This is a genomic window from Phenylobacterium sp. Root700 (assembly GCF_001429025.1).
In the GTDB taxonomy this organism is placed as follows: domain Bacteria; phylum Pseudomonadota; class Alphaproteobacteria; order Caulobacterales; family Caulobacteraceae; genus Phenylobacterium.
Genome location: NZ_LMHT01000012.1, coordinates 135,377 through 183,931, shown reverse-complemented (window position 1 = coordinate 183,931; position 48,555 = coordinate 135,377). Strand labels below are relative to the sequence as shown.

Genomic DNA, 48,555 nt, shown 5'->3' with positions numbered 1-48,555 from the left:
GGCAGCCCCAGGCCCGCCAACATCAACCCAACTCACTCGCAGCGGGCGTAGCGCAACAGGCCCGCTGGGGGAGGTGGCGCGCGTAGCGCGACGGAGGGGGCGCTGCGGCAGGAGTCAAAGTCCCCCTCAGTCAGCCGTTCGGCTGACAGCTCCCCCAGCGGGGGAGCATCTGGTGGTCAATCGCCTTGCGGGCGGGTTTCTCCGGCTGCGCGGACCAGTTGGACGAACTCGGCGCGCAGGCCGAAGGGGTCCTCGCCGCGCGCGCCTTGGGCGAGGTCGCCGACCTGGCTCCAACCGAAGCTCGGGTCGATGCGGGTGTCGGCCTTCAGCATCTGGCCGAAGGCGGCGACGGCCAGCGCCCAGCGGGCGGCCTCGGGCGCGGCCTGGACCGTGGGGTAGACGTCGCGCGCGCCGATCGGCCGTTCCATCAGCTTCGACGTGCTCTGGCCGGGCAGCTTGTAGCGGACCTTCAGGTAGGCCAGTTCGCCCGTGGAGGCCGGCGCCGGGGCCTTGCGGTTTCCATAGCGCAGCGGATCGCTGGAGGGCCGGGCGCCGACCGGGGTGATTTCGTAGAGCGCGGTGACCGAGGCGTTCGATCCCACTTCGCCGGCGTCGACCTGGTCGTTGTTGAAGTCCTCGCGTTCCAGCATGCGGGTCTCGTAGCCGATCAGCCGGTACTCGCTGACCGTGGCGGGGTTGAACTCGACCTGGATCTTCACGTCGTCGGCGATGGGGAACAGCGAACTGGCGAAGTCCTCGCGGAACAGCTTCCGGGCCTCGTTCAGGGTGTCGATATAGGCCGCGGTCCCGTTCCCGTTCTGGGCCAGGGTCTGCATCATGACGTCGTTATAGTTGCCGCGTCCGAAGCCGTAGACCGAGAGATAGACCCCGTCCTTGCGCTTGTCGGCCACCACGTCCTTCAGCTTGGCCGGATCGGCGACACCGACATTGAAGTCGCCGTCGGTCAGCAGGATCACCCGGTTCACGGCCTTCGGATCGAAGTTCTGACGGGCGAGGTCATAGGCGAGCGTCAGGCCCTGGCCGCCGGCGGTGGAGCCGCCGGCCCGCAGGGATTGCAGCGCGCAGCGCACCTTCAGCTTGCTGCGCCCGTCGGTGGGGGCGAGCACCGCGCCCGCCGAGCCGGCATAGGCGACGATGGCCACGCGGTCCTGAGGCCGCAGCTGGTCGACCAGCAAGTTCAGCGCCTTGGTGGCCAGCGGCAGGCGATCTTCGCTCCACATCGAGCCGGAGGTGTCGACCAGGAACACCAGGTTCAGCGGCGGCTGGCCGGCCTGGGGCAGGTCGTAGCCTTGCAGGCCGATCTGGACGATCTGGCGTTGGCTGGACCAGGGCGAGGGCGTCACCGCGACGAAGGCCTGGAATGGCGTCGCGCGGTCCTTGGGCTTGGCGTAGCCGTAGTCGAAATAGTTCACCAGCTCCTCGACCCGCACGGCGTCCGCGGGCGGACGGCGGCCATCGTTCAGGAAGCGCCGGACATTGGCGTAGGCGGCGGTGTCGACATCGACCGAGAAGGTCGAGACTGGTTCCTCGGCGACCCGCTTGATCGGGTTGGCGACCGCGTTCGGATAGCGCTCGGTCTCGGCGCGGGGCGTGTAGTAGCCCGGCGCGATCCGTGCGCCGGTGAACGCCGGAGCGGCGATGCGCTTCTCCACGGACGGCACGGGGAGCGGCTGCATGAGCGCGGGCGGCGGCGCGGGCGGGGGAGCCATCGAATAGATCGGCCCGCCGGCCGGGCGGCCGCGCGGAGAGCCCGGATAGCCGCCGCCCGTCTGGGCCGGCGCGAAGCCGAGCGCCGCGCAGGCGGCGGGCGTCGGCTCGCCGTCGCGGACCCTTACCTGGGCCATGGGGGCCGAGGGGACGGCGATGAGGCCCGCCAGGGCGATCATCGAGGTATTGCGCGACAACACCGACATGGCGGTTCTCATCCCAGGAAGTTCTTCAAGGCTCAGCTTGGCGCTCGCCTTGCGGCGAAATCTCGACCTGATCGCGGCTTGGCCGTGGCGAGGTCGCCCGCCAGGCGAGATGGTTTCATCGCCGCAATGGTTCGTTGTACCGCTGGCGCCAATACGACCGTGAGTCGTTTGAGAAATTGGGGGTTTCCGTGAAGAAGGTTCTTGTCGCCGCAGCCGCGTTGGCCGCGGTCATGTTCGGCGGTTCGGCCCAGGCGGCCAGCTTTAGCGGCTCGGGTTTCGCGATTCCAGATATCGGGACGGCTAGCAGCACCTTCACCGTCGGCGGCGCAGATGTCAGCCTGAGCGACGTGAACGTCACGCTGTTTGGTCTCAGCCACACTTTCTGGAACGACCTGGACATTTCACTGAGTCACGGCGGAAAAACGGTCTGGCTCACCACCGACAACGGCGGGAGCGCCGACCCGAACGGCGACTACACCTTTGACGATCAGGCCTTGGCCGCCGTGACGACCTTGGGCGTTAGCGGCGGGATTTTCCAATCCGAAGAGCTGCTGTCGGCCTTCAACGGCATGTCGCTGCTGGGCGACTGGACGCTGACGATCACCGACGATCTCGGCGCCGACTTCGGCAATCTGCAAGGCTGGGGCATCACGGTGGACGGCGTGACCTCGGCGGTCCCGGAGCCGACGACCTGGGCGATGATGATCATCGGCTTTGGCGCGGTGGGCTCGATGGCGCGTAGCTCGCGCCGCAAGCGGGCGCCCGCCTTCGCCTGATCCGAGAGTTGGAATTTGTGCACGCCGCCGGCCCATGTCGGCGGCGTGCTCTATTTCAGGCTCGGGTGCTGAGCGGCGTGTTCAGATCGCGAACAGGTAAAGAACGTGAGCGTGGTTGTTAAGTATATGCCCAGGGCGCTCTATTAACGCTTGGCCGTGTAGGCTTTGAGCTCGGTTGAGTACTTCACTTTGAACTGAAGCCCCTATTGCTTGGATCAAGTTGTGGGGATTTGGCGACGGTGAGTGATGGCCGAAATTGATCGGCGATCTCGCCGATTAGGCAAATGAACTCAGGGTCCCTCATCGCTTGCGACGATCGACCCGCGCTCCTGGGGGGCTGGACATGAAAAATCTTCTGGTGACCGTAGCCTTGGCCGCGACGGCGTTAACTGCAGTTCCCGCGACCGCGGCGCAGATCCTTTACCTCTCCGGTTCGAACTACGCCGAGGCGGTGCACAACGACGGCCAGGCGGCCGGCAATTCGATTACGCTGAAGACCCAGCCCGGCGGCTACCTTGTCGACTACACCGCCAACGCCGGCGCCGCCTTGACGCCGAACGGCAACGGATTTGGCAAGCAGAACGGCCCGTTTTCGTTGGTGACAGTCGATCCGTTGACGGTCGGCTTCAGCAAGATGGGCTTCACCCTGACGCCGGGCGGCAAGAACAACCTCAACTACAAGTTTGACGTCCTGGTCAACTTCGTCGGCGGCGGCTCCCAGCTGCTCAGCGGCCTGCTGCCCAGCAATGGCAAGGTCGATATCTGGGCCGACACCGGCGAGGTCTTCGACAGCCTGACGATCCAGAACTTGCAGGGCAGGGCGAAGAGCAAGGACTCTTGGGCCCCCTACAACTTCTCCGACATTCGGCACACCTCGTTCGATGCGGTGGCGTTGATGACGGCGGTGCCTGAACCGGCGACCTGGGCGATGATGATCATCGGCTTTGGCGCGGTGGGCTCGATGGTTCGTCGCCGTGGCCGGACGCAAGCCTTCGCCTAATTCGACAGCCGAAACCTGATCGCGCCGCTGGCCCATGGCCGGCGGCGCATTCTATTGCAGGCCGCGCCGGGGAGCCCGGCCTGCAGCGTGTCTGGCCGGGGTGACTACTTCTTCAGCGCGTCGCGGGCGGCGTCCTTCAGGTCGCCGACGCTCTTTTGGACCTTGCCGGCGGTCTTCTCGGCCACGCCTTCGATTTCCAGTCGTTCATTGCCCGTCGCCTTGCCCACGGCCTGCTTGATCGCGCCGGCGACTTCCTTGGCGGCGCCTTTGACGGTGTCCTTGTGCATGGGAGTGCTCCTGTTGCCTCGAGGCGCCGAGGGGAGGGGCGCCTCCGAGCGGGGAAGTACGCATGGGGCGGGCGGGCGTTCCGTTGTTGTTGTCGGCCGGGTCGGTGTTTCCTTCCCCGCCAAGCGGGGGAGGGGGGCCGCCCGAAGGGTGGTGGAGGGGGCGTGCCGCAAGCCCAGAGCCCAGTCCCGCCCCGTCCACCGGCTGCGCCGGTCCCCCTCCTCCATGAATGGGGGAGGAAAGATCGGCCTAAGGCGCGTCTAGCGGCGCTCGCGGCTGGGCGTTTGGCCACGCTGCATTGCGTCAAGGCCCCGCGACGGCTATCTCCCTCACCGAATTCCCGTCTTTTCGAAGAGCGAGCGCGGACGCCTCATGGCGCAGCAGTACATTTTCCAGATGCAGGGCCTGACCAAGGCCTATCCCGGCGGCAAGAAGGTGTTCGAGAACATCTGGCTGTCGTTCTACTCCGACGCCAAGATCGGCGTGGTCGGGGTCAACGGCTCGGGTAAGTCCACCCTGCTGAAGATCATCGCTGGGCTCGACACCGAGTTCAACGGCGAGGCCAAGGCCGCCGACGGCGTGAAGATGGGCTACCTGGAGCAGGAGCCGCATCTCGACGAGGCGCTCAACGTCTGGGCCAACGTCATCTCGTGGTGCGAAGAGAAGAAGATCTTCGATCGCTACAACGAGGTCGCGGCCAAGCTGGGCGAGGACTACACCGACGAGTTGATGGAGGAGATGACCGCCCTCCAGGAGAAGATCGACGCCGGTGACCTGTGGGACATCGACAGCCGCATCGAGATGGCGATGGACGCTCTGCGCTGCCCGCCGAACGATTGGCCGGTGGACAAGCTGTCGGGCGGTGAAAAGCGCCGGATCGCGCTGGCCCGCCTGCTGCTGTCCAAGCCCGACATGCTGCTGCTCGACGAACCGACCAACCACCTGGACGCCGAGTCCGTGGCCTGGCTGCAGCATCACCTCGAAGCTTTCCCGGGCTGCGTGATCCTCGTCACCCACGACCGCTACTTCCTGGACCAGGTCACGAAGTGGACCCTGGAGCTCGACCGCGGCAAGGGCGTCCCCTACGAGGGCAACTATTCCGGCTGGCTGGAACAGAAGACCAAGCGCGTCATCCAGGAGCAGTCGGAATCGACCGCCCGTCAGCGCGCCATGACCCGCGAACTGGAATGGGTGCGTTCGGGCGCCAAGGCCCGCCAGGCCAAGTCCAAGGCCCGTCTGGCCGCCTATGACGAGATGGTGCGCGAGCAGGAGAACGCCCGCGGCGCCCAGACCACCGCGACCATTCAGATCCCGCCGGGCCCGCGCCTGGGCAATGTGGTGCTGGAAGTCGAGAACCTGGAAAAGGCGTTCGGCGACAAGGTCCTGTTCAAGGGCCTGTCTTTCAAGCTGCCGCCGAACGGCATCGTCGGCGTCATCGGCCCCAACGGCGCCGGCAAGTCGACGCTGTTCAAGCTGATCACCGGCCAGGAGACGCCGGACTCCGGCACCTTCCGCCTCGGCGAGACGGTGAAGCTGGCCTATGTCGACCAGAGCCGTGACGCGCTCGATCCGAGCAAGACCGTCTGGCAGGAGGTCTCCCAAGGCCTGGAAGTGCTGACCGTCGGCAAGCGCGACATCAACACCCGCTCCTATGTCGGCTCGTTCAACTTCCGCGGCGGCGACCAGCAGAAGAAGGTCGGCCAGCTGTCGGGCGGTGAGCGTAACCGCGTCCACCTGGCCAAGACGTTGACGGAGGGCGGTAACGTCATCCTGCTCGATGAACCGACCAACGACCTCGACATCGAGACCTTGCAGAACCTGGAAGAGGCGCTGGAAGAGTTCGCGGGCTGCGCCGTGATCATCAGCCACGATCGCTGGTTCCTGGACCGTCTGGCGACCCACATCCTGGCCTTCGAGGGCGACAGCCACGTCGAGTGGTTCGAGGGTAACTTCGAAGCCTATGAAGAAGACAAGAAGCGCCGCCTGGGCTCCGACAGCCTGATCCCGCACCGGATCAAGTTCCAGAAGTTCACACGCTAAGGGCTAGATGCTCCCCCTCTGGGGGAGTTCCCGGCCTATTGGCCGGGTGAGGGGGACTTTGACTCCTTCAGCAACCCCCTCCGCCGCGCTGCGCGCGCCACCTCCCCCAGCGGGGGAGGATCTGGGGCGGCCTAGCTGGGCCGTCCGATCACCACGCCGGTCATGCTGATGGCGCCCAGTTCGATCGCGTCGTTGAAGAACGTAACCGTGTCGTCCTGGCCCTGCGCGCCCAGCACATAGAGCAGCGGCAGGTAGTGTTCGTCCGTCGGGATCGAGAGCTGGGCGTCTTGGCCCAGACTCATCCAGTCGACCAGCGGCCCATGATCGTTGGCCGCGATCAGCGATTTCACCGTCTCATTGAAGCGTTCGGCCCAGTCGAGGGGCTGGGGGCTCTGCGCGCGCACGGCCAAGCGCAGATTATGCACCCAGTCGCCGGAGCCGAGGATCAGCACGCCCTCGTCGCGCAGTTCCGCGAGCTTGGCGCCAAGCTCATAGTGGAAGCTGGGCGGCTGGCGCAGGTCGATGGCCAGTTGCAGCACCGGAATGTCGGCGGCCGGGAACATGTGCATCAGCACCGACCAGGCGCCGTGGTCGAGGCCCCAGTCCTGGTCGTGGCGGACGTGCGTCGGGGCGAGCAGCTCGGTGACCCGTTCCACCAGCCAGGCGTCGCCGGGGGCCGGGTAGCCGATGTCGTAGAGCGGTTGGGGGAAGCCGTGGAAGTCATGGATGGTGCGCGGGGCGCTCATCGCGGTGACGGCGGTCTCCTCGACGTACCAGTGGGCCGAGATGCAGAGGATCGCCTTGGGGCGGGGCAGGGCGGCACCGAGCGCTCGCCAAGCCTCGGCGTAGTCGCCGCCGAGGGCGTTCATCGGACTGCCGTGACCAACGAAGATGGCCGGCATGTGGGGGACGCGTTCGCTCATCATGGTCCTCAGATCGGAAGCGCGTGGGCGCTCGTCAATCGACCGCGACACTCTCGCCCAAATCCCGCAGCGGCGACAGGGCGCCGATCAGCGGCGGGATGAGGAAGCCGAGCGCGGCGACCAGCAAGGCCGCGCGCGGACCGATCGCCTGGCCCAGCAGACCGCCGCCCAGCGCGCCGATCACCGCCATGGCTCCAGCTCCGGCGTGGAAGGCGCCGGCGACGCGGCCCAGCACAGCCTGCGGCAGCAGGGTCTGGCGCAGGCTGGCGGTCAGGACGCCGCCGGCCACGGCGAGCGCGTCGCCGATCACCTGGGAGACGATCAGGGCTGCGAGGCCCGTGACCGGCGCGGCCGGCGCGAACGGCGTGATCAGCACGGCCAGCGCCGCGCCCGTCATGGCCAGGACGATGGCGCGTCCGTGGCCCAGGCGGCGGGCCAGCCGGGGCGCGATGAAGGCGCCGGCCAGGGCTCCAATCCCGCCCGCGCCGATGGCCAGGCCGAGCATGGCTGGGGTGAGCCCGAGCGTGCGCAGGGCGAATAGCACGTAGAGAGCGCTGAACACGCCGCCGAACAGGCCCTGGGCCGACTCCATCAGCAGCAGCGGACGCACGCGGGCGTCGGACCAGGCGAGGCGGAAACCCTCCGTGACTTCGCGCGTCCAGTGTTCAGGCGGCGATGGCTCGGGCGCGGCCTCAGGCGTTCGGATGGCCGCGAGGAAGCCGGCCGAGGCCAGATAGGTGACGGCGTTGGCGGCGAGCGCGATCGGCGCGCTTAGCCATTGGAACAGCGCGCCGGCCAGCGCCGGTCCGCCGACCTCGGCCACGGACTCGGTGGCCGCCAGCCGCGAGTTGCCGTCGATGAGCTCGGCCTTGCCGATGATGCTGGGCAGATAGCTGTGGCTGGCGATGTCGAACGCCACGCTGGCGGCGGCGACCAGGGCCGCGGCGGCGAACACCTGGGGCAGGGTGAGGACGCCCAGCCAGGCGGCGAGGGGAATGGTGATCAGCACCGCGGCGCGCAGCAGGTCGGCGCCGATCAGCAGCGGCCGGCGTCGATGGCGGTCGATGAACGGGCCGGCCGCCAGCGCGGCGACCAAGGCTGCGCCGCTGGCCACGGCGGCCAGGACGCCCAGCGTCGCGGCCCCGGCGCCGAGGGTCACGACCGCCATGATCGGCAGGCCCTCGCGGGTGATCCGCGCGCCGAACGCCGAGACCGCTTGGGCGGCCCAGAGTTTTTGGAACGTGACGTGGCCGGTCAGGTTCATCCGGCCTGGTCCAGGAACGCCGCCACCTCGCGATCCCCGTGCAGGCGGCGGACCGGCCGGCTGGGAACCTGGTGGGCGAGGATGTGCTCGATGTTGCGCCGGGCGACGCGGTCGAAGGTCCAGATGTAGGTCAGGGTCTCGCGGTCCAGGCTGTCACGGCATCCCGCCGGAAGGTCGGCTCGCCCGCGCCCCCGCTGGTGGATGCTGCGCCAGGCGGCGCGCGCCAGCGAGCGCCAGCGTGGCTGTTCGATCCAGAGGATGGTGTCGGCGCGCGGCAGGCAAAGGTCGCCGGTGAGCGACAGGAAATTGCCGTCGACGATCCAGGCGTCCCCGGCCAGGGCCCCGGTCACCCGCTCGCGGAAGCGTCCCAAATCGCCAGGTTTCCAGCCGGGTTCATAGAACAGGACGTCGAGGTGGATCACCGGCAGGGCCAGCTTGGCGCCCAGCTTTCGGGCAAGGGTGGACTTGCCCGACCCCGAATTGCCGAGGATCACGATGCGGCGCATGACGTCCTCCCTCCACCGTGGCTATAGGATAGCCAGAGTTCGGAGAACCCCATGATCAGCTCGCCCAAGCCCGTCGTCCTGCTTTCCAACCAGATGCTGTCGCCGATGCAACAGGCGCTGGAGGCGCAGGGGTACGAGGTTGCGCGGCGTTGGGAGATGACCCCGCAGCAGGCGGCGGAGGTTCGCGCGATCGTGCACGCGGGCGAGATCGCGTTGCCGGCGGAGTTCCTGGAAAGCCTGCCGAAGCTCGGCCTCATCGCCTGTGTCAGCGTCGGCTATGACGGGGTCGACGTGCCCTGGTGCCGGGCGCGCGGTCTGGAAGTGACCCATGCCCAGGGCCTCAACGCCGAGGACGTGGCCGACCACGCGATCGGCCTGATGATCGCCGGCTGGCGCAATCTGACGGCCGGCGAGGCGATGGTGCGCAGCGGCGGCTGGCAGAAGGGCGAGCGGATGGGACCGCGCCCGAGCCTGCGCGGCCGCAAGCTAGGCGTGATGGGACTGGGCGCCATCGGCGAGGCGGTGGCGGTGCGCGCCGAGGCCTTCGGCATGGAGGTCGCCTGGTGGGGGCCGCGCGAGAAGCCGGGCGTCGGCCGGCCGCGCGCCGAGAGCCTGCTGAAACTGGCGGCCGACAGCGACGTCCTGGTGGTGGCCTGCCGCGCCGACGAGACCAACCGCAAGATGGTCGATCAGGCGGTGATCGAGGCGGTCGGCGCGCGCGGCATGATCGTCAATGTGGCCCGTGGCTCGATCATCGACGAGGACGCCCTGATCGCGGCCCTGAAGGACGGGCGGCTGGGCCGCGCCGGCCTTGATGTCTTCGAGACCGAACCAACCCCGGCCCAGCGCTGGGCCGACGTGCCGAACGCCGTGCTGACCCCGCACTCGGCGGGCGGCACCTCGGATTCGGTGGTGCGCATGGTCGCCCAGGCGTTGGAAAACGTGCGGCTGTTCCTGGTGGGCGAACCGGTGATGAGCCCGGTCGCGGCGTAGAAGTTTGGGTCGGCCCCGGTTTGTTCGCCGGGCGTCGAACCCATCCAAGACTGACGGCCTGGGTTCATTTGAGCGCCATGAAAATGTCATGCCTAGCGATTGCGGTTTCTCTATCGGCTGCGCACACATCCGCCATGGCTCAGCCGCCCCAATACATTGGCGTCGATGAGCTGGACCCTGCCTTCTACGCGAGTACGCGCCAAGCCGTAGCTGTGGAGCCCGGCCGTCACCTAAATCTCGTTTGTCTAGGCCAAGGCGCCCCAACGGTGCTTCTGGAGTCGGGCTTTGGCGATGACTCCTTGGCTTGGCGCAAAGTGCAGGCTCGGGTTGGAGCCTTCACCCGAGTTTGCTCCTATGATCGGGCCGGCTACGGACTCAGCGACGCCGCGCGGCGTCGATCGGACGCCGATAACGCGGTGGCGGATCTAGCGTTGCTACTCCAAAAGGCGCCGATCTCCGGACCCATCGTGCTGGTCGGTCATTCGTTGGGCGGGCTGTACGCCACCCATTTTGCCAACCTGCATCCCGGTCGAGTGGCCGGCCTGGTGTTAATGGATCCGGTGCAGCCAGGCGACGGCCCCGCCTATGGGACGCTGCGGGATGGGACGCGGAAGGCCTGGGCTAAATCGATCACGGAAAGCGAGACCTGCCTGGCGGCGGCGCAAGAAGGCGATCTGACAGCTGCCCGCAGTCCCGCCAATTGCCTGGAAGATCCGCCTGGCCCGGATCCCGCCTTCCACGACGAACTGAACCGACGTTGGGGCAAGGCCAAGTACATCGCGGCTAACCTCTCGGAACTTCGCAGCCTGATGACCGACGCGAATGGCGACAGCCTCGACTCGGCCCAGGCCGGGCCCAAGCAACGCGATTTCGGAGCTCTGCCGATGATCGTTTTGGTGTCAGATCCCCCCAAACCACTCAGCGGGCGCCCGAGGTGGGATGAGAGCAAAGCCATCAGACTTCGTTTGCAGCGCGAACCGGCGGGACAATCGAGCGAAGGCAAGTTCCAGCTCGTCGCCGGCTCAGGACACATGATCCAGGACGACGCTCCCGAGGTGGTGATCGAGGCTATCCAATCGGTCGTTGCAGCAGTTCGAGGTTCACCGAGAGACCATTGACTGAACGGTCCGCAGTCCACCCCTTGTAGACATTACGAGCGTCCGCTCACGGGCGATGGCTGCGCTCGCGTCGGGGCGTCAATTCTGAAGCCCAGGGCTTTCGTCCTCCGCGACGTCTCCCTCGCCGAGCGATGCGCGGCGAAGTTGGGCCCAATCGAGGAGCGCCAGGAACACCGGGCCAAGGCCTCGTCCAAGCTCGGTAAGCTGATATTCCACCTTGGGCGGCACCTGCGGGTAGATGGTGCGCATCACCACCCCATCGTCCTCCAGGCCGCGTAGCTGCTGGATCAGCATCTTTTGCGAGACCTGCGGGATCGCCCGGCGCAGCTCTGAGAAGCGCAACACCGGTTCCCCGTAGAGATGCGCCACGATCAGCATCTTCCAGCGCCCTTCCAGGATGGAGATGGCGTCCTCCACGTCCTCGACGCAGGCGATCTTGGGGAACTTCGGTTCGGCCAGGCGGGGGTCGGACATGAGCTTACCTCTAGGTGACTGGCGCACTTTTTCGTCCGTTCTTGTCAGATCGAGAGCGTGTCGCCTAGATGCCTTAGACCCTCCCGCCGCCCCCTCCAAATACGAGATCAGCATGCGCGCTTACCGTTTCGACAGCTTCGACAGCCTGGACGAACTTCGCCTGCGCGAGGAGGCCGACCCGCAGCCGCAGCGCGGCGAAGTGCTGGTCCGCGTGCACGCGGTGTCTCTGAATTTCCGCGATCTCGCCATGCTGCGGGGGACCTATCCGCGGAAGTGCGTCCCCGGCCTGATCCCCGTCAGCGACGCGGCGGGGGAAATCGTGGCGGTTGGCGAAGGCGTCCGCGCGCTCAAGGTCGGCGACCGGGTGATGGGCGCGTTCCATCCGCGCTGGTTCGGCGGCGAGATGCCGTCCACGATCGCCAGCGACACCTACGGCGCCGAGAGCGACGGCTGGCTCTGCGATCTGAAGGCGATCAGCCAGGAGGCCGTGGTCCGGGTACCCGACGCCTTGTCCTACGAGGAGGCCTGCACGCTGCCCTGCGCCGGCCTCACCGCCTGGACGGCCCTGACGGGGGCCACGCCCATTCGCGCCGGGCATACGGTTCTGGTGCAAGGCAGCGGCGGGGTCTCGGTCTTCGCCTTGCAGCTGGCCCGCGCGGTGGGCGCCACGGTGATCGCCACCACCTCCAGCGCGGCCAAGGCCGATCAGTTGAAGGCGCTGGGCGCCGCGCACGTCGTGAACTACGTCGACGAACCGCAGTGGGGGCGGCAGGTTCGCGCGCTGACGGATGGCCGGGGCGTGGACCGCGTGGTCGAGGTCGGCGGCCCCGGAACCATCGCCCAGTCCCTGCGCGCGGTAGCGGTTGGCGGCGAGATCACCTCCATCGGCTTCCTGAGCACCGAGAACCCCGGCGTCGACTTCTTCCAGCTCAAGGCCAGCGGCGCATCGTTCCGCAATATCACCGTGGGCGACCGCGCCGCCTTGCTGGACCTCAATCGCGCCGTCGCGGCGAGCGGCCTGAAGCCGGTGATCGACCGCGTCTTCGCCTTTGACGAAGCGCGCGAAGCCTTCGCCCATCTTGAAAGCGGCGCCCATCTCGGGAAGGTCGTGATCCGCCTGGACTGAGGTCTGGGCCCCTACGGTCAAGTTTATGAACGCCGGGCAACCGGGGCCTCAAAGTGCGTTCAGCCGCGATCCTCCACAACGGCCTCAATGGCTGCGGACTGACGCAGCGTTGAAGGAAGTAGGGCCATGTCCACGCCTCTCCGCGTCGTGACGAGCGATCTTTTGAACGACGCCTCGCGGGCGCCGCCCGCAGGGTTAGCCGAGCGGGTTGCGCAGCTTCAGGCCGAAGCCAAGCGCCTGGCGCGGGAGCATATCGACGCCCTGACCGCCAGCCTGGACCAGACCCGGCGGCTCGCCGAGGAGATCGCCAAGGGCGGCGAGGCCTATCCGCCTGGCGTGCGCGATCTCGCGCGCCGCCTTGGCGAAGACAGCGTCGCCAGGGCGATGACGCTCGCAGCCATCTCGGCGCGGAGCTGATCGCCGGGCGGCGGGTGCTTTCGACGGGGCTGCGCTCTGATACGATGGCGGGTAAAGGCGGGGTCTTACGACCGACTCACGCCTAGCCCTCAGCCCTGGGAAGCCATGATCATTCAGCCACGTATCCGCGGTTTCATCTGCACGACCGCCCATCCGGAAGGCTGCGCCACGAACGTGCATGAGCAGATCGCGCATGTCCGGGGGCAGGGGGCGATCGAGGGGCTGCCCAAGCGCGTCCTCGTGCTCGGCTGCTCCACCGGCTACGGGCTGGCCTCGCGCATCGTGACCACCTTCGCGGGTGGCGCGCGGACCATCGGCGTTTCCTTCGAGAAGGCTCCGACCGAGACCAAGACCGCGAGCGCCGGCTGGTACAACAACCGGGCCTTCGAGCAGGAAGCTCGCGCGGCGGGGCAGGAGGCGCTGACCATCGAGGGCGACGCCTTCTCCGACGAGCTGAAGCAACAGGTGATCGAGGCCGTGCGCGCCCAGTTCGGCCAGGTCGACCTGCTGGTCTACAGCATGGCCGCGCCGGCCCGGACCCATCCGAAGACCGGGGAGCTGCTGCGCTCGGCGATCAAGCCGCTGGGCGAGGCCGTCCGGCTGAAGACGCTGAACACCGAGAAGGGCGAGGTCTACGAGACCGAAATCCTGCCCGCCACCGACGAGGAGGCCGCCGCGACCGTGGCCGTCATGGGCGGCGAAGACTGGGGCATGTGGATCGACGCCCTGCAGGCCGCCGGGGTGCTGGCCGATGGCTTCCGCACGCTCAACTACACCTATCTGGGCTCGGACCTGACCTGGCCGATCTACTGGCATGGCACGCTCGGCAAGGCCAAGGAGGACGTCGACCGCATGGCCGCGACGCTGCGCGAGCGGCTGGGGCCTGACGCCGCCCGCGTCGTGGCGCTGAAGGCGGTGGTGACCCAGGCCAGTTCGGCGATCCCGGTCGTGCCGCTCTACGGCACCGTGCTGTTTTCGGTGATGAAGGAGATGGGGCTGCACGAGGGCTGCATCGAGCAGATCGACCGACTGTTCCGCACCCGCTTCGCGCTGGGCTCGGAGACTGACAAGGCCGGCCGCTTGCGGGTGGACGACTGGGAGCTCTCGGCCCCGGTCCAGGCCGAGGTCCTGCGCCGCTGGCCGCTGCTGAGCACGCAGACCATGGGGGAGCTGGCCGATATCGAGGAGTATCGCGCCCAATTCCTGCGCCTGTTCGGCTTTGGTCTGGCGGGGGTGGATTACGACAAGGACGCCGATCCGATGTCCGTGCCCGCCCTGGCCTGACTCCAGCGGCGAGAGACGTGCTAGGATAGCGCTTCAACGACCCTGGCTTGGCTTGACATAAAGACATAAAGATATCTTTATGTGGGCATGACGTTATCTACGGGCCAGGCGGTCGATGTGTTGCGCGCGGCGGGCGAGCCGACGCGGCTGCGTATCCTTGCGCTGCTGTCGCGTGAAGAGCTGGCGGTGCTGGAACTCTGCCGGGTTCTGGACCAAAGCCAGCCCCGCGTCTCGCGTCATTTGAAGCTGCTGGCCGACGCGGGTCTGGTCGAGCGTTTTCCCGACGGCGCCTGGGTGTTCTATCGCCTGGCGGCGGTGGGCGAGGCGCGGCGCCTGACCGACGAGGCCGTGAAGTCGATCGATCCGGCCGATCCGATCCTGGCGCGCGACGCCGAGCGGCTGCAGTCCGTCCGGGGCGAGCGGTCCACCGAGGCCGGCGAGTACTTCGCGCGTAACGCCGCACGCTGGGACGAGATCCGCTCGCTCTATGTTTCGGAGACCGCCGTCGAGGACGCCATCTTGCAGGCCGCAGGGCCGGGGCCGTTCAAACGGCTGGTGGACCTTGGCTCGGGCACCGGCCGGATGCTGACCCTGCTTGGCCCCAACGCCGAGGCGGCGCTGGGCCTGGATCTCTCCCAACAGATGCTGAACATCGCCCGCAGCCATGTGGCCGAGGCGGGCCTGGAGCGCTGCGAGCTGCGCCACGGCGACATCTTCGGAACCCGGTTGCCGCCGCACAGCGCCGACCTGGTCGTGGTCCACCAGGTGCTGCACTATCTGGCCGACCCCGCCGCCGCCGTGCGCGAGGCCTCGCGGCTGGTCGCCGAGGGCGGCCGGCTGCTGATTGTCGATTTTGCGCCCCACGCCCTGGAATTCCTGCGCGAACAGCACCAGCACCGCCGACTGGGCTTCTCCGAACCGGAGATGGAGCGCTGGCTGAATGGGGCCGGCCTGTCGAAGGTTCGCGTCGCCGCCCTGCCGCCGGAACGCGGCGAGGGTCTCACCGTCAAGATCTGGGTCGCCGAACGCGCCCGCCAACCCCAAAGGAGCGCCGCATGAGCCCTCATGAAACCGCGCTCGGACCTGTGGCTCGCGCCGGCGCCGGAACCGCGCCGCGTCCGTCGGTGTCGTTCGAGTTCTCGCCGCCCAAGACGCCGGAGGCCGAGGCCAGCCTGTGGGAGGCGATCCGCCGGCTTGAGCCGCTGAACCCGTCCTTCGTCTCGGTGACCTATGGCGCGGGCGGCTCGACCCGCGATCGCACCCACCGCACGGTGGTGCGGATGCTGAAGGAAACCAACCTGAAGCCGGCCGCGCACCTGACCTGCGTCGAGGCCTCGAAGGCCGAGGTCGACGAGGTGGTGCAGGCCTATTGGGACGCCGGCATCCGGCACATCGTGGCCCTGCGCGGCGATCCGCCCGGCAATATCGGCGGGGTCTATACGCCGCGCGCCGACGGCTATCTGAACGCCACCGAACTGACGGCCGGTATCAAGGCCGTGGCCCCCTTCGAGGTGAGCGTCAGCCTCTATCCGCAGATCCACCCGGAAAGCCCGTCGATCGATCACGACATCGACGTGCTGAAGGCCAAGATCGACGCGGGCGCCACGCGCGCCATCACCCAGTTCTTCTACGACATCGACGCCTATCTGTTCTTCATGGACAAGCTGCGGAAGGCGGGCGTGACCATTCCGGTGTCGCCGGGGATCATGCCGGTCTCGAACTATAAGGGCCTGAAGAAGATGGCCGGGCCGGTCGGCATCACCCTGCCGAGTTGGCTCGCCAACCTGTTCGAGGGCCTGGACAAGGATCCGGAGACCCGCAAGCTGATCGCCTGCTCCGTCGCCACCGAGATGTGCGTGCGGCTGGCCGAGGAAGGCTATTCGGACTTCCACTTCTACACGCTGAACCGCGCCGACCTCGTCTATGCGATCTGCCGGGTGCTGGGCGTGCGGGAAAACGGGCCCGAGCCCGTGGAGGCCGCCGCGTGAGGATCGCCCTGACGCTCGCCGGACTGCTGATCGCCGCCCCGGCGGCGGCGCAGGGGCCGGCCAACTGGACGGCGCCTACGGAGCCGTTCCGGGTCGCCGACAACCTCTATTATGTGGGCACGGCCGGTCTCTCGGCCTTCCTGATCACGACGTCGCAGGGCCACATCCTGATCGACGGCGCCATGCCGACCAGCGCCAAGCCGATCGAGGCCAGTATCGTCAAGCTGGGCTTCAAGCCGAGCGACGTGAAGGTGCTGCTGAACACCCACGCCCATTTCGACCATGCGGGCGGGTTGGCGGAGCTGAAGCGCGACACCGGCGCCAGGCTGGAAGCCAGCGCGCCCGACCGCGCCGCCCTCGAGAGCGGGACCTATCCGGGGTCCGAGGACGTGACGGCCTTCAACTTCGCCCCGGTCAAGGTCGACCGGGTGCTGAAGGGCGGCGACACGGTCAGCCTGGGCGGGACCGTGCTGACGGCTCACCTGACGCCCGGCCATTCGGCCGGCTGCACGACCTGGACTTTTCCGCTGACGATCGACGGGGCGCAGCGCCAGGCGATGCTCTATTGCAGCACCTCGGTGGCGGCGAACCGGCTGGCGTCCAAGGCCAAGGGGCCGCAGTACCCCGGCATCGTCGCCGACTATGAGAAGACATTCGCGCGGCTGAAATCCATGAAGGCCGACGTCTTCCTGGCCCCTCACGCCGAGCAGTTCGGTCTGGCCGAGAAGCGGGCGAAACTGGCCGCCGGCGGACCCAATCCATTTATCGATCCCGAGCGGCTGCAGACCACAGTGGCCGCCAGCGAGAAGGCCTTCCGCGAGGAACTGGCCAAACAACAGGACGCCGCGAAATGAACCGCCAGGAACGCATCTCCGCCCTCAAGGCGATCTCCAAGGAGCGCGTGCTGATCCTCGACGGCTCCTGGGGTGTGATGATCCAGAAGCGCGGCCTGGTCGAGGCCGACTATCGCGGCGAGCGCTTCGCCGATCACAAGCTGGAGCTGAAGGGCAATAACGACCTGCTCTGTATCACCCGGCCGGACATCATCTCGGACTTGCACGACCAGTATTTCGCGGCCGGCGCCGACATTTCCGAGACCAACACCTTCTCGGCGACCACCATCGCCCAGGCCGACTACGAGTGCGGGGACGCGGTCTACGACATCAACTTCGAGGGCGCGAAGCTGGCGCGGGCCTCGGCCGACGCCTGGACCGCCAAGGAGCCGCACAAGCCGCGCTTCGTGGCCGGCTCGGTCGGGCCGCTGAACAAGATGCTGTCGATGTCGTCGGACGTGAATGATCCCGGCGCGCGGCTGGTGACGTTCGAAGAGGTCTATCAGGCCTATCGCCAGCAGATGATCGCCCTGCACGACGGCGGGGTGGACATGTATTTGATCGAGACCATCACCGACACGCTGAACTGCAAGGCCGCGATCAAGGCCATCCTCGACATGGAGGACGAAGGCTACGAGCCGCTGCCGATCTGGATCTCGGGCACCATCACCGACCGCTCGGGGCGCACGCTCTCGGGGCAGACGGTCGAGGCGTTCTGGAACTCGGTGAAGCACGCCAAGCCGTTCGCCATCGGCCTGAACTGCGCCCTGGGCGCCGACCTGATGCGGCCGCACATCGCCGACCTGTCGCGGGTGGCCGACACCCTGGTCTCGGCCTATCCGAACGCCGGCCTGCCCAACGCCATGGGCGAGTATGACGAGCAGCCGCACGAGACCGGCCATCAGTTGCACGAGTGGGCCAAGGACGGGATCGTCAACATCCTGGGCGGCTGCTGCGGCACGACGCCCGATCACATTCGCCATGTGGCCGAGGCCGTCCAGGGCGTGAAGCCCCGGGCGATCCCGGAGCGGCCGGTCGCGATGCGGCTGGCGGGACTGGAACCGTTCGAGCTGGCCTGATGCGCAACACGATCCTGTTTGGCGGCACCAACCGCGAGCGACTGGTCTCGGTGGCCAGCGCCCAGGCCCTGACGGCGACCCTGCCGCAGGCCGATCTCTGGTATTGGGCGGCCGATGGCCAGGTGCATGAGGCGCAGGCTGAGGCGCTCGCCGCGCACCAGCGGCCCTTCGAGATCGACTTTCCGGCCACCGGGCCGGCGATCGGCGAGATCGAGGCGGCTCTGGACCGCGCCGGCGCCGAGGGCCGGGTGCTGATCCTGGCGCTGCATGGCGGGCAGGCCGAGAACGGCGCGCTGGCGGCGCTCTGCGAAGCGCGCGGCGTGGCCTTCACCGGCTCGGGCGCGGCGGCCAGCCGACTGGCCTTCGACAAGGCCGCGACCAAGGCGGCCGTCGCCAAGGTCGGCGTTGTCACGCCCGGAACCGTCTGCGTCGAGACCGCCGCCGAGGGCCTGGCCCAACATGGCCGGCTGGTGGCCAAGCCGGTGGCCGAAGGCTCCAGCTACGGGCTGATCTTCGTGAACGCGCCGGCCGATCTGGCGACCCTGGCGCAGGCCGCGGAGCGCGAGGCCTATCTGGTCGAACCGTTCATCGCCGGCGCCGAGGCCACCTGCGGGGTGCTGGAACGCGACGGCGAGCTGATCGCCCTGCCGCCGGTCGAGATCCGACCCGCCGACGGGGCCTTCGACTACGCCAGCAAGTACATCGCCGCCGGGACGCAGGAGATCTGCCCGGCGACCTTCGGCGCGGAGATCAACGCCGCCCTGCAGGCCGGGGCGCTGAAGGCGCACCGGGCGGTGGGCGCGCAGGGCTATTCGCGCAGCGACTTCATCGTCACCGACGCCGGCGTGGTTTTCCTCGAGATCAACACGCTGCCGGGCCTGACCAAGGCCTCGCTGTACCCCAAGGCGCTGGCCGCCGAGGGCATTACTTTCCTCGACTTCCTGGACGGTCAGATCGCCCTGGCGATCGCGCGCGCGGCATGAGCCGAGCCACGTCATTTTCGCAGGCGTCATCGACGCCTGCCGCCGCAATGCTTAAGAGCCGAAACCCATGAGACCTATCTTTGTAAACGTCGGCGAGCGGACCAACGTCACCGGCTCGGCCAAGTTCAAGAAGCTCGTCGTCGCCGGGGACTACGCCGGGGCCCTGAGCGTCGCGCGCCAGCAGGTCGAGGCCGGGGCGCAGGTCATCGACGTGAACATGGACGAGGGTCTGCTGGACTCGGTCGAGGCCATGAAGATCTTCCTCAACCTGGTCGCCGCCGAGCCGGACATCGCCCGGGTGCCGGTCATGGTCGATTCCTCGAAGTGGGAAGTGATCGAGGCCGGCCTGCGCTGCGTGCAGGGCAAGTGCATCGTCAATTCGATCTCGATGAAGGAAGGCGAGGCCAAGTTCATCGAGCAGGCCAAGGCCTGCCTGCGCTATGGCGCGGCCGTGGTGGTCATGGCGTTCGACGAGGTCGGCCAGGCCGACACCGCCCGGCGCAAGATCGAGATCTGCCAGCGCGCCTACAAGATTCTGGTCGAGCAGGTGGGTTTCCCGCCGGAAGACATCATCTTCGACCCCAACATCTTCGCCGTGGCGACCGGGATCGAGGAGCACGACAACTACGCCGTCGACTTCATCGAGGCGACCAAGGTCATCAAGCAGAGCCTGCCCTATGCGCGGATCTCGGGCGGGGTCTCCAACGTCTCGTTTAGCTTCCGGGGCAACGAGCCGGTGCGCCGGGCGATCCACTCGGTGTTCCTCTACCACGCCATCAACGCCGGCATGGACATGGGCATCGTCAACGCCGGCGACCTGCCGGTCTATGACGATATCCCGGCCGAGCTGAAGGACGCCGTCGAGGACGTGATCCTCAACCGTCCGCAGCGCGACCCCGTGCTGTCCAACACCGAGCGGCTGGTCGAGCTGGCCCCGAAGTACAAGGGCGGTAAGAGCGAGAGCAAGGGCCCGGACCTGACCTGGCGGGAAGGGGCGATCGGCGCCCGCATCACCCACGCCCTGGTCCACGGCGTCACCGAGTTCATCGAGGCCGACACCGAAGAGGCGCGCCAGCAGGCCGAGCGGCCGCTGCACGTCATCGAAGGTCCGCTGATGGACGGGATGAACGTGGTCGGCGACCTGTTCGGGTCGGGCAAGATGTTCCTGCCCCAGGTCGTGAAGTCGGCCCGGGTGATGAAACAGGCCGTGGCCTATCTGATGCCGTTCATGGAAGCCGAGAAGGAAGGCCAAGTCCGCAAGGCGGCCGGCAAGATCCTGATGGCGACCGTCAAGGGCGACGTCCACGATATCGGCAAGAACATCGTCGGCGTGGTCCTGCAGTGCAACAACTACGAGGTCATCGACCTGGGCGTCATGGTCTCGGCCGATCGCATCCTGGACGAGGCCAAGGCCCACGGCGTCGACATCGTGGGCTTATCGGGCCTGATCACGCCTAGCCTGGACGAGATGGTCTATGTGGCCGGCGAGATGGAGCGGCGCGGCTTCGACATCCCGCTGCTGATCGGCGGCGCCACGACCTCCAAGACACACACGGCGGTCAAGATCGAACCGGCCTACAAGGCGGGCTCCACCACCTATGTGCTGGACGCCAGCCGTGCGGTGGGCGTGGTCTCCAACCTGCTCTCGCCGACCGAGAAGGACCGGGTGCAGGCCGAGACCCGCGCCGACTACATCAAGGTGCGCGAGCAGTTCAGCCGCGGCCAGAGCAACCGCGCCCGCGCGAGCCTGGCCGACGCGCGCAAGAACGCCTTCGCGGCCGACTTCAAGGCCTATGAACCGCCGGCGCCGAGCTTCCTCGGCACCCGCAGTTTTGTCGCCTACGACCTGGCGGACCTGGCCCAGCACATCGACTGGTCGCCGTTCTTCGCCAGCTGGGAGCTGATCGGCCGCTTCCCGCAGATCCTGGAAGATGACGTCGTGGGGGAGGCCGCGCGCGACCTCTACAAGGACGCCCAGGTGATGCTGAAGAAGATCATCGAGGAGAAGTGGTTCGAAGCGCGCGGCGTGATCGGCTTCTGGCCGGCCAACGCCGACGGCGACGACGTGGTGCTCTACACCGACGAGACCCGCACGCAGGAACTGACCCGGTTGCACACCCTTCGCCAGCAGATGGCCAAGGACAAGAGCCGCGAGGACGGCGGCCGCGCCAATGTGGCCCTGTCCGACTTCGTGGCCCCGATCGGAACCAAGCCCGACTGGGTGGGCGGCTTCGCCGTCACCGCCGGTCATGGCGAGCTGGAGATCGCCAAGCAGTTCAAGGACGCCGGCGACGACTATTCGGCGATCCTGGCCGCCGCCCTGGCCGACCGCCTGGCCGAGGCCTTCGCCGAGGCCATGCACCGGCGCGTGCGCACCGAGTTGTGGGGTTACGCGCCCGACGAACCCTTCGATATCGACGCCCTGATCGGCGAGACCTATCGCGGCGTCCGTCCGGCCCCAGGCTACCCCGCCCAGCCTGACCACACTGAGAAGGCGACGCTGTTTAAGATCCTGGACGCCGAGGCCGCCACCGGCATGGAGCTGACCGAGAGCTTCGCCATGAACCCGCCGGCCTCGGTCTCGGGCCTCTATTTCGCGCACCCTGAGGCCCACTATTTCGGGGTCGGGCGGATCGAGAAGGACCAGATCGAGGACTACGCCCGCCGCAAGGGTTGGGACGTGAAGACCGCCGAGCGTTGGCTGGCGCCGATCCTCAACTACCAGCCGTAACCAGCGTTTCCAGGCCGGGGGGCATTGTGCGCCCCGCGGCCTGGCCGCAGGCGTTCGCATGTAGAGCTTAGGTCATCGAACGCCGTTGGCGCCGATTGTGAAGCGGCCTCCCTGATGGAGGCGGGACTGTCCCGTCTTGATCCATTCACCGACGCGCGGTCTGCGCCGAGGTGGCAGAGAGGGATGGGGTAAGCTTTATGAAGACCGCACTGAAGATGACTGCGATCGCCGCCCTGGCCGCGCTCGCTACCGCCAGCGCCGCCCAGGCCGCCGTCACCGTCAGCCATCAGGCCGGCGACACGCCGCTGCCGGCCGGCCAGCACATGGTTTGGGATTTCGACGGCCTTCAAGCCGCCGGCTATGGCGTGAGCGTCACCGGCCCGGCCGGCATCTACGACGGTTCGTTGGGTTTGATTTCCGGTATCGCGGCCCCGCCGCCCGGCACGACCAGCAACTACGCCGCGGTGCTCGGCGGCGGCAAGATCGTGCTGACCACGCCGCAGATCAGCAAGCTCAGCCTCTATATGGGCTCGCCGGACAGCTACAATAACATCCGCTTCAACTTCGCCGGCGGCGGTTTCAAGGACCTGACCGGCACGGAATTGGCCGAAGGCGCCTTCAACGGCGACCAGTCGGTCGGCCGTCGCATGATCTATGACTTCGGCGGTCAGCGCGTGACCTCCGTGGAGTTCACCTCCGGCTCCAACTCGTTCGAGTTCGACAACATCGCCACCTCGGCGGTGCCGGAACCGGCGACCTGGGCGATGATGATCATGGGCTTTGGCCTGGCCGGTTCGGCCATGCGCCAGACCCGTCGCAAGTCGGCCATGGCCTTCGCCTGAACCACTTGAGTTGAAGATCGATAGCGCCGCCAGCCCTCGGGTCGGCGGCGTTTTTCGTTCGTGGGATTGCGGTTCGAGGCTTCGGCGGGAGCCGAATCGCGTTGATTTACGCACCGCCACGACGATAGGCGGTTCACGGCGCGTGCGTGTTCCAACACTCTTTGGCCGGGGAGGCGTTCTCCTCGAGCCTCGCAGTTGAGAAGCAGGATCTATCCCATGAAAACCCGCATCACTGAGATGCTCGGCATCCAGCACCCCATCGTCCAGGGCGGCATGCACTATGTTGGCTTCGCCGAGATGGCGGCGGCCGTCTCGAACGCGGGCGGGCTGGGGATCATCACCGGCCTCACCCAAGGCACGCCCGAGCGTCTAAAGGCCGAGATCGTCCGCTGCCGGGAGATGACCGACAAGCCGTTCGGCGTGAACCTGACCTTCCTGCCCTCGGTCACCCCGCCCGACTATCCGGGCCTGGTGGACGTGATCATCGAGAGCGGCGTCAAGGTCGTGGAGACCGCCGGCAACAATCCCCAGAAGTGGCTGCCGCTTCTGAAGGCGGCGGGCATCGTGGTGATCCACAAGTGCACCTCGGTGCGGCACGCGCTGAAGGCCGAGGCGATCGGCTGCGACGCGGTCAGCGTCGACGGCTTCGAATGCGGCGGTCACCCGGGCGAGGACGACGTTCCGAACTTCATCCTGCTGCCGCGCGCGGCCGAGGAGCTGAAGATCCCGTTCCTGGCCTCGGGCGGCATGGCGGACGGCCGCTCGCTGGTCGCCGCCCTGGCCCTAGGGGCCGACGGCATGAACCTGGGGACCCGCTTCATCGCCACCCAGGAAGCCCCGGTGCACCCCAATGTGAAGCAGGCCCTGGTGGACGCCTCGGAGCTGGACACCCGGCTGATCATGCGGCCGCTGCGCAACACCGAGCGCGTGCTGGTGAACGCTGGCGTCGAGCGCCTGCTCGAGAAGGAGAAGGCGCTGGGCGACAAGGTGACCTTCGCCGACATCGCCGCCGAGGTGGCCGGGGTCTATCCGCGCATCCTGCGCGACGGGGAGATGGACGCAGGCGGTTGGTCGTGCGGGATGGTCGCCGGCCTGATCCACGACGTGCCCACGGTTCAGGAGCTGGTCGACCGCATCATGGCCGAGGCCGATCAATTGATCCGGCAGCGGTTGAGCGGGCTTTTGAACGCCTAGGTTCGCCAGGCAGGGCCGGTGGCGGGCGCCGCCATCGGTCTTGCCGCGCAGGCCGCAATGAGGTTTGGCCTCGCCGATGAAACAGGCGCTTCTCATCGTCGATGTTCAGCCGAGCTTCTCGCCTCCGGCTGAGCTGGTCGGCGACATCGCCGCGCTGGCGGCGTTAATGCCCAGCGTCGCGACGGTCGAGCGGCACGACGAGAGCGTCACGCCGTTTGAACGCCAGCTCGGCTGGAAACCCGGCCCTGCCGACGACAGTCTGGTCCTGGCCGATCGCATCTTCGTCAAGCACGGCTACCTGCCGCCGCCGGAGGCGATCGCGCATTTGCGCAGCCTAGGGACCCAGCGTGTGCTGGTCTGCGGCATTCAGGCCGACACCTGCGTTCTGGCCGCCGGCTTCGCGCTGTTCGACGCCGGGCTGCATCCGACGCTGATCCCATGGCTCTGCATCGGCTCGTCCCTGGATCGCTCGGGCGAACTGGGCGCGCGCCTGTGGCGGCACCACTTCGGCGCAGTCCTGACGCATCCCGACGAGCTGATGATCGGCTGACGCCGCAAGTTCCTCTCCCTTGGGAGAGGCTAGGTGAGGGGGCCGCGAAGCGGCGCGCCGCCTATCGTTCCACAAACGCCCCGGCGTAGTCGATGACGCACATCGCGCCATAGGTCCTGTGGCCGTTACAGGCGACGCCCGCGGCCTGGTAGCTGCGGCGGAAGATGTCCTTGCGGTGGCCCCGGCCGGGCACCCCGCTGTCGATCACTAGCTGGGCGACGACGTCGCGCGGATCGTCATAGCCGTAGGAGATGGCTTCGGCGCTGAGGCCCGCCCAGACGCCATGGCGTTGCAGCCGCTGACCGAGGGCCTCCCGGCCGTGCCCCTCGCCGCCTCGCTGCGCCTGGGTGCGGGCATGGGCGTCTGCCGCCGCGGTCAGGCCGGGGTGGGCGCGCAGGGGCGGCAACGGCGGCTGGTTCATGAGGAAATCGACGGCCTCGTCGAGAGCGTCCGGATCGTTGTGGCGCAGGTCGCTGCGCCGAAGCTCGCGGGCGTATTGCGCCGGATGGGCGCGGGCGAAGTTGAGCTCGGCCAGCACGTCGTCCTCCAGCGGGCCGGCGGACGCGCTGTGCGGCGCCAGGAGAAGGGGGAGCAGTCCGATGAGCGCCCAAACGGGCGTCGTGGCCATACGCATGCTGGCATCCGTCGATGTAAGTCCCCCAAGGACAGCTTTGGCCGTGAGTCGGGGGGATGCGCCCTGCGGCAAAAACGTCAGCGGGCGGGCAGGGGCGTGTTATGCGGCGACGGGTTCGCCGGCCCTAATTTGAGCAACCTTCGAGGCTTGGTTCCGACCTCATGTGGATATCGTCCGTGCGAAGCTTGTTGGCGGCCCTGATCGCCGTTGTGCTGCTCGCGGGCGGCCCCGCTCTGGCCCAGAACTCCCCCGACGCCCAGCGTGTGCTCAACCGCGCGCGCGCCGCGTCGGGCGGCGCCGGGTGGAACGTGCTGCGCGGCCTGCACGAGGTCGGCCAGGATGACGGGGTGCGCTATGAGCGATGGCTCGACCCGCTTCGCTACGGGGTTCGCACCGAGACCCACACGCCCGCCGGCAAGCATGTGCAGGGCTATAACGGCGCCGCCGAGTGGCGGATCCTGACCAGCGGGATCGCCACGGGATCGATCGAGCCGAAGGTGCTGGCCCAGATCCGCGCCGACGCCTTCTTCGGCGCCTACGCCTATTTCTATCCGAGCCGCTTTGATCTGCGCAGCGTGCACCTGGGGGTGCGGACCAGCCAGGGGCGGTCCTTCGAGGTGTTGCGGGTCCAGCCTGCGAGCGGCAAGCCCTGGGAGCTGTGGTTTGACCGGGGCACCGGGCTGCTGGGCCTGATGGTCGAGGTCGCCGCCCGGCCGATGACGGTGGAGCTGTCGGACTATCGCCGGGTCGGACCGGTGCTGATCCCGTTCCGCTCGAAGACCTACGGCGGTGATCTCATCCGCCCCAAGGAGCGTCAGCTGGAGAGCATCGATTTCCGGCCTGCCGACCGCAATCTGTTCAGCCTGCCGCCGCCGACCGCGCCCTAGTCAGCGCTTGGAGGGCCCACGGCCTTCGGCGAACAGCATGTCCGACCATCGCCATTGACCGCCGTCGCCGGCGACGAGGCGTGGAGATCCGGGGCCGTCGTTCAGCGAAATCACGATCAGGCCGCGCACCGGCTGGGCGCGGCAGGCTTCGGGAGCGAAGGCGATCTCCCACATCATCGCCTCGCGGACCGCGGCCAGGCCGCCGCCCTCCTGGCCCGAGTGCCTGATCCAATCGCCGTTCCAGACCATCAGGGGCTTGCCGTTGTGCGCCTGGGCGACGGCGGCCTGGACGCGGGCGTCCTTGCGCAGTTGGCTTTGCAGCCAGCGCAGCATGTCGCAGGAGCCGCCACGGCCGGTCCCATTACCGCCGGCCGGGCCTGAGCCCGCCGTCGCCGCGCCGGCCAGTTGGGCGGCGCTGACCTCGACGCCTGCGTCCGCCGCCGGGGCCTCGCCGGCCGGCAGCGGTTTGACGGTCACCGGGGTGGGCGTCGGCCGGAAGGCGGTCTTGCGCGGCTTGGGCGGGACGGGTTTGGGCGGGGTCGGTGTGGGCGGGGCCGGCGCGGCTGCGGCCGGGGCGGGACTCGGAGCGGGCTCCGGGTCCGGGGTCGGCTCAGGCGTCGGCGGCTTGGGTGGTTCGACCAGCCTCGGCGCGACCATCTGGACGATCATCGGTTCAGGCGGGAGCGGCGGTGGCGGCTCGGCCTGGACGTTGAACAGGGCCAGCACGATCAGCCCGTGGGCGGCCAGGCTGAAGGCCGCCGTGATCGGCCGGCGCCGCTGCGCCAGCCAATGGCGGACCCGCGCCGCAAGACCCGGAGGGCCATGCGGCGCGGGGCCGAAATCGAAGCCGGTTTCGGCGGCCATTACGCTGTGAACTCTTTATGCGACTCTAGGCCAGGACGATCAGCACGACCCGGCGGTTGGCGGCGCGGCTGGCCTTGTCGCCATTGGTCGCCGCCGGCGCGTCGGCGCCGTAGGAGATGGTCGAGATCCGGTTCAGCGCCACGCCGTGCTTGCTCAGATAGCGACGCACGGCCTCGGCCCGCGCCTCGCCCAGTCGATAGGCGCCGGCCTTGCCCTCGGTGGCGTCGGTGTGGCCCTGGACCTCGATATAGACGTTGCGGTTGTCGGTGGTCAGCTTGCCGACAAAGGCGTCGAGCCTGGCCTGCGCCTCAGGCGACAGGGTGGCCTTGCCGGCCGGGAACTTGATGCTGTCGTCGGACAGCATGGCCGAATAGACGAACTTGCCCTCGGCCAGCTTGCCGGCGTCGGTCGCCCGTTGCATCGCCTCGCGGGCGGTTTGGTCGACCCCTTGCAGTTTCGTCTCGTGGCCGCTGATGCGGGCCGACACAGCTCCGAACTGCTCGTTGACGAAGTCCTTGGTGGCGCAGCCGCCCAGGCTGGCCGCGCTCAACAGCAGGACCCCCGCGATCACAAGCTTGGACCTATGTGCGTTCATAAAATTTCCTCCGTCACGGTTCACCTGAACCGTCAGCTCCCCGACGGACTCTCCATCAAGTCCGAAAGGGGCGGTTTGTGGGCGTAGCTTGACCGTAGCGACAGACTGGCGTGGCGAAGATTTGAGCGGGGGCTGGCGGGGGCGCGCCTGACACCCCTATGCTTGAGATCAAGTTCCGGCGTGAATCGCGAAGCTGAGATCGGTGCATGGACTTCATAAAATTCATCCGGTCCCTCGAAGAGTTTCTCTACGAAGTCCTGACCTGGATTCTGTTCTATCCGCGCACCCTATGGCTGGTCGCGCTGCATCCGATCCAGTCGCTGCAGTATTCGCTCGCCGAACAACAGGACCCGGTCGAGGAACAGTACGCCGATCGGGTGAGCCCGCCGCTCTGCCTGATGTTGACCCTGGTCATCGCCCACATGGTGGAGCTAGCGGCGCATATCAAAGGGGTGCAGGACGTGTCCGGGCCGCTGTCGATCGTGACAGGGTCGCAGCAGAACCTCTTGATTCTGCGTTCAGTGGTCTATGCGCTGTTCCCGCTGATGTTCGCCGCCGAAGAGGTGAGGCGCAGCGGCCAGCCCCTCAACCGGACCACGCTTCGCGCGCCCTTCTTTGGCCAGTGCTATCTGGCCTCCTTGTTCACGGTGTTCATCAGCGCGGCGGGCATCCTGGCTCAGGAGCCGTCGGGCGAGATGCGGGGGGTTGGGTTCGCCATCTTCCTACCCGCGACGCTCTGGTACGCCGTCATTCAGATCAGATGGTTCCGGTTGAGCTATGGGCTGACGTGGCTGCGAGCGACGGTCACCGTACTGGTCGCGCTGGGCAAGGCGGTGGCCGTCATCTTCCTGGGCGCGCTGCTTGTCGGTCTGGCGGCGTGAGTCGCGGCTGGCGCCGATCCTGAACCTTGAGGCGGGTTAGGGCGTTAACTGTCCCAGCTACGCACGGTCAGGCCGTGCGCTGGGACCCGCGCTCGATCTGCTCGGAGGACAGCAGCGTGAATTTCAGGCTTCGACATGCGGCCCTCGCCGCACTGGGTTTGGCGTTGCTGGGCGGCGGAGCCCAGGCCGCGCCGTTCGACGCGGTCAGCTTCCGCAAGGGCGAGAGCGCGCTGGTCTATGACGTGGGCAGCCTCACCCGGAACGGGGTGTCGGCCCAGGCGTGGGTCTATCTTATCGTCCGCAGTCCGATGGACGGGGCCAGCATGGTGGCGACCTATCGCGAGTTCGCCTGCGACATGGGACAGACCCGCGACGTGTCGCGGCGCTTCGTCTCGCCCGAGGGGGTCACCCTGCGCGCCGTGGAGGCGCCGGGGGAATGGCAGACGGTCAATCCAGGCGATGAACGGTTCGAGCTGCTGGGCAAGGTTTGCGCTGGCAAGCCGACCCGGGTGTCGGGCCAGAAGATGTCGGTGTTCGACTATCAGACGGTCGTGCGCGACGCCCTGACGAGCGGCGCGCGATGACGTCACGGCCCCGCGTCGAAGCGGGGCCGCATTGATCCGTCAGCAGGCGTACTGGCGGGTGATGGTGATCGGACGACCGCTGTAGCGGTCATAGACCCGCTCACGACTGGTGCAGACACGCGAGCCGTAGGCGTAGCGGTTGGGGGCATATCCATAAGGCTGGCGGCCGCCATAGTAGCCGTCGCCGTAGTAGCCGCCGTTGGCGTAGCCGTTGTTGTAATAGCTGTCGCCGTAATAGCCGCTGTTGTAGTCCGGCTGATAGGCGTAGCCGCCGCCATAGTAGGACGACGAGCGACGGTTGTTGCTGCTGGAGCTGGCGATGGCCGCGCCCAGCGCCAGGCCGACGATCCCGGCGGCGATGGCCGCGCCGGTGTTGTCCTTCTTGCCCCGATGACGATCATAGTAGCGATAGGGCTCGGCCTGCGCGGTGGTGGCGGCCGAAGCGACGCCGCCGGCGACAGTCAGGGCGACGAGTGCGGTTGTAAGTATCTTTCTCATACTGACCTCCTTCCGGCTTGGTCCAGAAGAGGATGGCCGGGTTCAGGGTGCAGTCTTTCAAAATTATGCTGAATGCAGGCTGAATGGACCTGAGGCCTGGTCGTCAGGCGCGAAAAAGGGCGAGGACTTCTGTCCCCGCCCTCTTCGTATGCCCTGACGAGAGGGTCAGGCCGTGATGGAGAGGATGCGCTTGCGGCTGCGAAGCGCCTGTCCGGCGAGCCCGAAGCCGCCGATCATCAGCGCCCAGGTGGCTGGCTCCGGCACGGCCGACGAGGCGGTGACGAAGGCGTCGATGGCGCCGGCGTTGTCGGCGCTGTTGGAGTCCCAGTAGTAGAGGTTCAGGGTTCCAGCGCCCCAGGCCGTGCCCGTGTAGCTGGTTCCCAGAACCTTGAAGACGCCGCCGATTTCACCGACCAGCGTGCCGAAGGCGGCGGTCAGGCCGTTCTGCGTCCAGGTTCCGAAGTCTTGGCCGATCAGGGTTCCGGCGGCTTCGCCGGAGTTGTCGGAGCCGGTGGCGAACAGGTCGCCGATCAGGCCGTTGGCGTTCGACCAACGGGGCAGGGCGCCAGCGCTCCAGAGATCGCTGGGCGCGACATTGACGGTGAAGTTCTGACCACCGGTCAGGCTGATCGTGGAAGCCCCTACGCCGCCTGACGACGAGTTGGCTTGAGCGCCCACAACATAGACCGCGGCTTCCGCCGCGGAGGCCGACGCAAGTCCGACCACGAAAATCGTCGCTGCTAGAAGTTTCATGACAAATCCCAAGTTGGCCCGTTACCGAGCGTTCACCAAGAAACCGCCCCCACCGGTTGTCCTAGAGCAGACGCCATGAATCTCCACTCAAAAATAACCATGTCGCGAAAGTTTATCATGACTGCCTTGTTCATGAACATGAACGCTGAACTGTAAGTCATCAGCAATCTGAACAATCGCCGTGTAGGTTCCTGCAAATTTATTCTAATGCCGTCCGTGACTTAGGGGGCGGGCTCGCCCGATGGGCGAAAGCGCGGGCGCGGCGTGGTTCGCAGATCTCGGAATCTCTATCTGCGCGTGTTTTGGGCAGAGCTTCAGAATGCGGCGCGCGCCCGTCGGAGCGGTTTTCGCTGTCATCAGTGCGCCTTGATTGGCGCCATAAGCGTTCCGCTCTTAACGCCGCCCAAGTCGGGGCGGTCCAGCGTGGAGCGCTTCGTGACCAAATTTCCCATGGCGATTCTGATCGCGACTTTGGGTCTGGCGGCCTGTCAGCCTGGCCAGAAGAGCGCGAGTGGGGCGCAAGGGGGCGATCCGTACGCCGGGCTCGACGGCGCCATCAAGACCTGGCACGCCGACATCAAGGCAGGCGACGAGCAGTGCAAGGGCCGGCCGGAAGGCCAGCAATGCCGGGCGTTCGAAGTGGCCTGCAAGGGCGAGCGGAAGGTCACGCCGCAGGATGCGGAGAGGGGCGTCTCGGCCAAGGTGGCGGTGGCCATGGGCTGGGAGGGCTGGGATCCCAAGCGCTCCGAATATCGCTCGGCCTCGAGCGCGGTCGAGTTCCAGAAGGTTGGCGGCGAATGGAAGCGCCTGGCCATCGGTCCGGTAAACCTTTCGACCTGCGTGGCCTCATAAGGTCTGGCCGCGTTCAGGACCCGCGGCGCGAATAGGGCGCGATCGCCGGATCGTCGGCGACGCAGGCCAGCAGCCAGTCGCGGAAGGCCTTGATCTTCGGCGCGCGGGCGCGGTCGGCCGGGTAGGCCAGCCAATAGCCGTCGTCGTAGTGGGCGTAGATCTCGAAGGGCGCGACGAGGCGCCCGGCGGCGATGTCGGCGGCGAAGAAGAACGGGCAGGCCAGGGCGACCCCCTGGCCGCCGATGGCCGAGGCGACCTCCAGGGTCTGGCTGTCGCCGGTCAGGCGCGGCGTGGCGGCGCCCTGGCGTTGCGATCCGACGCCGGCGGCGGCGAACCAGACCTCCCACTCCTCCGGCACGCCGATCAGCGGCGCGTTCAGCAGGGCCTCGGGCTGGGCCAGGCCCCCCAGGCGCTCGCGCATGGCCGGGGTGCAGACCGGGGTGTGGATGTTGGGGAACAGGTAGTGGCTCTCCAGGCCCGGCCAGTCGCCCGACCCGCTGCGCAGCGCGACGTCGATGTTCTCGCGCGCCAGGTCGACGATCCGCGAGGAGGTGTCGAGGCGCACCGCGATCTGCGGGTGCTGAAGCTGGAAGGCGCCGATCCTGGGGGCCAGCCACTGGTTGGCGAAGGTGGTCAGCGAGGTGATGGCCAGAACGCCCTCTCCGGTCTCGCTGAGGTCGGCCAGGGCGGTGCGCAGGATGCTCATGGCCTCGGTCGCCGCGCGCGACAGCCGCTCGCCCGAGGCGGTCAGGGCCACTTCGCGTGGGCGCCGGAGGAACAAGGCCTGATCCAGTCGCCGCTCCAGCGCCTTCACCTGCCAACTGACCGCGGCCTGGGTGATCCCCAGCTCCTCGGCGGCGCGGGTGAAGCTCTTCAGGCGCGCGGCCGCCTCGAAGACCCGGATGGCGCTGAGCGGGATGGTGGCGAGGATGTCTGGCATAAGCTGAGCTAATGCATAGAGCAGGAGGACGCGTTTGTCACCAATCGCCGTTCGGCCGATATTGCCCTTACGGACAAGGATCTGGAAGGAGAAGGGCGATGGAAGAGTTGCATAGACTGCATAAGGACGTTCCCTTCGGCTGGGTCGTCTGGCTGCAAGAGGTGTTCGGTGAGCGCGCGCGCAAGGCCGCGGTGCGCGACCAGCGGGCCCCGGCCACGCGCGTCTGCCAGCAACCTGGCGGCCTGCACCATCTCGCCGGCCCGCATTAGGCGGATCTAGGGCTTGGCGGCAGGGCCGACCCTGCCTGGACACCTGATCGGGCAGGATCTGGCTCGATCGCGCTCAAAGCTCGCGTTCGGAGGCGATGGGTCCCGGTCTTGCTGCGCAAGCCGGGATGACATGGGTTGAGGGCGGACCTTCCCCAGCAAGGGGGAAGACGCGCTACTCGGCCTGGTCGAGGTCCTGGAAGTAGGGCTCGACGGTCCCCTGCAGCTTCACGGTCATGGCGTTGCCGTTGCGGTCGACCGTCTTGCCGACGCTGAGCCGCACCCAGCCTTCGCTGACGCAGTACTCATCGACATTGGTCTTTTCGACGCCCTTGAAGCGCACGCCGACGCCGCGCTCGAGGGCGGCGGCGTCATGATAGGGGCTGGCCGGGTTGACGGACAGGCGGTCGGGCGGGGTCTGGGCGTCGCTCATGTCGCCCGATTAGCCGTCCTGGGCCAGATTGCCAATCCTCGATCGCGGGCCCGCGTCGTCGTCAACACCCCCTTAAGTCGCCTCCCGTCAGACTTCGCTCGCCCTCCGCATCCGAGGGGCCTTGCGACCGGGAGGTCGGAATGTCGGTGACCAGGACGTCCAGCGTGCGTCGGACCAGCGATCACTTCGAGCCGGAGGCGACGTTAGACCCTCAGGCCCAACGTCGTTTGCGCGGTCAGATCGAGCAGATCGACTACACCGCCTACGCCTCGAACCGTGAGGTGATCGGGCAGGTGTTGGGGCAGGCCGACGCCGAGAAGTTCCAGAAGCTGGCGGTCGGCGCCGCCCTGGCCCGCGCCCAATGGGTGGCCGAGGCGCTGGCGCTCACCGAGACGCCCCATCCCCTCACCGCCGAGCAGACAGCCAAGCTTTCGCGGATGCGCGCGGCCTATGAGGAGCTGACCGAGGCCTATGAAGCCATGCGGCGGATGGTCGAGCGCGGATACCTCAGCTTCGGCGCCTAATAGGAGCGCTGCTTGGTGCCCCAGTGGCCCATGCCTAGACAACCAGTCGCCTGTCGTCCGGACGGGCGGCGAGAATGGCGGCGACGCCTTGCAGGGCCAGGGTCAGCACCGACTGCTTGGCCGGGCCGCCGAGCGAGATCCGCAGGCCGTTGCGATGGTTCGGCCCGGCCGCGAAGGCGTCGGCGGTGACCAGCGACAGGCCGCGCCGATGGGCGACCTCGCGCAGGCGCTCGCCCGGCCAATGGTCGGGGAGGTCGAGCCAGAGGTGGATGCCGTCCGCCTGGCCCGTCGCCTGGGGCAAGATCGCGCGGGCGATGGCTTGGCGCTCAGCGGCTTCGGTGCGGATCGCAGCCAGCAGCCGTTCGGCCGCGCCCTCGCGGATCCAGGCGGTGGCGATGGCGGCGGTGAGCGGCGAGGTCATCAGCGAGATCGCCCGCAGCGCCTCGGAGAGGTCGCGGGCGGCCGCCGCGCTGGGCGCGGCCACGAAGGCGGTGCGCAGGCCAGGCGACAGGCATTTCGAGGTGGTGGCCACGTACCAGGTCAGGTCCGGCGCGAGGGAGGCCAGGGCGGGCAGGGGCGCCGTCGGCAGCCGGCCATAGGCGTCGTCCTCGATGATCGGCACGCCGGCCGTGCGGGCGACACGGGCGATTTCGCGGCGGCGCTCCAGGCCCATGGTTGTCGCGGTCGGGTTCTGCAGGGTGGGGATGCAGTAGATCGCCTTGGGGTCTTGCTCGGCGCAGAGCCGGGCGAGGTCCTCGGGTTTGAACCCCTCGGCGTCGACCGGGCAGGCGAGCAGCCGCAGGCCGCGATGGGCGGCGATGGCGCGGACGCCGGGATAGGTCAGGGGCTCGACGATGAGGGCGTCGCCCCGCCGCATGGTCATGTCGAGGATCGCGGCCAGGACGCTCTGGGCGCCGGGGGCCAGCAGCATGCGGTCGGGAGAAACCTCGCCCAGGCACGGCGCCAGCCAGGTCGCGCCGGCGCTGCGCTGGGCGATGGACCCGGCGCCGGGGTGGTAGGCCATCAGCGCCTGGGCGTCGGTGCGCTCGAGGACCGAGCGCGCGGTCTCCTTAAGCAGGGCGGCGAAGTTCAGCCCCTTGGGCGGGGGCGGCAGGTTCATGCTGAGGTCGATCATCCCGACCTCGTCGTCGTCGGTGCGGCCGGCCACGAAGGTGCCGCGCCCTACGGCGCCTTCGACTAGGCCCCTGGCGCGCGCGGCGCTGTAGGCGCGGGTGACGGTGGTGAAATCGACACCCAGCACGCCGGCCACGGTGCGTTGCGGCGGCAGTTGTTCACCGGGCTGCAGTTCGCCCTCGCCGATGGCGGTTTCGAGGGCGCTCAGGATGGCCAGATAGATCGGGCCCTCCGTACGGTCGACGCGGCGCAGCCAGCGGGCGGTGGTCAGGTCGGACGCCACGGGGTTGCCTTTTGCTGCTGAGATCCATACATTGATAGTCGAATGTAGGTATCAATACAACAATTGTATGCAGGACGTGTCGATGCCCTCCTATGATCCTCCGCTGCCGATCATCTCGGGTCTCCGTTGCCGTTGCCCGCGTTGCGGTGAAGGCAAGCTGTTCCGCGGCTTCCTGACCGTCGACAAGGAATGCTCGGTCTGCGGCCTGGACTTCTCGTTCGCCGATCCGGCTGACGGCCCGGCCTTCTTCGTGATGACCGCGGTCGGCATGGTGGTGATCGCCGTCTTCGCCTGGATGGAGGTGGCCTATCACCCGCCGCTGTGGGTGCATTTCGTCACGGTGTTTCCGGCCCTGATCATCGGGTGCCTGGGCTGCCTGCGGCCGGTGAAGGCCTGGATGGTGGCCTCGCAGTTCTTCCACAAGGCCGAAGAGGCGCGCTTCTCGAGCCTGGGCGCTCACGGCGAAGGCGGCTTTGGCCTGCGCGGCAAGGCGCGCGACTAAGGCGGCGCGCGCCGCTTCGGCGCGGCGTGACCGAGATAGAGCCGGCCCAGGCGGACCAGTTCGTCCTCGAACTCCTGGGAATGCAGGAAGTCGGCGTCTTCCATGACCGCCGCGCGCATCGCGCCCTGCACCGCCCGTGTCAGCACGAAGGCCGCAATGGGCGATAGCGGCGCGCCGTCGGCGTCGACCAGCGACATTTCCACCGGGCCGTAGCCGGCGCTCAGCTCGGCCGGATCGGCGTGGGCGAGCAGGGCGGCGACCGCCGCGCGCCGGGCTTTCGTGCGGCCGCCGAAGGCGTGCAGGAAGGTGCGGATGACCGCACGGTCCAGGGCCAGGTCTCCGGTTTCACCGGCGCGCAGCGCGGCGTGAGCGGCCGCGTAGGCGTCGTGTTCACGGCGGCCGAGGGCGGCGAGGATCGCCTGCTTGTTCGGGAAATAGCGGTAGAGCGTGCCGACGCTGACCCCGGCCCGCTCGGCCAGGGCATTGGTGTTGAACCCGGCCTCGCCCGCGCTCTCCAGAAGCTGAGCCGCAGCCTCCAGCACCACTTCGATGGTTGTGTGCGACCGTCGCTGAGTCGGAATTTTCCGGGTCTTTTCAGCAGCTTTCATCGTGAAGCTCCGGCCACGCTCAAACTCTGGAACCTGAGTAACAGAAGGTGAGCATTGCTCATATCCTTAGCCGAACGACGCGTTTTGGAAAGGGATGCAATGACCTGGGCGACCGAACGACTTGAGGCCTTGCAGGCCGGCGCGATCACGCCGCCGCCGGTGGTGCAGACGATGAAGCTGGGCCTGTTCGATGACTGGGGCGAGGGCTGGGTGCGCAAGAGCTGGGAGCCCTGCGCCGAGACGCAGAACCACGACGGCTCGTTGTTCGGCGGCTATATCGCCGCCCTGGCCGACCAGGCGATCGCCTTTGCGACGATGAGCGTCCTGCCCGCCGAGATGGTGTTCCGGACCATCAATCTGCAGGTCAACTTCATCCGGGTCGTCCGCAGCCAGCCGCTGCGGATCGAGGCGAGGGTCGTAGCCCAGACCCGCCAGATGATCACGGTGCGCGCCGAGTTCCGGCGCGAGGACGGCGAGTTGATTGCCGAGGCGACCGGCCAGCAACTGCTGATGTCGTTCGATCGCTGGCCGGCCGAGCGGGCGGCGATGACCGAGCAAGCGACCGGTGGCTGAAAACCGCGCCGCCCGCCTGGCTGATCGATTATGAAGGCGCCAGGAGGCGATGGCCCATGGCGTCAGGACAGATCGATATCGAGGTCGCGGCGGCGGCCGAGCGGCCGCTGATCGAGGGCCTGTTCCAGTTCTACGTCTACGACTTCTCGGAACTGGAGCCGGCCGGGTCCGAGGCTTTCGAGCCGGGGTCGGACGGTCTGTTCGCGCCCTATCCCTATATGGACAGCTACTGGAGCGATGAGACCCGCACGCCGCTGATCATCCGTCAGGGCGGCCGGCCGGTGGGCTTTGCGCTGCTCAACGCCGCCTCGCACAGCGGGGCTGCGGTGGATCGCAACATGGCCGAGTTCTTCGTGATGCGGAAACATCGCCGGGGCGGGGTGGCGAGCGCGGCGGTGCGGGCGATCCTGACCCGCTACCCGGGACGCTGGGAGGTCGCCGTCGCCGAACGCAACGTCACGGCGCGCGCCTTCTGGCCGCGCGCCGTGGCCGCCACGCCGGGCGTGCGGGACCTGACGACCTTGCAGGGCGACGGGGAGCATTGGACCGGACCGATCCTCAGCTTCGTCGTTCAGCCTTGAACAGCGTGATTTATTTTGGGGTCGCCGGGAACGCTCCGGCTTCCGGCGAATTGATAAGATGCGGCGGCTAAGACGCCCCCCCGACTGAAGTCGCCGCCACCGGCCCCGGCCCTCCAACAGGAGTGTCGGGGCTTTTCATTTCAGGGGGTTAGATCCGTGTCCGGATCAACTGCGACAAGAATGGCAATTGGCTGAACCTGCTCGGCGAGTCATAAGGTCGCCACGTTTTGACGCGGCGCCGGCATGGCGACGAGGTCAGCCTGTGGGGACAGGCGAGGGCGCTTTCGGCCAGGTCGGAAGCGCCCTTTTCATGTCCGGCCGCCCGGCGCGGGCTTCAGAAGATCACCCGCTCCTCGCCCCACCACAGCGGCGAGCGCGAAAGGTCGATGAAACGCTGCTCGTCCTCCAGCAGCAGGCGCCCGGCGGCCTTGGCCGCCTCGTCGTCGGCGCTGGCGGCCAGGTCCTCGAAACTGTCCCACCAGAGCTGGGCCACGCCGTCATAGCCCTCGGGACCGCCGCGCACGGTTCGCAGGCCCTCGGAGATCTCGGCCGGCAGGCTGTGCATCTGGACATAGCGGCGGATGCGCAGCGGCTCGCGCACGCTGGCGACCAGCGGGGCGTGGGTGTTGAACCAGTAGTCCTGGAAGCTCTCGCGGGTGAACTCGGGCCGCCGGACCAGGGCGAAGGTCAGCTTGATCATCGCTCTAGACCAGGACTTCGCCGAGGAAGCCGGCCATGCCGGTCCAGGCGCGGTGGGCGGTGGCCGCATGATACTGGATGCCCATCTCCGGGCTATTGGCCTGGGGCGCCATGAAGGCGTGCATCGCGCCGCCGAAGGCGTGGATCTGCCAGTCGGCCTTGGCCTTGGTGAGCTCGGCGCCAAGGGCGACGACGTCGGCGGGCGGGACCATCGGGTCGTCCCAGCCGTGGAAGGCGATGACCTTGGTCGTGATCGGATCAGCGATCGGCAGGCCGGGCGGGGTGAACAGGCCGTGGAAGCTGGCCACGCCCTTGAGGCCCGCGCCGGCGCGGGCCAGGTCGAGCACGCAGAGCCCGCCGAAACAGAACCCGATGGCCGCCAGCCGGCCGCCGTCGAGCTCGGGCAGGCCCCCCGCCACCTCGACCACATGCAGCAGGCGTTCGCGCAGCGCCGCCCGGTCGCTGATCAGCGGGGTCATCAGGGCCTCGCATTCCTGCGGCGTCGATCCTCGGCGGCCCTTGCCGTAGAGGTCGACGCAGAAGGCGCCGTAGCCAAGGCCCGCCAGCTTGTGGGCGAACTCCTCCTGGCCCTCGGAGCGTCCCTCCCAGCCATGGAAGACCAGCACGCCGGGAACGGGAGCCTTGGCCCCCTCGGGCAGGACGAGAGCGCCGTCAAAGGGCGCGCCATGCTGGTCGTAGGCGACGGTGCGAAGCTTGGTGTCCATGGCGTCTTTTCCCTGCTTGCCGGGACGCTAGGCGCTTGAGGACCCGGCCCGCAAGGCGCCGTCGCTTTACCGCCGAGGTAATCGCGCGGCCTCGCGCAGACGGCGATGGTGGGGTCATCAACACGGAGCAGCCGACATGACCAACGCAGCCGACATCGCCGAAACCTACATCGCCGCCTGGAACGAGACCGACGCCAAGGTCCGCCGCGCCCTGATCGCCGACACCTGGAGCGCCGACGCCATCTATATGGACCCGATGGCCGCGGTGGAGGGCCATGCGGGCGTCGACGCCCTGATCGCTGGGGTGCACGAACGCTTCCCAGGCTTCCGCTTCGAACTGATCGGCGAGGCCGACGGCCACGGGGAGAACGTCCGCTTCTCCTGGGGCCTGGGCCCGGCCGGGGCCGACGCCCCGATCAAGGGCACCGACTTCGTCCAGGTCGAGGATGGGCGGCTGAAGGTCGTCACCGGGTTCCTGGATCAGGTCCCGGGCTAAGGCCAGGCCGCCGAACGTCGGACGCCGGGCTCCCCCTCGGCGTCCGGCAACCTCGCGGCCGGCGGCCCGTTCCTCTCGCAGGGATGAACCCTAGGGAGGCCCGCCATGTCCGCGGACAATGTCTACAAGATCCTGGAGCTTACCGGCTCGTCGACCACCAGTATCGAGGACGCCATCCAGACCGCCATCGCCAAGGCCGGCGCGACCGTGCGCGGCATCGGGTGGTTCGAGGTGCTGCACACGCGCGGCCACGTGGAGAACGGCAAGGTCGCTCACTTCCAGGTGACCCTGAAGGTCGGCTTCACCCTGGAATAGCCACGGCCTAGGGCTGGGTTCCCAGCCACTGGTGCAACACTGACAGGACCTGATCGGCGGGTTGGAAGCCGCGATTGACGACGCCGTAGGCGCCCTCCTCGTTGGGTCCGCCCACCAAGGTCGGGAAGCCGGTGACGCCGGCCTTCTGGGCGATGGCGTAGTCGTTCCAGGTCTCGTGTTTCAGGTCGTCGGTGTCGAAGTCGGCGAGGAAGGCCTGCCGGTCGACGCCGAACTCGGCGGCGAGGTCAGCCAGGACCTGCGGATCGGTGACATTTTGGCCTTCCGCATAGAAGGCGTGGTGCAGGCGGCGCAGGAAGGCGAGCGCCTTCTCGCCGTCCTCGCGCCGTACCCGAACCACGGCGCGGGCGGCCGGATCGGTGTCGTAGAGAAAGCCCTCGCGGTCGAGCACGGCGCCGTCGAAGGGCAGGCCGGTGGCCTCCTGCACGTGGCCCCAATGGGTCTTCAGCTCGGCCTTGGCCGCATCGGTGGTCGGCGTGTCGGTTCCCGGACGCAGGCCGCCCATCACCAGCTGGATCGGCAGGGCGCGGCCGAAGTTCTCGCGGATCTGCTGGATGACCGGCGAGAAGCCGTAGCACCATGAGCACATGGGGTCGGCGAAGTAGATCAGGCGGGGCGTTTCCATGGCGGCGATCCTGGCTGCTTGGCGCGAGGTTGTTTGCGGGACTATGTATGTGCAGCCGGCAATTTCGGCGAGCCTTCCGGAGTTCACGATCCTTGAAAGCCTGACCCGCGACCTCGCGACAGCTTCGAACGGACGGCGCGGCCGCCCAAGGATCCATTCCAGTTTCGGACACTCCGATGACTCACGACCTGCGCCTGCGCGCGGCCACCCGCTCTGAAATCGAACATGTGCGCGAGATCGAGCGCGCCTCGGCGACCCGGTTCCTCGGCACGGCGCGGGCCGCCTTGGCCCACGACGAGCCCACCGACGCCCAGACCCTGGCGCAGCGGATCGACAGCGGCGGGCTGCTGGTCGCCGAGGATGAGCGGCGGGCGGTGGCCTTCGTGATGTTCCGGGAGGTCGAGGGCTGCGGCTACATCGAGCAGATCGATGTCCTGCCCTCGCACGCGCGGCGCGGGATCGGGGCGGTGCTGATGGAGGCGGTGGCCGAATTGGGCCGCGCACGGGGTTGGCCGGCGCTGACGCTCTCGACCTTCAAGGATGTGCCGTTCAACGCGCCATACTATCGGCGGCTGGGGTTTGTGGATGTCGAGACGCTGACGCCCGGCATGGCGCAGATCCGCGCCGAGCATGAGGCTCGGGGTTTGGACGAGCGCGCCCGAGTGTTCATGCGGCGAGAGATTTAGTCCCCACACCGTCGTCATCCTCCGGGCTCGCGAAGCGAGATCCGGGGGGACCCACGCGGCCTGCGCCATAGCCTGGAGCTCTGCTTGGGTCCCCCGGATCAGCCTGACGGCTGACCGGAGGATGACGAGTGGTTGGTGGGGCCTACGCCGCCAGCTTGGCGAGTTCGGCGCGGCTGTCGGCCAGGGCCTGGTCGCGGGCGTCGGGGCCGTAGCCGATCTTCTCGGCGCGGACGAAGGTCACGTCGGTCAAGCCGATGAAGCCCAGCAGTTGGCGCAGATAGGGCTCCTGGAAGTCGAGCGCCTGGGCCGGGCCTTCGCTGTAGAGCCCGCCGCGGGACTCCACCACGATCACCTTCTTGCCGGAGAGCAGGCCTTTGGGGCCAGCTTCGGAGTAGCTGAAGGTCTCGCCGGCCCGCAGAACATAGTCGAACCAGCTGCGCAGGGTGGTCGGGACGCTGAAATTGTACATCGGGGCGCCGATGACGATGGTGTCGGCGGCGCGCAGCTCGGCGATCAGTTCGTCCGACAGGGCGCGGGCGACTTGCTCGGCGGGCGTGGCGGCTTGCGCGCGGACCCCGGCGACGGTGTCGGGCATCAGGTGTGGGACGGGATTGGCCGCCAGGTCGCGGAAGACGAGCTTGGCGCCCGGATCGCGCTGGGTCAGTTCGGTGACCGCGTCGGCGACGAGAAGGCGGGAGATCGAGGCTTCACCGCTAACGCTGCTGTTCAGAACGAGAATGTTGGACATGACACCCCTCCAGGGGTCGCTGTTGAATGACAGCTGGTAGGTGAGGGTTCCAAACCTGCAACAGTAGGCCCATATTCGGCACCAGATTGTTGCAGTATAGGGAACGCCGCCGTGGAGCTGGACGACATCAGGGCCTTTGTCGAGGTGGCCGAGGCCGGCGGGTTTGGGCGGGCCGGGACGCGGCTTGGCCTGTCGAAGTCGATGGTCAGCCGCCGGGTCGCGCGGCTGGAGGCCGAGCTTGGCGCGCAACTGCTCAGCCGCACCACGCGTGGGGTGGCGGTCACCGAGGCGGGCGTGGAGTTCAAGGACCACGCCGAGCGCGTGCTGGCCGAACTGGACGCCGCCCGCGACGCGCTGGCCCAGCGCGGCGACGAGATCGTCGGCAGCCTGCGGGTGGCCGCGCCGCTGTCGTTCGGCATGACCCATTTGGCGCCGGTGCTGGCGGAGCTGGCGGTCCGGCATCCGAAGCTGCAGATCGACGCCTCCTATAGCGACCGGTTCGTCGACCTGATCGGCGAGCGCTACGACGTGGCGGTGAGGGTCGGCAGGCTGGAGGACTCCAGCCTGGTCGCCCGCAAGATCGCCCCTATCAAGGGGGCGGTGATGGCGAGCCCGGCCTATCTGGCGGCGCACGGCGTACCCCAGCGCCCGGAGGACCTGATCGGCTGCGAGGCGCTGATGCAGGGTTCGGAGGTCTGGCGGTTCCAGGATGGACGCAAGACCATCACCCTGCGCCCGGAGGGGCGGTTCAAGGCCGATAACGGCCAGGCGCTGCTGGCGGCGGCGGTGGCTGGGCTGGGGGTCGCGATGCTGCCGACCTTCCTGGCCGGCCCGGCGATCGAACGCGGCGAGGTGGTGCCGCTGTTGCTGGATTTCCCGATGTCGGAGGGCGGGCTCTATGTGGTCCGGCCGCCGCCGGCCGGGCACATGCCGGGCAAGGTCCGGGCGCTGACCGAGCTGTTGATCGAACGGTTCGGCGGCGCGCCCTATTGGGACGTCTGCTACGCCCACCTCGACGCACGCGAACAAAAAAAGGCGGCTCCCGAAGGAGCCGCCCCAGTCGTCGTTCTTGAGGGGGAAGACCTCTAGAACTTCTTGGTGATACCGACCTTGTAGTAGCGGCCGAGCGGATTGGCCGTGAAGGGGTCGTAGCTGAGGTCCAGACGGGCGAAGCCCGGGTCCTGGTCGAAGACGTTGATCACCGCGGCGGTCAGCGTCGTCTCCCAGGGCAGGAAGACGCGATAGCTCAGGTCGTTGGTGACGAAGGCGTCGATCTTCCGGCCGTTCTGGTTGGTCAGGAAGGTCGAGGAGTCGCCGCGGGTGTCGATCATGTCGTCGACGTAGCGGACGGTCCAACGCACGTTGTGCTCGCCACGGCTATATTCGGCGAAGGCGCTGCCCTTCCACTGCGGCTGCGAGCCGTAGCCGAGGTAGTCCATCTTGCCGACATAGTCGGTTTCCTTGGCGGTCACGACGCCTTCGATCGTGGTCTGGGCGACCACGTATTCCAGCACGTAGGTGACATCGAGGCCGAAGTTCATGTCGCCGCTGAACACGTCGCGCAGCTTGTAGTTGGCCGAGAAGTCGAGACCGCTGGTCTTGATGTCCGGGCCGTTCACGTACTGGTGGCGGATGCGGTTGATGTTGCCGGCCTTGCAGGAACCGTCGTCGGCGAAGGTGATCCGCGATTGCAGAGCGGCGAAGGCCGCCAGGCCGCAGTTGTTCTTGCCGGTCGGGCCGTTCGGGAAGATCGCGTTGAGAATCTGGGCGCCGCTCTCGTTGTTGATCGGGCCTTCGAAGTCGAAGCTCCAGTAGTCGAGGGTGGCGCGGAAATCGCCAGCTTCGAAGATGGCGCCCAGGTTCAGGGTCTGGGCCTTTTCAGGTTCCAGATCCGGGTTGCCCCACAGGTCGAAGGCGCGATAGCCGCCGGCCGCCGTCGCATAGGACAGGTTGGTGGTGGCGGTGTTGGCGGTCTGGGTCTGCGGAGGCGCGCGGAAGGTCGAGCCGGCCGAGGCGCGGAACGCCAGCCAGTCGGTCGCTTGCCACTTCAGGGCCACCTTCGGGTTGGTGGTCGAGCCGATGGCCCCGCCGTAGTCCTCGTAGCGGATCGCGAAGGTGCCGGTCAGGGTGTCGGTGAACGGCATCTGGAATTCAGCGAAGGCCGCGCCGACGCTCTGGTCGAGGTCGTAGTCGGCCAGGGCGCCGAAGAAGCTGAACGGACCGTTCTGAGCCACGCAGGTCGCGCCCGGATTGACCGAGGAGTCGGCGCAGGGGCTGACGGCGATGTTGGTGTTGTCGTTGTTCTGACGCTCCACGCCGTTCCAGCGGTATTGCGCGCCGGCGGCCCAGGCCAGTTGGCCCGCGCCGAAGTCGATCGGCAGTTGGCCGTTGAACACCAGGTCGGCGGTCAGCATCTGCGAGCGCAGCTTGTAGCCGTAGTCGCCGTAGATGTAGTCGAGCACTTCACGGCTGTTGGCGGTGGCGGCGTTGTAGTTCGGGTTGACCCGACCATCGATGACGTTCTGCTTCACGCCCGACGAGAAGGGGTTGAACCACAGGCAGCCGTTCTGGCCCGGGGTCGTGCCCTGGCAGTTGTTACCGCCCAGGCCGCGCAGCGCCATTTGCAGCTTGCCGACCAGGATGTCCGGGGTGGCGATCTCGGCGTTGGAGTCCATGTAGGTGACGGCCGCGTCCCAGCCGATGCCGCCGCCGAATTCGAACTTGCCCTTCAGGCCGGCCGACACGCGATAGGTGTCGAAGTAGCGCTGGTCATGCTTGGCGCCGCCGCCGAACAGGTCATTGCCGCCCGCGCCGATCGGGCGCCAGGCGATGGTGGTCAGCAGGCCGTTGGCGCCGGCCGACGCGGCTTGAGCCGGGTTCAGCTGGCCGGCCGCGATCAGGGCTTGCAGGCCCGGGTTGGCGCCGGGGATGTAGAAGCCGCTTTGACCCTGGGTGGTGATGGCCGAGGTCGGGATGTTGTTCGGCGGATAGGACGGCGAGGAGTGCTCGTTGGCGACGTCGTGGGCCGCGTACAGCACTTCGGCGTGGAACTTCGTCGACTCGGTGAGGTCGAAGTTGATCTCGCCGTAGATCTGATAGTGGTCTTCTTCTTCGATCAGGTTGTTGAACCCGATGAATTGGAACTGGCAGCTGGTGGTCAGCGGGCCGGAGATGGCCGCGCAGCCGGGGTCGATCAGCCCGGTGTTGAACGCTGAGCTGGCGTTCGCCTTGCTCAGATAGGTGCCGGGGTTGCCGAAGCCGGACCAGCCGCCTTGCGGGTTTTCAGCGAACGAGCGAATGGCGAAGTCACGCTCGGTGACCGGCAGTTCGGTGCGCTTGCGATAGCCGGCGGTCAGCAGGATGTCGGCGTTGTCGCCTTGCCAGCCATAGGCGGCGCTGAGGCCGTACTCGCCGTCCGAACCGGGGATGGCCGAGTAGTTGCCCGAGACTTCCAGGCCCGACAGGTTGCGGCGGGTGATGAAGTTGACGACGCCGCCGACGGCGTCGGAGCCGTAGGTGGCGGCCGCGCCATCCTTCAGCACTTCGACGCGGCCGATGGCGGCCGTCGGGATCATGTTGGTGTCGACATAGATGGCGCCCGGCGAGATCGCCATGCGGCGGCCGTTCATCAGCACCAGGGTGCGGTGCGCGCCGAGGCCGCGCAGGTTCACGTTGCCCGAACCGGTCGATTGGGCGGCGGCGTATTGGTTGGCTTCGCCCAGAACGCCGGACACGGCCGGGATCGCCTTAAGCAGGTCAACCGTGCTCGGCGAGCCTTGCTTTTGCATTTCGTCGGCGCCGATCACGTTGACCGGCAGGGCTGCGTCTTCAGGGGTGCCGGCGATGAACGAGCCGGTGACCACGACTTCTTCGACATCCGCAACGTCTTGCGCGTTGGCGGGGGCGGCCAGGCCCAGGACCGCCAGGAGCGCGAGGGACGAGGCTCCAGCGAGGTATTTAGAATGCAGCATGCGCTTCCTCTAATATAACTACGTTATCGGCCGATATTACGGCTGATTGCGCGAGAGGAATGGCCGCCGGTGGTTAAGAAAGGCAAGTCTCTTTTCTGTTGAGGAAAGAAAACCGTGTTCTAATTATTGTCTATTGCGTCAGAAGTGCCGAAATATCCGTAATATACTGTCGTTATGCGACAAAATCGTACCCAATTTTCGAAATGTGTCGAAAATTCCTCCAGAAATTCAACGGCTGAAACTGCCAGTGACGTCGATTTGGCGTCGCTGCTCAGAAATGTTGCTTTTACGCCACGTCAGCCGAATTTCGTTTTTGAGATTTGGGTATGGCCCATGAGCCATAGAAAAACGGCGTTCAAGGAACAAATTCTACGTACCGACTGTCGCGGTCGCAGTCGCTATTTCGAGACTGCGGTAGGTTGTCCGAGCAGTTCCAGGATCGCCTGCAGATAGGCGTCGGCGTTGGCGCGGGCGGCGGGGACGCCGCTGACGCCGCTGCGAGCCAACTGATCGAAGCCGCCGCCGACTGCGAACAGGGTGCGGAAGGCTTCCTTTTCGATCAGCGGCGTGGAGAGGATCTCGATGTCGCTGGTCCGCAGCTGCTCGACCACTTCCTTCAGCGAGCGCGGCCGCAGGGCGGCCGGCACGCGGGTCAGCAAGGCCCGGTGCGGCAGGGGGCGGCCGGCGCGACGGCCGAACTGCAGCACCATCTCGGCGGCCTTGATCGCCTGGATCGCCTCAAGCTGCGAGGCCGCCAGCGGCGTCACCACCAGGTCCAGCCGCAGGGTGGTGAAGGCCATGGCCCCACGGATCGATCCCTCGGTGTCGAGGATCAGCCAGTCGGGCTGCTTACGCTGGGCCTCGCGCAGGGCGTCGCGCATGTCCTCCAGCATCGGGGCCGGATGGACGGTGATCTTCGCCGGGCGCCCAGGCAACGACGCCCAATGAACCAGCGGCTTGTTGGGGTCGGAGTCGATCATGGCGACTCGATGCCCCATCTCGCTCAGGCCCAGGGCAAGCAGCAGCGCCGCGGTGGTCTTCCCCGCGCCACCCTTCGGATTAACAAAGGCGACAGTTGGCAATCAGGTCTCTTTTCAAGCCGCGGCGGCGGGCGGGCGTAAACCATACCCGTCTGCGACCGGACTATCGACGCTCTCTGTCGTCTCTATGGCCGAAATCGGTCGGCTCAGGGATTGGCGGGCGTCTCGGCGGCGGCGGTGACGCCGGAATCGGCCGGGAGCGCCTCGACGCCTGGGTCAAAGGCGGCGCCCAGCAGCTTGGCCTGTTTTTCCAGCCGCGTGGCGGTGGGGACGCAGCGGGCCGGCAGCGACCAGCTCATCCATTCCTGGGCGACGCGGGCCTTGGGCAGGTTCGCCGCCGCCGCCCAGCCCGAGCGGCCGCGCTGCACGGCGGCGCCGCCGAGCGTGTTGATCGGCTTGATGCTGGCGCGTTCGGCGGCCTCCATGGCGCGGGCGAACAGCTTCAGATCCTGGCGGCTCTGCTTTTGCATGTCGGCATAGACCTTCAGGTCCTCCTTCAGCGAGGAGCCCGGGGCGCGATAGGTGGTCTCGATCCGCGTCACTTCCGGCATCACCTGATCGTGCAGGTCGAGGTAGCCGGTGAGGGCGCCGTGGCACCACGAGACCAGGCCGTAGTCGTCATGCGGCGCGCCGGGCGGGTAGGGCGGCTCGGCGGCCTGCGGCGCGGGCTCGGAGGCTCCGGCGGCGACCGGGTCTTGCGCGAAAAGGGCGAGAGCAAGGAAAAGCGCGGACATGGAACCTCAGGTGTTGTGGTCAGGTAGCCAGGCCGAAACCCCCGCCCCCAGGGGTTTCGATCTCGATGACGTCGCCGGCCGCGACATTAAGCGAAAAGCAGCCGGGGAGTTCCTTTACCGCGCCGTCGGCTGCGATCAAACGCTGAGCGCCGGGCAGGGCCGCCCCGCCGCCGGCGATCCCCTGGGGCGCGTGCTCGCGGCGGGTGGAGAGCAGGGCAGCTTCCATCGGGGCCAGGAACCGGACGCGGCGATAGGCGCCTTCGCCGCCCGCCTGGGCGCCGGCGCCGCCTGAGCCGCGCCGCATGGCGAAGGCCTCGACCCGCACCGGGAAGCGCCGCTCCAGGATCTCCGGGTCGGTGAGGCGCGAATTGGTCATGTGGGTGTGGACGGCGCTGGTCCCGGCCTGGAGCGCGGTGGCGCCGGCCCCGCCGCAGATGGTCTCGTAATACTGGCGGGTCTCGTCGCCGAAGGTGAAGTTGTTCATCGAGCCCTGGGCGTTGGCCATCACGCCGAGCGCGGCGTAGAGCGCGTCCACGACATGCTGGCTGGTCTCGACATTGCCGGCGACTACGGCGGCGGGATAGCGCGGCGCCAGCATGGAGCCTTCGCGGGTGAGGATCTTCAGCGGCTCCAGGCAGCCGGCGTTCAGCGGGATGTCGTCGTCGACCAGGGTGCGGAACACGTAGAGCGCCGCCGCATCGACGATCGCCGAAGGCGCGTTGAAGTTCGAGCCGAGCTGGGCGGCGGAATCGCGGAAATCCAGCACCGCCTCGCCGGCGGCGGCGTCGACCGTGGTGCGCACGACGATCTCGCCGCCGCCATCCATCGGCACGCGGGCCTGCCCATCGGTGAGCTTGCCGATCGCTCGGCGCACGGAGGCTGCGGCGTTGGCCTGGACGAAGGTCATGTAGGCGGCGACGGCGGCGCCCCCATAGGTCTCGATCATCGTGCGGACGGCGCCGGCGCCGGCCAGGCAGGCGGCGATCTGGGCCTTCAGGTCGGCGATGTTGCGGCTTGGCGCGCGTGACGGGTAGCGGCCCGAGGTCAGGGCGGCGCGCACGTCGGCCTCCAGGAAGACGCCGTCGGTCATGATCGGCAGGGCGTCGAGCAGCACGCCCTCTTCCTCCAGCGTATGGGAGAAGGGCGGCATCGAGCCCGGCTGGATCCCGCCGACATCGGCATGGTGGCCGCGCGCGGCGACGTAGAAGGCCGGCGCCTTGGCGTCATCCATGAAGATCGGCATCACCACCGTGATGTCGGGCAGGTGGGTGCCGCCGGCATAGGGATTGTTCAGCGCGAAGGCCTGGCCCGGTTGCAGGTGGGCGTGGCGGTCGCGCACGGCCCGCACGCTGGCGCCCATCGAGCCCAGGTGCACCGGCATGTGCGGCGCGTTGGCGACCAGACCGCCGTCGGCGTCGAAGAGCGCGCAGGAGAAATCGAGCCGCTCCTTGATGTTGACCGAGTGCGCGGTGCGTTCCAGCGCCGCGCCCATGGCCTCGGCCACGCCCATGAAGCGCTTGTTAAACAGCTCCAGGGTGACGGGATCAGGCGTGTCCAGACTGAGCGTCGCGGCCCTGGCGCGCTCGGCGCGGTCCAGCAGGATCATGCCGTCTGGCCCGGCGGTGGCGCTCCAGCCCGGCGGCAGGGCGATCTGGGTGTCGGCACGGATGATCAGGGCCGGGCCGCCAGCGGCGATCAGGGTCTCGGCGGCGATGATCGGGGCTGCGTGGAAGCTGCCGTGGAAGAACATCTGGGTCGTCGGATGC

The 48,555-nt window shown here is 67.7% G+C and carries 52 protein-coding genes and 1 pseudogene; 30 read left to right on the top strand and 23 right to left on the bottom strand.

Features of this window, described 5'->3' with window-relative positions; translation table 11 throughout:
* Nucleotides 1-176 precede the first annotated feature (176 nt).
* On the bottom strand, nt 177-1,934 hold the full coding sequence (locus ASE02_RS08335) for a VWA domain-containing protein (RefSeq protein ID WP_056733064.1): 1,758 nt from the start codon (nt 1,932-1,934) through the stop codon (nt 177-179).
* A gap of 188 nt (nt 1,935-2,122) precedes the next feature.
* Here ASE02_RS08335 and ASE02_RS22635 point away from each other — a divergent pair, with 188 nt between their 5' ends.
* Nucleotides 2,123-2,710, top strand: a complete 588-nt coding sequence (locus ASE02_RS22635; protein ID WP_056733061.1) for a PEPxxWA-CTERM sorting domain-containing protein — start codon at nt 2,123-2,125, stop codon at nt 2,708-2,710.
* Between the two features lie 343 nt (nt 2,711-3,053).
* On the top strand, nt 3,054-3,710 hold the full coding sequence (locus ASE02_RS22630) for a PEPxxWA-CTERM sorting domain-containing protein (RefSeq protein ID WP_056733060.1): 657 nt from the start codon (nt 3,054-3,056) through the stop codon (nt 3,708-3,710).
* A 104-nt stretch (nt 3,711-3,814) separates the two neighbouring features.
* Here ASE02_RS22630 and ASE02_RS08320 read toward each other — a convergent pair whose 3' ends face one another.
* A complete protein-coding gene (locus ASE02_RS08320; protein WP_056733058.1) occupies nt 3,815-3,997 on the bottom strand; it encodes a CsbD family protein in 183 nt (60 codons plus the stop codon).
* A 370-nt stretch (nt 3,998-4,367) separates the two neighbouring features.
* Between ASE02_RS08320 and ettA the strand changes: the two genes are divergently transcribed.
* Nucleotides 4,368-6,035, top strand: a complete 1,668-nt coding sequence (ettA, locus tag ASE02_RS08315) for an energy-dependent translational throttle protein EttA (RefSeq protein WP_056733056.1) — start codon at nt 4,368-4,370, stop codon at nt 6,033-6,035.
* A 131-nt stretch (nt 6,036-6,166) separates the two neighbouring features.
* On the opposite strand, the gene ygiD is transcribed toward ettA, so the two are convergent.
* From ygiD to ASE02_RS08300, 3 genes are read right to left on the bottom strand one after another with little or no spacing between them, the layout of a single operon-like run.
* Nucleotides 6,167-6,958, bottom strand: a complete 792-nt coding sequence (gene ygiD, locus ASE02_RS08310) for a 4,5-DOPA dioxygenase extradiol (RefSeq protein ID WP_200957642.1) — start codon at nt 6,956-6,958, stop codon at nt 6,167-6,169.
* Nucleotides 6,959-6,992: 34 nt separating this feature from the next.
* Entirely contained in the window at nt 6,993-8,222 is a 1,230-nt protein-coding gene (locus ASE02_RS08305) for an MFS transporter (protein WP_056733054.1), read from the bottom strand.
* Nucleotides 8,219-8,728 carry a hypothetical protein gene (locus ASE02_RS08300; protein ID WP_056733052.1) on the bottom strand — a complete coding sequence of 170 codons (510 nt, stop codon included), beginning with the start codon at nt 8,726-8,728 and terminating at the stop codon, nt 8,219-8,221. The genes ASE02_RS08305 and ASE02_RS08300 overlap by 4 nt, the downstream gene beginning before the upstream one ends.
* A gap of 51 nt (nt 8,729-8,779) precedes the next feature.
* On the opposite strand from ASE02_RS08300, the gene ASE02_RS08295 reads away from it, so the two are divergent.
* The gene (locus ASE02_RS08295; protein WP_056733050.1) at nt 8,780-9,721 is read left to right on the top strand and encodes a 2-hydroxyacid dehydrogenase; all 942 of its coding nucleotides are present in this window, start codon (nt 8,780-8,782) and stop codon (nt 9,719-9,721) included.
* Nucleotides 9,722-9,987: 266 nt separating this feature from the next.
* On the top strand, nt 9,988-10,839 hold the full coding sequence (locus tag ASE02_RS08290; protein WP_162257157.1) for an alpha/beta fold hydrolase: 852 nt from the start codon (nt 9,988-9,990) through the stop codon (nt 10,837-10,839).
* Between the two features lie 78 nt (nt 10,840-10,917).
* On the opposite strand, the gene ASE02_RS08285 is transcribed toward ASE02_RS08290, so the two are convergent.
* Nucleotides 10,918-11,313 (bottom strand): helix-turn-helix domain-containing protein, encoded by a 396-nt coding sequence (locus ASE02_RS08285; RefSeq protein WP_056733047.1) that lies wholly within the window; start codon nt 11,311-11,313, stop codon nt 10,918-10,920.
* 112 nt (nt 11,314-11,425) lie between these two features.
* On the opposite strand from ASE02_RS08285, the gene ASE02_RS08280 reads away from it, so the two are divergent.
* From ASE02_RS08280 to ASE02_RS08225, 12 genes and pseudogenes are all read left to right on the top strand, one after another.
* The gene (locus ASE02_RS08280) at nt 11,426-12,439 is read left to right on the top strand and encodes an NAD(P)-dependent alcohol dehydrogenase (protein WP_200957641.1); all 1,014 of its coding nucleotides are present in this window, start codon (nt 11,426-11,428) and stop codon (nt 12,437-12,439) included.
* A 126-nt stretch (nt 12,440-12,565) separates the two neighbouring features.
* Nucleotides 12,566-12,856 (top strand): hypothetical protein, encoded by a 291-nt coding sequence (locus ASE02_RS08275; protein ID WP_056733046.1) that lies wholly within the window; start codon nt 12,566-12,568, stop codon nt 12,854-12,856.
* Between the two features lie 105 nt (nt 12,857-12,961).
* The gene (gene fabV, locus ASE02_RS08270) at nt 12,962-14,140 is read left to right on the top strand and encodes an enoyl-ACP reductase FabV (protein WP_056733044.1); all 1,179 of its coding nucleotides are present in this window, start codon (nt 12,962-12,964) and stop codon (nt 14,138-14,140) included.
* Between the two features lie 87 nt (nt 14,141-14,227).
* Nucleotides 14,228-15,199 carry a metalloregulator ArsR/SmtB family transcription factor gene (locus ASE02_RS08265; RefSeq protein WP_056733042.1) on the top strand — a complete coding sequence of 324 codons (972 nt, stop codon included), beginning with the start codon at nt 14,228-14,230 and terminating at the stop codon, nt 15,197-15,199.
* Nucleotides 15,196-16,128: a methylenetetrahydrofolate reductase [NAD(P)H] gene (gene metF / locus ASE02_RS08260; RefSeq protein WP_056733040.1), complete on the top strand. Its 933-nt coding sequence runs from the start codon at nt 15,196-15,198 to the stop codon at nt 16,126-16,128. Before ASE02_RS08265 ends, metF begins: the two co-directional genes overlap by 4 nt.
* On the top strand, nt 16,071-16,982 hold the full coding sequence (bla, locus tag ASE02_RS08255; RefSeq protein ID WP_369818534.1) for a subclass B3 metallo-beta-lactamase: 912 nt from the start codon (nt 16,071-16,073) through the stop codon (nt 16,980-16,982). Before metF ends, bla begins: the two co-directional genes overlap by 58 nt.
* The gene (locus ASE02_RS08250; RefSeq protein ID WP_056733038.1) at nt 16,979-18,040 is read left to right on the top strand and encodes a homocysteine S-methyltransferase family protein; all 1,062 of its coding nucleotides are present in this window, start codon (nt 16,979-16,981) and stop codon (nt 18,038-18,040) included. Before bla ends, ASE02_RS08250 begins: the two co-directional genes overlap by 4 nt.
* On the top strand, nt 18,040-19,023 hold the full coding sequence (locus ASE02_RS08245; RefSeq protein WP_056733036.1) for a D-alanine--D-alanine ligase: 984 nt from the start codon (nt 18,040-18,042) through the stop codon (nt 19,021-19,023). Before ASE02_RS08250 ends, ASE02_RS08245 begins: the two co-directional genes overlap by 1 nt.
* Before the next feature lie 67 nt (nt 19,024-19,090).
* Entirely contained in the window at nt 19,091-21,754 is a 2,664-nt protein-coding gene (metH, locus tag ASE02_RS08240) for a methionine synthase (protein WP_056733034.1), read from the top strand.
* 197 nt (nt 21,755-21,951) lie between these two features.
* The gene (locus ASE02_RS08235) at nt 21,952-22,596 is read left to right on the top strand and encodes a PEPxxWA-CTERM sorting domain-containing protein (RefSeq protein WP_056733032.1); all 645 of its coding nucleotides are present in this window, start codon (nt 21,952-21,954) and stop codon (nt 22,594-22,596) included.
* A gap of 192 nt (nt 22,597-22,788) precedes the next feature.
* Nucleotides 22,789-23,790, top strand: a pseudogene (locus ASE02_RS08230) (NAD(P)H-dependent flavin oxidoreductase); the annotation flags it as partial.
* 64 nt (nt 23,791-23,854) lie between these two features.
* Nucleotides 23,855-24,340, top strand: coding sequence for a cysteine hydrolase family protein (locus tag ASE02_RS08225; protein WP_200957640.1), 486 nt, complete (start codon nt 23,855-23,857; stop codon nt 24,338-24,340).
* Between the two features lie 61 nt (nt 24,341-24,401).
* Here the strand turns inward: ASE02_RS08225 and ASE02_RS08220 are convergent, their stop codons facing one another.
* Nucleotides 24,402-24,974: a CAP domain-containing protein gene (locus tag ASE02_RS08220; protein ID WP_082601949.1), complete on the bottom strand. Its 573-nt coding sequence runs from the start codon at nt 24,972-24,974 to the stop codon at nt 24,402-24,404.
* A 176-nt stretch (nt 24,975-25,150) separates the two neighbouring features.
* Here ASE02_RS08220 and ASE02_RS08215 point away from each other — a divergent pair, with 176 nt between their 5' ends.
* Nucleotides 25,151-25,861, top strand: coding sequence for a hypothetical protein (locus ASE02_RS08215; RefSeq protein ID WP_156405967.1), 711 nt, complete (start codon nt 25,151-25,153; stop codon nt 25,859-25,861).
* Here ASE02_RS08215 and ASE02_RS08210 read toward each other — a convergent pair whose 3' ends face one another.
* Both ASE02_RS08210 and ASE02_RS08205 read right to left on the bottom strand, forming a co-directional pair.
* A complete protein-coding gene (locus ASE02_RS08210; RefSeq protein WP_056733024.1) occupies nt 25,862-26,725 on the bottom strand; it encodes a hypothetical protein in 864 nt (287 codons plus the stop codon).
* 25 nt (nt 26,726-26,750) lie between these two features.
* Entirely contained in the window at nt 26,751-27,320 is a 570-nt protein-coding gene (locus tag ASE02_RS08205; protein ID WP_056733021.1) for an OmpA family protein, read from the bottom strand.
* A gap of 206 nt (nt 27,321-27,526) precedes the next feature.
* Between ASE02_RS08205 and ASE02_RS08200 the strand changes: the two genes are divergently transcribed.
* Together ASE02_RS08200 and ASE02_RS08195 are read left to right on the top strand one after the other, a co-directional pair.
* Nucleotides 27,527-28,201: a hypothetical protein gene (locus tag ASE02_RS08200; RefSeq protein WP_056733019.1), complete on the top strand. Its 675-nt coding sequence runs from the start codon at nt 27,527-27,529 to the stop codon at nt 28,199-28,201.
* A 116-nt stretch (nt 28,202-28,317) separates the two neighbouring features.
* On the top strand, nt 28,318-28,785 hold the full coding sequence (locus ASE02_RS08195; protein ID WP_156405966.1) for a hypothetical protein: 468 nt from the start codon (nt 28,318-28,320) through the stop codon (nt 28,783-28,785).
* Nucleotides 28,786-28,824: 39 nt separating this feature from the next.
* Here the strand turns inward: ASE02_RS08195 and ASE02_RS08190 are convergent, their stop codons facing one another.
* The gene (locus tag ASE02_RS08190; protein ID WP_056733016.1) at nt 28,825-29,283 is read right to left on the bottom strand and encodes a hypothetical protein; all 459 of its coding nucleotides are present in this window, start codon (nt 29,281-29,283) and stop codon (nt 28,825-28,827) included.
* A 165-nt stretch (nt 29,284-29,448) separates the two neighbouring features.
* Complete coding sequence (locus tag ASE02_RS08185; protein WP_082601948.1) at nt 29,449-30,036, bottom strand: PEPxxWA-CTERM sorting domain-containing protein; 588 nt, start codon at nt 30,034-30,036, stop codon at nt 29,449-29,451.
* Between the two features lie 435 nt (nt 30,037-30,471).
* On the opposite strand from ASE02_RS08185, the gene ASE02_RS08180 reads away from it, so the two are divergent.
* The gene (locus tag ASE02_RS08180; protein ID WP_156405965.1) at nt 30,472-30,888 is read left to right on the top strand and encodes a hypothetical protein; all 417 of its coding nucleotides are present in this window, start codon (nt 30,472-30,474) and stop codon (nt 30,886-30,888) included.
* A 13-nt stretch (nt 30,889-30,901) separates the two neighbouring features.
* Here the strand turns inward: ASE02_RS08180 and ASE02_RS08175 are convergent, their stop codons facing one another.
* Nucleotides 30,902-31,828: a LysR substrate-binding domain-containing protein gene (locus ASE02_RS08175; protein ID WP_056733012.1), complete on the bottom strand. Its 927-nt coding sequence runs from the start codon at nt 31,826-31,828 to the stop codon at nt 30,902-30,904.
* Between the two features lie 98 nt (nt 31,829-31,926).
* Here ASE02_RS08175 and ASE02_RS22275 point away from each other — a divergent pair, with 98 nt between their 5' ends.
* Nucleotides 31,927-32,097: a hypothetical protein gene (locus ASE02_RS22275; RefSeq protein WP_156405964.1), complete on the top strand. Its 171-nt coding sequence runs from the start codon at nt 31,927-31,929 to the stop codon at nt 32,095-32,097.
* Nucleotides 32,098-32,269: 172 nt separating this feature from the next.
* On the opposite strand, the gene ASE02_RS08170 is transcribed toward ASE02_RS22275, so the two are convergent.
* Nucleotides 32,270-32,527: a DUF3297 family protein gene (locus tag ASE02_RS08170; RefSeq protein ID WP_056733010.1), complete on the bottom strand. Its 258-nt coding sequence runs from the start codon at nt 32,525-32,527 to the stop codon at nt 32,270-32,272.
* 140 nt (nt 32,528-32,667) lie between these two features.
* On the opposite strand from ASE02_RS08170, the gene ASE02_RS08165 reads away from it, so the two are divergent.
* Entirely contained in the window at nt 32,668-33,051 is a 384-nt protein-coding gene (locus ASE02_RS08165; RefSeq protein ID WP_056733008.1) for a hypothetical protein, read from the top strand.
* A gap of 34 nt (nt 33,052-33,085) precedes the next feature.
* Here ASE02_RS08165 and ASE02_RS08160 read toward each other — a convergent pair whose 3' ends face one another.
* A complete protein-coding gene (locus ASE02_RS08160) occupies nt 33,086-34,468 on the bottom strand; it encodes a PLP-dependent aminotransferase family protein (RefSeq protein ID WP_156405963.1) in 1,383 nt (460 codons plus the stop codon).
* Nucleotides 34,469-34,550: 82 nt separating this feature from the next.
* Between ASE02_RS08160 and ASE02_RS08155 the strand changes: the two genes are divergently transcribed.
* Nucleotides 34,551-34,970 carry a DUF983 domain-containing protein gene (locus ASE02_RS08155; RefSeq protein WP_369818530.1) on the top strand — a complete coding sequence of 140 codons (420 nt, stop codon included), beginning with the start codon at nt 34,551-34,553 and terminating at the stop codon, nt 34,968-34,970.
* Here ASE02_RS08155 and ASE02_RS08150 read toward each other — a convergent pair.
* Complete coding sequence (locus ASE02_RS08150) at nt 34,967-35,578, bottom strand: TetR/AcrR family transcriptional regulator (protein ID WP_056733002.1); 612 nt, start codon at nt 35,576-35,578, stop codon at nt 34,967-34,969. The two genes, ASE02_RS08155 and ASE02_RS08150, sit on opposite strands and share 4 nt — an antisense overlap.
* A 99-nt stretch (nt 35,579-35,677) precedes the next feature.
* Between ASE02_RS08150 and ASE02_RS08145 the strand changes: the two genes are divergently transcribed.
* A complete protein-coding gene (locus tag ASE02_RS08145) occupies nt 35,678-36,151 on the top strand; it encodes a PaaI family thioesterase (RefSeq protein WP_056733001.1) in 474 nt (157 codons plus the stop codon).
* Between the two features lie 56 nt (nt 36,152-36,207).
* Entirely contained in the window at nt 36,208-36,732 is a 525-nt protein-coding gene (locus tag ASE02_RS08140; protein ID WP_056732999.1) for a GNAT family N-acetyltransferase, read from the top strand.
* A 334-nt stretch (nt 36,733-37,066) separates the two neighbouring features.
* On the opposite strand, the gene ASE02_RS08135 is transcribed toward ASE02_RS08140, so the two are convergent.
* Nucleotides 37,067-37,432 carry an EthD domain-containing protein gene (locus tag ASE02_RS08135; RefSeq protein WP_056732997.1) on the bottom strand — a complete coding sequence of 122 codons (366 nt, stop codon included), beginning with the start codon at nt 37,430-37,432 and terminating at the stop codon, nt 37,067-37,069.
* A 4-nt stretch (nt 37,433-37,436) separates the two neighbouring features.
* A complete protein-coding gene (locus ASE02_RS08130) occupies nt 37,437-38,156 on the bottom strand; it encodes a dienelactone hydrolase family protein (RefSeq protein WP_056732995.1) in 720 nt (239 codons plus the stop codon).
* A 136-nt stretch (nt 38,157-38,292) separates the two neighbouring features.
* Here ASE02_RS08130 and ASE02_RS08125 point away from each other — a divergent pair, with 136 nt between their 5' ends.
* Together ASE02_RS08125 and ASE02_RS08120 are read left to right on the top strand one after the other, a co-directional pair.
* A complete protein-coding gene (locus ASE02_RS08125) occupies nt 38,293-38,652 on the top strand; it encodes a nuclear transport factor 2 family protein (protein ID WP_056732993.1) in 360 nt (119 codons plus the stop codon).
* Between the two features lie 105 nt (nt 38,653-38,757).
* The gene (locus ASE02_RS08120) at nt 38,758-38,967 is read left to right on the top strand and encodes a dodecin (protein ID WP_056732991.1); all 210 of its coding nucleotides are present in this window, start codon (nt 38,758-38,760) and stop codon (nt 38,965-38,967) included.
* A gap of 7 nt (nt 38,968-38,974) precedes the next feature.
* Here the strand turns inward: ASE02_RS08120 and ASE02_RS08115 are convergent, their stop codons facing one another.
* On the bottom strand, nt 38,975-39,610 hold the full coding sequence (locus ASE02_RS08115) for a DsbA family protein (protein ID WP_056732990.1): 636 nt from the start codon (nt 39,608-39,610) through the stop codon (nt 38,975-38,977).
* 176 nt (nt 39,611-39,786) lie between these two features.
* On the opposite strand from ASE02_RS08115, the gene ASE02_RS08110 reads away from it, so the two are divergent.
* Nucleotides 39,787-40,296 carry a GNAT family N-acetyltransferase gene (locus ASE02_RS08110; RefSeq protein ID WP_056732988.1) on the top strand — a complete coding sequence of 170 codons (510 nt, stop codon included), beginning with the start codon at nt 39,787-39,789 and terminating at the stop codon, nt 40,294-40,296.
* A gap of 142 nt (nt 40,297-40,438) precedes the next feature.
* Here ASE02_RS08110 and ASE02_RS08105 read toward each other — a convergent pair whose 3' ends face one another.
* Nucleotides 40,439-41,044, bottom strand: coding sequence for an FMN-dependent NADH-azoreductase (locus tag ASE02_RS08105; protein ID WP_056732986.1), 606 nt, complete (start codon nt 41,042-41,044; stop codon nt 40,439-40,441).
* A 111-nt stretch (nt 41,045-41,155) separates the two neighbouring features.
* Here ASE02_RS08105 and ASE02_RS08100 point away from each other — a divergent pair, with 111 nt between their 5' ends.
* Nucleotides 41,156-42,133: a LysR family transcriptional regulator gene (locus ASE02_RS08100; RefSeq protein WP_056732984.1), complete on the top strand. Its 978-nt coding sequence runs from the start codon at nt 41,156-41,158 to the stop codon at nt 42,131-42,133.
* On the opposite strand, the gene ASE02_RS08095 is transcribed toward ASE02_RS08100, so the two are convergent.
* From ASE02_RS08095 to ASE02_RS22930, 4 genes are all read right to left on the bottom strand, one after another.
* Nucleotides 42,130-45,015, bottom strand: a complete 2,886-nt coding sequence (locus ASE02_RS08095; protein ID WP_056732982.1) for a TonB-dependent receptor — start codon at nt 45,013-45,015, stop codon at nt 42,130-42,132. The genes ASE02_RS08100 and ASE02_RS08095 overlap by 4 nt on opposite strands.
* Before the next feature lie 398 nt (nt 45,016-45,413).
* The gene (locus tag ASE02_RS08090; protein WP_056732980.1) at nt 45,414-46,097 is read right to left on the bottom strand and encodes a ParA family protein; all 684 of its coding nucleotides are present in this window, start codon (nt 46,095-46,097) and stop codon (nt 45,414-45,416) included.
* 104 nt (nt 46,098-46,201) lie between these two features.
* Nucleotides 46,202-46,789: a hypothetical protein gene (locus ASE02_RS08085; protein ID WP_056732979.1), complete on the bottom strand. Its 588-nt coding sequence runs from the start codon at nt 46,787-46,789 to the stop codon at nt 46,202-46,204.
* 19 nt (nt 46,790-46,808) lie between these two features.
* Nucleotides 46,809-48,555 (bottom strand): hydantoinase B/oxoprolinase family protein (locus ASE02_RS22930; RefSeq protein WP_235536644.1); only part of this gene is annotated, 1,747 nt, incomplete at its 5' end.

What these genes read in the sequence shown, in the direction of transcription:
- ASE02_RS08220 (WP_082601949.1), bottom strand. Translation starts at nt 24,974, where the DNA reads ATGCGTATGGCCACGACGCCCGTTTGGGCGCTCATCGGACTGCTCCCC.
- ASE02_RS08285 (WP_056733047.1), bottom strand. Translation starts at nt 11,313, where the DNA reads ATGTCCGACCCCCGCCTGGCCGAACCGAAGTTCCCCAAGATCGCCTGC.
- ASE02_RS22275 (WP_156405964.1), top strand. Translation starts at nt 31,927, where the DNA reads ATGGAAGAGTTGCATAGACTGCATAAGGACGTTCCCTTCGGCTGGGTC.
- ASE02_RS08120 (WP_056732991.1), top strand. Translation starts at nt 38,758, where the DNA reads ATGTCCGCGGACAATGTCTACAAGATCCTGGAGCTTACCGGCTCGTCG.
- ASE02_RS08170 (WP_056733010.1), bottom strand. Translation starts at nt 32,527, where the DNA reads ATGAGCGACGCCCAGACCCCGCCCGACCGCCTGTCCGTCAACCCGGCC.
- ASE02_RS08095 (WP_056732982.1), bottom strand. Translation starts at nt 45,015, where the DNA reads ATGCTGCATTCTAAATACCTCGCTGGAGCCTCGTCCCTCGCGCTCCTG.
- ygiD (WP_200957642.1), bottom strand. Translation starts at nt 6,958, where the DNA reads ATGAGCGAACGCGTCCCCCACATGCCGGCCATCTTCGTTGGTCACGGC.
- fabV (WP_056733044.1), top strand. Translation starts at nt 12,962, where the DNA reads ATGATCATTCAGCCACGTATCCGCGGTTTCATCTGCACGACCGCCCAT.
- ettA (WP_056733056.1), top strand. Translation starts at nt 4,368, where the DNA reads ATGGCGCAGCAGTACATTTTCCAGATGCAGGGCCTGACCAAGGCCTAT.
- ASE02_RS08125 (WP_056732993.1), top strand. Translation starts at nt 38,293, where the DNA reads ATGACCAACGCAGCCGACATCGCCGAAACCTACATCGCCGCCTGGAAC.
- ASE02_RS08145 (WP_056733001.1), top strand. Translation starts at nt 35,678, where the DNA reads ATGACCTGGGCGACCGAACGACTTGAGGCCTTGCAGGCCGGCGCGATC.
- ASE02_RS08110 (WP_056732988.1), top strand. Translation starts at nt 39,787, where the DNA reads ATGACTCACGACCTGCGCCTGCGCGCGGCCACCCGCTCTGAAATCGAA.
- ASE02_RS08200 (WP_056733019.1), top strand. Translation starts at nt 27,527, where the DNA reads ATGGACTTCATAAAATTCATCCGGTCCCTCGAAGAGTTTCTCTACGAA.
- ASE02_RS08140 (WP_056732999.1), top strand. Translation starts at nt 36,208, where the DNA reads ATGGCGTCAGGACAGATCGATATCGAGGTCGCGGCGGCGGCCGAGCGG.
- metF (WP_056733040.1), top strand. Translation starts at nt 15,196, where the DNA reads ATGAGCCCTCATGAAACCGCGCTCGGACCTGTGGCTCGCGCCGGCGCC.
- ASE02_RS08205 (WP_056733021.1), bottom strand. Translation starts at nt 27,320, where the DNA reads ATGAACGCACATAGGTCCAAGCTTGTGATCGCGGGGGTCCTGCTGTTG.
- ASE02_RS08185 (WP_082601948.1), bottom strand. Translation starts at nt 30,036, where the DNA reads ATGAAACTTCTAGCAGCGACGATTTTCGTGGTCGGACTTGCGTCGGCC.
- ASE02_RS08150 (WP_056733002.1), bottom strand. Translation starts at nt 35,578, where the DNA reads ATGAAAGCTGCTGAAAAGACCCGGAAAATTCCGACTCAGCGACGGTCG.
- ASE02_RS08105 (WP_056732986.1), bottom strand. Translation starts at nt 41,044, where the DNA reads ATGTCCAACATTCTCGTTCTGAACAGCAGCGTTAGCGGTGAAGCCTCG.
- ASE02_RS08155 (WP_369818530.1), top strand. Translation starts at nt 34,551, where the DNA reads ATGCCCTCCTATGATCCTCCGCTGCCGATCATCTCGGGTCTCCGTTGC.
- ASE02_RS08295 (WP_056733050.1), top strand. Translation starts at nt 8,780, where the DNA reads ATGATCAGCTCGCCCAAGCCCGTCGTCCTGCTTTCCAACCAGATGCTG.
- ASE02_RS08175 (WP_056733012.1), bottom strand. Translation starts at nt 31,828, where the DNA reads ATGCCAGACATCCTCGCCACCATCCCGCTCAGCGCCATCCGGGTCTTC.
- ASE02_RS08250 (WP_056733038.1), top strand. Translation starts at nt 16,979, where the DNA reads ATGAACCGCCAGGAACGCATCTCCGCCCTCAAGGCGATCTCCAAGGAG.
- ASE02_RS08085 (WP_056732979.1), bottom strand. Translation starts at nt 46,789, where the DNA reads ATGTCCGCGCTTTTCCTTGCTCTCGCCCTTTTCGCGCAAGACCCGGTC.
- ASE02_RS08115 (WP_056732990.1), bottom strand. Translation starts at nt 39,610, where the DNA reads ATGGAAACGCCCCGCCTGATCTACTTCGCCGACCCCATGTGCTCATGG.
- ASE02_RS08320 (WP_056733058.1), bottom strand. Translation starts at nt 3,997, where the DNA reads ATGCACAAGGACACCGTCAAAGGCGCCGCCAAGGAAGTCGCCGGCGCG.
- ASE02_RS08275 (WP_056733046.1), top strand. Translation starts at nt 12,566, where the DNA reads ATGTCCACGCCTCTCCGCGTCGTGACGAGCGATCTTTTGAACGACGCC.
- ASE02_RS08165 (WP_056733008.1), top strand. Translation starts at nt 32,668, where the DNA reads ATGTCGGTGACCAGGACGTCCAGCGTGCGTCGGACCAGCGATCACTTC.
- ASE02_RS08300 (WP_056733052.1), bottom strand. Translation starts at nt 8,728, where the DNA reads ATGCGCCGCATCGTGATCCTCGGCAATTCGGGGTCGGGCAAGTCCACC.
- ASE02_RS08190 (WP_056733016.1), bottom strand. Translation starts at nt 29,283, where the DNA reads ATGAGAAAGATACTTACAACCGCACTCGTCGCCCTGACTGTCGCCGGC.
- ASE02_RS08130 (WP_056732995.1), bottom strand. Translation starts at nt 38,156, where the DNA reads ATGGACACCAAGCTTCGCACCGTCGCCTACGACCAGCATGGCGCGCCC.
- ASE02_RS08265 (WP_056733042.1), top strand. Translation starts at nt 14,228, where the DNA reads ATGACGTTATCTACGGGCCAGGCGGTCGATGTGTTGCGCGCGGCGGGC.
- ASE02_RS08245 (WP_056733036.1), top strand. Translation starts at nt 18,040, where the DNA reads ATGCGCAACACGATCCTGTTTGGCGGCACCAACCGCGAGCGACTGGTC.
- ASE02_RS08135 (WP_056732997.1), bottom strand. Translation starts at nt 37,432, where the DNA reads ATGATCAAGCTGACCTTCGCCCTGGTCCGGCGGCCCGAGTTCACCCGC.
- ASE02_RS08235 (WP_056733032.1), top strand. Translation starts at nt 21,952, where the DNA reads ATGAAGACCGCACTGAAGATGACTGCGATCGCCGCCCTGGCCGCGCTC.
- metH (WP_056733034.1), top strand. Translation starts at nt 19,091, where the DNA reads ATGAGACCTATCTTTGTAAACGTCGGCGAGCGGACCAACGTCACCGGC.
- ASE02_RS08210 (WP_056733024.1), bottom strand. Translation starts at nt 26,725, where the DNA reads ATGGCCGCCGAAACCGGCTTCGATTTCGGCCCCGCGCCGCATGGCCCT.
- ASE02_RS08280 (WP_200957641.1), top strand. Translation starts at nt 11,426, where the DNA reads ATGCGCGCTTACCGTTTCGACAGCTTCGACAGCCTGGACGAACTTCGC.
- ASE02_RS08335 (WP_056733064.1), bottom strand. Translation starts at nt 1,934, where the DNA reads ATGTCGGTGTTGTCGCGCAATACCTCGATGATCGCCCTGGCGGGCCTC.
- ASE02_RS22630 (WP_056733060.1), top strand. Translation starts at nt 3,054, where the DNA reads ATGAAAAATCTTCTGGTGACCGTAGCCTTGGCCGCGACGGCGTTAACT.
- ASE02_RS08305 (WP_056733054.1), bottom strand. Translation starts at nt 8,222, where the DNA reads ATGAACCTGACCGGCCACGTCACGTTCCAAAAACTCTGGGCCGCCCAA.